At 73.3% G+C, this 57671-nt stretch carries 44 protein-coding genes and 2 pseudogenes (2 of these 46 only partly in view); 16 read left to right on the forward strand and 30 right to left on the reverse strand.

Translation table 11 applies throughout. From position 1 onward, the window contains the following. A protein-coding gene (locus FRAAL_RS03210; RefSeq protein ID WP_041938763.1) for an HNH endonuclease signature motif containing protein crosses the window boundary here: on the forward strand, positions 1 to 901 show its 3' portion. It extends 545 nt beyond the left edge of the window; 901 of the gene's 1446 nt are visible here — the last part of the coding sequence; its start codon lies off the left edge, out of view; the stop codon is at positions 899 to 901. A 234-nt stretch (positions 902 to 1135) separates the two neighbouring features. Here the strand turns inward: FRAAL_RS03210 and FRAAL_RS03215 are convergent, their stop codons facing one another. From FRAAL_RS03215 to FRAAL_RS03235, 6 genes are all read right to left on the reverse strand, one after another. After that, positions 1136 to 2212, reverse strand: a complete 1077-nt coding sequence (locus tag FRAAL_RS03215; protein WP_011601987.1) for a hypothetical protein — start codon at positions 2210 to 2212, stop codon at positions 1136 to 1138. 85 nt (positions 2213 to 2297) lie between these two features. Then, on the reverse strand, positions 2298 to 2783 hold the full coding sequence (locus FRAAL_RS35980; RefSeq protein WP_011601988.1) for a hypothetical protein: 486 nt from the start codon (positions 2781 to 2783) through the stop codon (positions 2298 to 2300). A gap of 268 nt (positions 2784 to 3051) precedes the next feature. Further along, entirely contained in the window at positions 3052 to 3801 is a 750-nt protein-coding gene (locus FRAAL_RS03225; RefSeq protein WP_011601989.1) for a hypothetical protein, read from the reverse strand. A gap of 299 nt (positions 3802 to 4100) precedes the next feature. Beyond that, complete coding sequence (locus FRAAL_RS03230) at positions 4101 to 4661, reverse strand: OmpA family protein (protein ID WP_011601990.1); 561 nt, start codon at positions 4659 to 4661, stop codon at positions 4101 to 4103. 405 nt (positions 4662 to 5066) lie between these two features. Further along, on the reverse strand, positions 5067 to 5192 hold the full coding sequence (locus FRAAL_RS35495; RefSeq protein WP_257720611.1) for a hypothetical protein: 126 nt from the start codon (positions 5190 to 5192) through the stop codon (positions 5067 to 5069). 137 nt (positions 5193 to 5329) lie between these two features. After that, the gene (locus FRAAL_RS03235) at positions 5330 to 6250 is read right to left on the reverse strand and encodes a class I SAM-dependent methyltransferase (protein WP_011601991.1); all 921 of its coding nucleotides are present in this window, start codon (positions 6248 to 6250) and stop codon (positions 5330 to 5332) included. Between the two features lie 303 nt (positions 6251 to 6553). Between FRAAL_RS03235 and FRAAL_RS34520 the strand changes: the two genes are divergently transcribed. Then, positions 6554 to 7600 carry a helix-turn-helix domain-containing protein gene (locus FRAAL_RS34520; RefSeq protein WP_231861485.1) on the forward strand — a complete coding sequence of 349 codons (1047 nt, stop codon included), beginning with the start codon at positions 6554 to 6556 and terminating at the stop codon, positions 7598 to 7600. 38 nt (positions 7601 to 7638) lie between these two features. On the opposite strand, the gene FRAAL_RS03245 is transcribed toward FRAAL_RS34520, so the two are convergent. The 6 genes from FRAAL_RS03245 to FRAAL_RS35500 all read right to left on the reverse strand — a co-directional run bounded on the left by FRAAL_RS03245 (position 7639) and on the right by FRAAL_RS35500 (position 16368). Next, positions 7639 to 9861: a serine/threonine-protein kinase gene (locus tag FRAAL_RS03245; protein ID WP_011601993.1), complete on the reverse strand. Its 2223-nt coding sequence runs from the start codon at positions 9859 to 9861 to the stop codon at positions 7639 to 7641. 193 nt (positions 9862 to 10054) lie between these two features. Further along, positions 10055 to 11908 (reverse strand): serine/threonine-protein kinase, encoded by a 1854-nt coding sequence (locus FRAAL_RS03250; RefSeq protein WP_011601994.1) that lies wholly within the window; start codon positions 11906 to 11908, stop codon positions 10055 to 10057. Positions 11909 to 11985: 77 nt separating this feature from the next. Next, entirely contained in the window at positions 11986 to 13149 is a 1164-nt protein-coding gene (locus FRAAL_RS03255) for a TAXI family TRAP transporter solute-binding subunit (RefSeq protein ID WP_041938764.1), read from the reverse strand. A gap of 288 nt (positions 13150 to 13437) precedes the next feature. Further along, complete coding sequence (locus FRAAL_RS03260) at positions 13438 to 15438, reverse strand: hypothetical protein (protein ID WP_011601996.1); 2001 nt, start codon at positions 15436 to 15438, stop codon at positions 13438 to 13440. A gap of 235 nt (positions 15439 to 15673) precedes the next feature. After that, positions 15674 to 16243, reverse strand: a complete 570-nt coding sequence (locus FRAAL_RS03265; RefSeq protein WP_011601998.1) for a hypothetical protein — start codon at positions 16241 to 16243, stop codon at positions 15674 to 15676. Next, entirely contained in the window at positions 16240 to 16368 is a 129-nt protein-coding gene (locus FRAAL_RS35500; protein ID WP_256804795.1) for a hypothetical protein, read from the reverse strand. Before FRAAL_RS35500 ends, FRAAL_RS03265 begins: the two co-directional genes overlap by 4 nt. Positions 16369 to 16626: 258 nt before the next feature. Between FRAAL_RS35500 and FRAAL_RS03270 the strand changes: the two genes are divergently transcribed. Both FRAAL_RS03270 and FRAAL_RS03275 read left to right on the forward strand, forming a co-directional pair. Next, positions 16627 to 17934, forward strand: coding sequence for a thioesterase domain-containing protein (locus tag FRAAL_RS03270; RefSeq protein WP_050996995.1), 1308 nt, complete (start codon positions 16627 to 16629; stop codon positions 17932 to 17934). A gap of 261 nt (positions 17935 to 18195) precedes the next feature. Further along, on the forward strand, positions 18196 to 19164 hold the full coding sequence (locus tag FRAAL_RS03275) for a TIGR03854 family LLM class F420-dependent oxidoreductase (RefSeq protein WP_011602001.1): 969 nt from the start codon (positions 18196 to 18198) through the stop codon (positions 19162 to 19164). A gap of 358 nt (positions 19165 to 19522) precedes the next feature. Here the strand turns inward: FRAAL_RS03275 and FRAAL_RS03280 are convergent, their stop codons facing one another. Then, on the reverse strand, positions 19523 to 20284 hold the full coding sequence (locus FRAAL_RS03280; RefSeq protein ID WP_041940124.1) for an SDR family NAD(P)-dependent oxidoreductase: 762 nt from the start codon (positions 20282 to 20284) through the stop codon (positions 19523 to 19525). Positions 20285 to 20883: 599 nt separating this feature from the next. On the opposite strand from FRAAL_RS03280, the gene FRAAL_RS03285 reads away from it, so the two are divergent. Continuing rightward, complete coding sequence (locus tag FRAAL_RS03285) at positions 20884 to 21213, forward strand: hypothetical protein (RefSeq protein ID WP_011602003.1); 330 nt, start codon at positions 20884 to 20886, stop codon at positions 21211 to 21213. Between the two features lie 121 nt (positions 21214 to 21334). On the opposite strand, the pseudogene FRAAL_RS31270 reads toward FRAAL_RS03285, so the two are convergent. Then, positions 21335 to 22027 (reverse strand): annotated as a pseudogene (locus FRAAL_RS31270) (SDR family NAD(P)-dependent oxidoreductase); the annotation flags it as partial. Between the two features lie 523 nt (positions 22028 to 22550). Between FRAAL_RS31270 and FRAAL_RS03300 the strand changes: the two are divergent. From FRAAL_RS03300 to FRAAL_RS03310, 3 genes are all read left to right on the forward strand, one after another. Continuing rightward, positions 22551 to 23768 carry a phosphatase PAP2 family protein gene (locus FRAAL_RS03300; RefSeq protein WP_157891973.1) on the forward strand — a complete coding sequence of 406 codons (1218 nt, stop codon included), beginning with the start codon at positions 22551 to 22553 and terminating at the stop codon, positions 23766 to 23768. Between the two features lie 90 nt (positions 23769 to 23858). Further along, a complete protein-coding gene (locus FRAAL_RS03305; RefSeq protein ID WP_157734113.1) occupies positions 23859 to 25361 on the forward strand; it encodes an NAD(P)/FAD-dependent oxidoreductase in 1503 nt (500 codons plus the stop codon). Positions 25362 to 25942: 581 nt separating this feature from the next. Then, complete coding sequence (locus tag FRAAL_RS03310) at positions 25943 to 27985, forward strand: hybrid sensor histidine kinase/response regulator (RefSeq protein ID WP_011602007.1); 2043 nt, start codon at positions 25943 to 25945, stop codon at positions 27983 to 27985. Between the two features lie 206 nt (positions 27986 to 28191). Here FRAAL_RS03310 and FRAAL_RS03315 read toward each other — a convergent pair whose 3' ends face one another. From FRAAL_RS03315 to FRAAL_RS03330, 4 genes are all read right to left on the reverse strand, one after another. After that, positions 28192 to 28923 carry a hypothetical protein gene (locus tag FRAAL_RS03315; protein WP_011602008.1) on the reverse strand — a complete coding sequence of 244 codons (732 nt, stop codon included), beginning with the start codon at positions 28921 to 28923 and terminating at the stop codon, positions 28192 to 28194. Beyond that, positions 28920 to 29372 (reverse strand): response regulator, encoded by a 453-nt coding sequence (locus FRAAL_RS03320; RefSeq protein WP_011602009.1) that lies wholly within the window; start codon positions 29370 to 29372, stop codon positions 28920 to 28922. The genes FRAAL_RS03315 and FRAAL_RS03320 overlap by 4 nt, the downstream gene beginning before the upstream one ends. A 183-nt stretch (positions 29373 to 29555) precedes the next feature. Continuing rightward, positions 29556 to 30629 (reverse strand): ribokinase, encoded by a 1074-nt coding sequence (locus FRAAL_RS03325; RefSeq protein WP_011602010.1) that lies wholly within the window; start codon positions 30627 to 30629, stop codon positions 29556 to 29558. 239 nt (positions 30630 to 30868) lie between these two features. Continuing rightward, entirely contained in the window at positions 30869 to 34819 is a 3951-nt protein-coding gene (locus FRAAL_RS03330) for a GGDEF domain-containing protein (protein WP_011602011.1), read from the reverse strand. A gap of 1024 nt (positions 34820 to 35843) precedes the next feature. On the opposite strand from FRAAL_RS03330, the gene FRAAL_RS30180 reads away from it, so the two are divergent. Continuing rightward, the gene (locus FRAAL_RS30180; RefSeq protein ID WP_011602012.1) at positions 35844 to 37586 is read left to right on the forward strand and encodes an isovaleryl-CoA dehydrogenase; all 1743 of its coding nucleotides are present in this window, start codon (positions 35844 to 35846) and stop codon (positions 37584 to 37586) included. Positions 37587 to 38032: 446 nt separating this feature from the next. Here FRAAL_RS30180 and FRAAL_RS03340 read toward each other — a convergent pair whose 3' ends face one another. Continuing rightward, positions 38033 to 38281: a hypothetical protein gene (locus tag FRAAL_RS03340; protein ID WP_157891974.1), complete on the reverse strand. Its 249-nt coding sequence runs from the start codon at positions 38279 to 38281 to the stop codon at positions 38033 to 38035. A gap of 854 nt (positions 38282 to 39135) precedes the next feature. Between FRAAL_RS03340 and FRAAL_RS32710 the strand changes: the two genes are divergently transcribed. Both FRAAL_RS32710 and FRAAL_RS35505 read left to right on the forward strand, forming a co-directional pair. Beyond that, entirely contained in the window at positions 39136 to 39399 is a 264-nt protein-coding gene (locus tag FRAAL_RS32710; protein WP_050996996.1) for a hypothetical protein, read from the forward strand. Positions 39400 to 39615: 216 nt separating this feature from the next. Further along, complete coding sequence (locus FRAAL_RS35505) at positions 39616 to 40983, forward strand: hypothetical protein (protein ID WP_162137454.1); 1368 nt, start codon at positions 39616 to 39618, stop codon at positions 40981 to 40983. A gap of 84 nt (positions 40984 to 41067) precedes the next feature. Here the strand turns inward: FRAAL_RS35505 and FRAAL_RS03355 are convergent, their stop codons facing one another. The 5 genes and pseudogenes from FRAAL_RS03355 to FRAAL_RS34535 form a co-directional block, all read right to left on the reverse strand. Then, a complete protein-coding gene (locus FRAAL_RS03355) occupies positions 41068 to 41619 on the reverse strand; it encodes an NADPH-dependent FMN reductase (protein WP_063822594.1) in 552 nt (183 codons plus the stop codon). Positions 41620 to 41965: 346 nt separating this feature from the next. Continuing rightward, entirely contained in the window at positions 41966 to 42106 is a 141-nt protein-coding gene (locus FRAAL_RS03360) for a hypothetical protein (protein WP_231861487.1), read from the reverse strand. A gap of 147 nt (positions 42107 to 42253) precedes the next feature. Continuing rightward, a complete protein-coding gene (locus tag FRAAL_RS35510) occupies positions 42254 to 42688 on the reverse strand; it encodes a PfkB family carbohydrate kinase (protein ID WP_050996997.1) in 435 nt (144 codons plus the stop codon). Positions 42689 to 42804: 116 nt separating this feature from the next. Then, positions 42805 to 43605 (reverse strand): annotated as a pseudogene (locus FRAAL_RS35985) (carbohydrate kinase family protein); the annotation flags it as partial. A gap of 253 nt (positions 43606 to 43858) precedes the next feature. Continuing rightward, positions 43859 to 44293, reverse strand: coding sequence for a hypothetical protein (locus FRAAL_RS34535; RefSeq protein WP_231861488.1), 435 nt, complete (start codon positions 44291 to 44293; stop codon positions 43859 to 43861). A gap of 354 nt (positions 44294 to 44647) precedes the next feature. Between FRAAL_RS34535 and FRAAL_RS34540 the strand changes: the two genes are divergently transcribed. Beyond that, on the forward strand, positions 44648 to 44863 hold the full coding sequence (locus tag FRAAL_RS34540) for a hypothetical protein (RefSeq protein WP_231861489.1): 216 nt from the start codon (positions 44648 to 44650) through the stop codon (positions 44861 to 44863). A gap of 213 nt (positions 44864 to 45076) precedes the next feature. Here FRAAL_RS34540 and FRAAL_RS03375 read toward each other — a convergent pair whose 3' ends face one another. Continuing rightward, positions 45077 to 46255 (reverse strand): cystathionine gamma-synthase, encoded by a 1179-nt coding sequence (locus FRAAL_RS03375; RefSeq protein ID WP_011602019.1) that lies wholly within the window; start codon positions 46253 to 46255, stop codon positions 45077 to 45079. A gap of 9 nt (positions 46256 to 46264) precedes the next feature. Continuing rightward, the gene (locus FRAAL_RS03380) at positions 46265 to 47683 is read right to left on the reverse strand and encodes a cystathionine beta-synthase (RefSeq protein WP_041938770.1); all 1419 of its coding nucleotides are present in this window, start codon (positions 47681 to 47683) and stop codon (positions 46265 to 46267) included. A gap of 323 nt (positions 47684 to 48006) precedes the next feature. On the opposite strand from FRAAL_RS03380, the gene FRAAL_RS03385 reads away from it, so the two are divergent. Further along, a complete protein-coding gene (locus FRAAL_RS03385) occupies positions 48007 to 48396 on the forward strand; it encodes a YccF domain-containing protein (protein WP_011602021.1) in 390 nt (129 codons plus the stop codon). Positions 48397 to 48464: 68 nt separating this feature from the next. Here FRAAL_RS03385 and FRAAL_RS03390 read toward each other — a convergent pair whose 3' ends face one another. Together FRAAL_RS03390 and FRAAL_RS03395 are read right to left on the reverse strand one after the other, a co-directional pair. Then, entirely contained in the window at positions 48465 to 48881 is a 417-nt protein-coding gene (locus FRAAL_RS03390; RefSeq protein ID WP_011602022.1) for a ferritin-like domain-containing protein, read from the reverse strand. Positions 48882 to 49057: 176 nt separating this feature from the next. Further along, positions 49058 to 49882: a hypothetical protein gene (locus FRAAL_RS03395; RefSeq protein WP_011602023.1), complete on the reverse strand. Its 825-nt coding sequence runs from the start codon at positions 49880 to 49882 to the stop codon at positions 49058 to 49060. A 1040-nt stretch (positions 49883 to 50922) separates the two neighbouring features. Between FRAAL_RS03395 and FRAAL_RS03400 the strand changes: the two genes are divergently transcribed. Beyond that, positions 50923 to 52656, forward strand: a complete 1734-nt coding sequence (locus FRAAL_RS03400; protein WP_011602024.1) for an ABC transporter ATP-binding protein — start codon at positions 50923 to 50925, stop codon at positions 52654 to 52656. A 44-nt stretch (positions 52657 to 52700) separates the two neighbouring features. Next, complete coding sequence (locus tag FRAAL_RS03405) at positions 52701 to 54620, forward strand: ABC transporter ATP-binding protein (protein WP_011602025.1); 1920 nt, start codon at positions 52701 to 52703, stop codon at positions 54618 to 54620. Here the strand turns inward: FRAAL_RS03405 and FRAAL_RS03410 are convergent. Next, positions 54617 to 55060 carry an SRPBCC domain-containing protein gene (locus FRAAL_RS03410; RefSeq protein WP_050996998.1) on the reverse strand — a complete coding sequence of 148 codons (444 nt, stop codon included), beginning with the start codon at positions 55058 to 55060 and terminating at the stop codon, positions 54617 to 54619. The two genes, FRAAL_RS03405 and FRAAL_RS03410, sit on opposite strands and share 4 nt — an antisense overlap. Positions 55061 to 55318: 258 nt before the next feature. On the opposite strand from FRAAL_RS03410, the gene FRAAL_RS03415 reads away from it, so the two are divergent. Next, the gene (locus FRAAL_RS03415; protein ID WP_197537242.1) at positions 55319 to 56920 is read left to right on the forward strand and encodes a S53 family peptidase; all 1602 of its coding nucleotides are present in this window, start codon (positions 55319 to 55321) and stop codon (positions 56918 to 56920) included. A gap of 203 nt (positions 56921 to 57123) precedes the next feature. Here the strand turns inward: FRAAL_RS03415 and FRAAL_RS03420 are convergent, their stop codons facing one another. After that, on the reverse strand, positions 57124 to 57671 hold the 3' portion of the coding sequence (locus tag FRAAL_RS03420) for an ABC transporter substrate-binding protein (protein ID WP_041938772.1). The gene runs 688 nt beyond the window's last position; the window shows 548 of its 1236 coding nt (coding positions 689-1236); its start codon lies off the right edge, out of view; it ends in the stop codon at positions 57124 to 57126.

Raw genomic sequence — 57671 nt, forward strand, 5'->3', positions numbered from 1 at the left:
CGACGACCCCCACACCGACAGCCACACCGGCGAACACACCAACCCCAGCACCCGCACCGGCAAGACCGGCAAGACCGGCAACGATGGCACCGGCACCGGTGGCAACGGCGGCCTCGGCGGTCACGGGAACGACGGCCGCGACACCCCCACCCCGGACCCGGCCGACATCCGCCGCCTCACCCTCACCGACACCCCCACCGGCGCCACCCTCATCCACGGCGAACTCGACGCCGAAGGCGCCGCCCTCCTACGCACCGCCCTCGACAGCCTCGCCGCCCCCCACCCCGCGGCGGACGGCACCCCCGACCGGCGCAGCCCCACCCGCCGCCGCGCCGACGCCCTGCTCGACCTCACCACCCGCGCCCTCGGCGCCGCCACCCTCCCGCAGAGCGGCGGGGTGCGCCCGCACCTCACCATCACCATCGACTGGAACACCCTGCTCGCCACCGGCACCACCCCCGCCACCACCGACTGGGGACTCCCCCTACCCCACAGCGTCCTGACCCGACTGTCCTGCGACGCCGACATCACCCGCATCATCCTCAACCCCGCCGGCGTCCCCCTCGACATCGGACGATCAACCCGCGTCGTGCCCCCACAGCTACGCCGCGCCCTCGCCGCCCGCGACCGCGGATGCAGCTTCCCCGGCTGCGACCGACCCCCGTCCTGGTGCGAAGCACACCACGTCATCCACTGGACACACGGCGGAACCACTGCCCTCCACAACCTCGTCCTGCTCTGCGGCCACCACCACCGCCAAGTCCACCACGACGGCTGGACCATCATCTTCACCGACGACGGCCACCCCGCCTACACCCCACCCTGGCGCATCGACCCCCACCAACGCCCCCGCCGCAACCCCTACACCCACCTACCCGACCTCCTCACCAGCGCCACCTGACAAGGGGTGGTCGGCCCAGCCTCCGCCGACCGCCTGCTGGCTTCCCCTCGCAGGTCGTGGGGAGACGCGCAGCCGGCCGGCAGCGCCGGGAGCCGTGCCGACCGGCAGACCACCGTGGGCTGGTCGTCCCAGCCGGGCCCTGCCTCCCCGGTGCGGCGGCATCCGTCGGCCCCACGCGGGCGGGCGAGGGCTGTGAAGGCCGCCCCGGTCACCATGATCTGGAGATGCGGCTGGCTAGGATCGACGGGCCATCTTGATGGTCTTCTCGAGCTGGTCGCGGTCCACCTCGGCGACTCGCCCGTTCGTCGGCATGGTCGGGATGTGGCCGCCGCCGAGCACCAGGTCGGTGGTGTGGCGCAGGCCCATGTCCTTCTGCTCGACGTCGAGGATGGCCTCCTCGACCCGGTATAGCTTCTCGATCTGCGACACCTTCGCCTCGACCTGGGCGGCGACGATGCGCAGCCGGCGCTCGGCCTTGGCCAGGCGCCGCTCCAGCCGTCGGTCGACGATGTTCGGCATAGGCTCGTCGCGCTCCGTCGGATCGTGCAGGTACAGCTCGACCGCCACGGCGACCAGCGGGATCAGCGCCTGGAACAGGATCACCGCGCCGCCGGTGCTCTCGCCGGCCGTGCCCTGCGTGCGCACGAGCACCCCGGCGATCGACAGCAGCAGGAAGATCGCCGTGGTCAGGCTCAGCGCCAGCGGGGACGATTTCGACTCGACGAGCTGTTCGCGGATGTCCAGGTCGATCTTGAAGCGGCCGGCGTCGGCATCGGCGAGCATCTGCTTCTGGGCGCGGGCGAGGATGGACGCCTTGATCCCGTGGGCGAGCGCCACCCCGGCGATGAAGACGGCGACGCCGAGCAGGCCGCCGAGCCACCACTCCGGGCCGTAGCCGCCGACGTCGGCGAGCACCGCATAGGACTGCGCGAACACGTAGAAGTCCAGCGCCGCGAGCAACGTCAGGACGACCGTGCGGGCCGGTCCCGCCAGCGCCATCTGCGGGATGCGCTCCTGCACCCCGACGCTGCGCCACAACCGGCCCTGCTCGACCTTGTTCTTGATCAGTTCGGTCCGCCGCTCGCGGCGCTCGGCCCGGGAGTCGATCTCCATGCGGAGCTCGGCGATCAACTCCTCCAGGGTCCGCCCGTCGGCCCGGACGGCCGCCCGGACCTCCTGGACCTCCGCGTCCTCCAGGCTCTTGAGGACCTTGGGGCGGGTCTCCGCACCCGCCAGCGCGATGTCGGCGTCTCCCACCCGGCGGATGAGCTGCTTGGCCAGACGCCCTGGCTGGTTTCCCCTGCGCAGCACCGTTTCAGGCTCCTACTTTTCCGATGTCGGTCCCGATGGGCGGTCAGTGGACGGGGACGGCGGTCAGCCGATGGGGATGAGCGGTTCAGTCGATGGGGCGGGCAAAGGTGCCGCCGACGAAGCAGAGCATGGCGCAGACGATGCCGAGCACCGAGGCGACCATGGCCTCGCGCGCCCCCTGCTGTTCGTCGCCGGAAAAGACCATGGTCAGCACGAGGGTGCCGACGCCGACCACGGCGCCGACGGCGCCGAGCATGAAGCGGCGGGCGATCGTCTCCCGCGGCGGCAGGGTGGACAACGCGTCGATCGGAGCGATGCGGCCGGCCCGAGCACGGTTGCCCACCCGGCGCCGGATGTCGCGCAGCCGGAAGGTGTTGCCGGTGATGAAGAAGCTGAGCGCGGTCACGATCATCGATCCGGTGACCGAGACCTTCGCGAACGGGGACGACAGGGTCAACCAGACCCAGATCTCCAGTACCGCGAGCATCACCAGGCAGCCGGTGATCACGACCGTCGAGCGCATCAGTGCCGGGCTGAAGTGCTGGTCCTCGGGCTCGTGCAGGACGCCCATCGGTCGTCTCCTCGGCTTGAGTTCCACCGGCGCCGTCGTGGCCAGTAGCGGTTCGGATGGATCGGCGTGGTGCGTGCCGCGGCGGTTGCGGACGGGATGCTCCGGGAGCTCGGGGGCTGCCGCGACGGGCGCGGGCGGACGGGCGGCCGGGACGGTCGAAGCGGCCGGATGAATCGGATGAATCTGGTCTGTCGGGTCTGTCGGGGTGGATGAAATGGGTGACGTCGTCGTAGGGGTTGTGTCGGTCGAGATGGTGCGGATGGTCGAGCTAGCTGCAGTCACTGCTGATCCGTCGACACAGTTCGCCCTTGAGGTACCGGGCGAGATCCTGCTGCGGCCGATCCGCCGCGCCCTCGTTGACCCCGAGGAACCGAACCTTGTCGTTGCCCACCGTGGTGATCTGCTGGGTCTCGAAGCACCGCTTGACCAGCGCCTCGGCGATGGACGCGGACGCCTTCTTGCCGTCGACGTTGAGGCAGTCGGAGTCCTGACCGGTGCCGAGCAGGTCGCTCCAGACGAGAACGGTCACGTCGGTGACCTTCACGTCCGGTGTGGACCGGACGGTGTTGAGCTCGTCGTTGATGCCGGCGAGCAGGCCCGTGGCACTGCCCTTCGCGCTGACCCGCTCGGTCTGGACGACGTGGTCGATCTCCGTGCCGAGGGCCTTGGCGGCGGCGACCCGGTCCTTCTCCTCGCGCCGGTTGTTGTTCCGTTTGATCTGGAACATCCGGTCACCGTGGAAGCAGTCCGAGTACGTCATGGCCGTGCCGCCGCTGGCGACGAGCCGGATGTAGGCGCCGTCCTTCAGCGCTGTGTCGAGATAGGGCTGGACCCGGGTCGCGACGCGCTGCGCGGTGGCGGCCGAGTTGTCGGTCACGTCGAGCAGCACCAGCAGCAGCGGCGCGCCGGCCGAGGGCGTGGACTCCTGGTACTTGGAGCAGTCGAGCGGACCGTCCGCCTTGGACGTGCCGAGCAGGCCGCCGGCGTCACAGGCAGCGAGCATCGGCGTCGCCAGCATGGCCGCAGCCACCAGCCCGGCCAGTCGGCTGTGCAGGCGGCGGCCCCGGCCCCGGCGTCGGTCCTGGCTCTGGCCGCCCTGGCCCGGACGTCGGTCCTGGCCAGGGTCCTGGCCAGGACGTCGGTCCTGGCCCTGGCCCGGATGGTCCTGGCCTCGGTCCTGGGTCCGGCCTCGGTCCTGGGTCCGGCGTCGGTCCTGGGTCCGGCGTCGGTCCTGGGTCCGGCGTCGGGCTGCGGGCTCACCCGTTCCGGCCGCGCCCGGAGGCAGGGGCACCGGCGGACCGGCGGAAACGTCGCACGTCATCGAAGCACGATCTCCACTCGGCGTCGGCTCGCGTCGGCGACGCCGTCCTGCGCGCCTTGTTCGCCCCTGCCCTCGACATCCAGCACGGAGCTGGGGATGTTCTGCGTCGCCAGCCACGCCTCGACGGACTTTGCCCGTTCCAGCGACAGCTTCTGGTTGTCCTCGGTTCGCCCCAGCCCATCGCTGTAGCCGATCACCGAGATGGGGCCGGGATGCTCCCGGATCGCGGGCAGGACCTGCTGCAACGCCGTCATCGCCTCCCCCCGCAGTTCGCTGCTGTTCGAGTCGAACAGGTAGTCGGCGCTGACCGTCGTCACCTGGCTGCCGTCCGGCTGGGTGATGAACTTGCTCAGCGGTGGCAGCGGGTCGGCCTCGACGGCGGGCGCGACCCGCGTCGCGTGCGGCGCCGGGGTGAACGAGGCGGTGTCGCTGCTGGCCGAGCAACCGGCCGTGAGGCCGACCAGGGCCAGCGCGAGCGCCGCCCCCGTGCACGCGCGAACCCCCGGAATGCCGCGCCTGAACGTGGCATCTCCGGGTGCGGAGTGAGCGTGATACACGGTCTGCCCCCAACGGCGAATGCGGGGCTCACCATAACGGGGGCGATCGGGGTACCTCGCCGCGCCCTAGGGCGTTGTGTGCACCGTGGGACAGAACGGCGTCGCGTTGAGCAGGATGTTCCTCGCTCGCCGCATCCGGGCCGACCGCCGTTCGTGTTCGCCGGCCGCGGCGGCTCGCCGTGGGAGACCCTCGGACAGCAGACGACCCCGGGGTTCTGGACGGGCGCCCGTCCAGAACCCCGGGGTCGCCCGGGTTCGTCGCCGCCGCCGAGATCGGCGGCGGCTATCGATCAGTAGGGGGTGCGACCCGCAGCGGGTGCCGGTCAGCAAGGGGTGCCGAGCGATTGCGACTGCTCGGCAGTAGTGGGGCCGAGCAGTCGCGGGGCCGAGCAGTAGCGGGGCTGATCAGTAGCGGGTGCCGGTGGTCGTGGTGGTGGAGGCGGTCCGGCTGCGACGGCGGCGCAGGCGGCGCAGCCCGCGGGCGGCGGAACGGTCCGCCTGGTTGACGTCGTGCCGAACCTCGTGTCGCATGCGGCGCAGAATCTTCATGATGGTGCCTCCCCTTCGTCGGTTTCCGGACCGGTGTTCGTGCTAATTCCGGCTTGTCCGGTGACGTCTGAGGGGGGTTTGCCCGGAGTCGTCGTCCTCACACCTCCCCGAGGGCGAAACTAGCGGGCCGGCGGCCGGCTCGTGACAAAGATGGAGGTCGAGGGCACATACCCGCCGCGCACAGGCCCCCACTGCCCCCAGGTCCGCTCCTGGCCGGCCGGCCATTCCGGCTCGATGATGTCGTGCAGGATCAGTCCGGCCGCGACGATCTCCCGGACCCGGTCGCCGATCGTGCGATGCGTCTCCGTGTAAATCGCCTGGCCCTGTTCATCGTGCTCGGTGTAGGCGCGCCGGTCGAAGTAGCTGTGGAACACCCGCAGCCCGTTCTCGTCCGGATCGTCCGGCAGGCACCACACGAACGGATGAGTCGTCGAGAACACCCAGCGCCCGCCGGGCCGCAGCACCCGGGCGACCTCGCGCATCACCGCCCCGCTGTCGGCCACGAACGGGACCGCGCCGAACGCGGAGCAGGCCACGTCGACGCTCTCGTCCGCGAACGGGAGCGCGACCGCGTCGGCCTGGACCAGCGCCACCTCGATGCCGGTGCGGGCCGCGTAGGCGCGGGCCTGGGCAAGCTGGCCGCCGGACAGGTCGAAGCCGACCACCCGGGCACCCTGACGCCGCAGCCACCGCGCGCACTGGGCGCCGCCGCATCCGACCTCCAGGACGGTGCGGCCGGCCACGTCCCCGAGCAGCCGGAGCTCGGACTCGCGCAGTCCCTCGGGGCTCCAGCAGAAGTCGCTGTCTCCGAGGAAGGCACCATGTTCGGCCTGGTAGTCAGCGGCCGCGTCGTCCCAGTAGATGCGGCTGGCCCGCCGGGCGGTCTCGGGATCAATATCGAGGTACCCGTAGGCGGGTGGCTGCTCCTCGCCGTCCCCGCCGTCGATCGTGCCTGTGCTGTCGATCGTGCCTGTGCTGTCGATCGTGTCTGTGCTGTCGATCGTGCCGCTGGTCGCGGCGTCGTTTTCTGGGCTGCCCACGGTGGCTCATGCTGGCATCCGGGCGCGCGCCGCCACCCGCCGGGGCGCCCGCCACCGGCAGGACTCCTCGCCGCGCAGTGGCCCGCGCGCCCGGGCGCCCTCCGGCGGCTGGCTCGGCCGGCGCGGTCGGGGGATGATCCGGGTCATACCGCAACATCACTGACGATGGGGAGGCCCGCTGATGGCGGTCGGGGTCGGAGCGGTCGAGGTCGGAGCGGTCGGGATCGGTGTGCGAGCTGTGGGTGGGGCGCGTACGGGCGGGGTGTCCGTAGCGGCCGGTGGCGCGGTGGTGAGGTCGTCACGGTGGGCGTGAAGCCGTCCGGGTCCGCCGCCCGGGTCGGCCGCCTGCTGCGGTTCCTCGGCGGGCACGGCGAGACCGGTTACTCGCTCTCGGAGCTGGCCCGGGCCGTCGGCATCGACAAGAGCACCTGCCAGGCGATGCTGCTCGCCCTGGTCGAGCAGGGGTTCGTCCACCGCGACGACGGGCACCGCACGTATGCCCTGGGCCCCTCGGCGCTGGCGGTCGCCGCCGCAGACGGGGACCGGGCGCGGCTGGTGCGGCTGGCCCGTGCGGAGCTGGAATCGCTGACCGCGGACCTCGACCTCGAGACGTTCGCGACCACGACCTTCGCCGGCAGTCTGCTCGTCCTGGCACGCGTCCCCCGCTCCGCCCTGTTCGGGTTGTCCATGCGGGTCGGCCAGACGCTGCCGTTACGCCCGCCGGTCGGCGCCGTGCACCTGGCCTGGGCGCCCCCTGCCGCCGTCGACGTCTGGCTCCCCGCCGCCGGCCCCACCCCTGCCTCTGGCTTCCTCGCCGACGTCACCCCCGAGACCTGCGCAGACACCGCCCCGGCGGGCGAGGCGGAGAGGGCGGCCGGGGCGGGCGGGGTGTCGGCGGGCGAGGTCCGGGCGGACGCGTTCGCGGCGGGCGTCGTGCCGGACCCCGCCTGGGCGGTGGAGCCGGCGTGCCGGCATCGGCGGGTCCTCGACGCAGTGCGCGCACGGGGCTACTCGGTGACGGCGGACGACGCGCTGCGTTGGCGGTTGCGAGACGTGGTCGACCAGGTCGCGGACGCCCCGGCCGACCCGGGCCCGCGTCGGGAGCGGGACGAGCTGCTGCGGACCCTCGCCGAGCGGGAATACGAGATTCTGGATCCGGACGAGGCGAAGTCGTGGCCCGTGGGGGAGATCTGCGCGCCGGTGTTCGGTCGCGACGGTCGGGTCGCCGTGGCCGTCGGTCTGGTCGCCGCGCGAACCCTGGACACGGCCGGGCGCGCGGCCATGGTCGACCGGCTGCTGCTCGCGTCGACCCGGCTCACGGCGCTGACCGGCGGCCGCCCGCCGGACTGACGCCGGCCCCGCCGGACTGACGCCGGCTCCGGCGGTGGTCAGAGCTCGCTGTGGCTGACCGCCGCGCCGATCACGGCCCGGTCCTCGGCGATGGTGATCGGCGTGTAGACGACCGTGTCGGTTGCCTGCCGGTCGACGAGGCGTCCGCGGCGGCTCTCCCCGACCAGTCGGGCCCGGCCCTCCAGCGAGCCCACGCCGACCTCGTGGTCGGCTGGGCCGAACGGGCCGGTTCCGGCCAGCCCGGCCTGCTCGGGGGCCTCCGTTGCGTAGATCCGGACGATGGCGCCGGGCACGGTCGTCCACCGCAGCACGGTCCCGCCGAGCGTGGTGCGCGCCTCGAGGTCGAGCACCGGCCGCGGACGGGCGACGACCCTGACCACCACCTCCGCCGCCCCGGAGGGTGCCAGCGCGTCCGAGCTGTCCGACCCGGCCACCCAGACCCGGTAGCGGTAGACCGCGCCGGGCGCGGTGTCCTCGTCGAGGAAGTAGCCGGCGGTGCCGCGGAACCGGCGCTTCGCCCCCGACAACGGCGAGGTCTCGGCGAACGTCCGCTCGATCATCACCTCGTCGCGTTCCGGCATGGGCCGCCAGGACAGCGCGACCGCGTTGTCGGACATGCTGGCCCGCAGCGCGGTGACCGGCGGCAGCAGCGTGCGGGTCGGCGTGCGGACGGGCGTCGAGCGCAGCCGGCCCGCGGCGCCGGTGACCATCGCGACCACCTCGTGCCAGTGCGGGACGCCTCTGGGCGCCCCGGCGTCGAACAGCTCGGTGCCGGTGGTGATGCCCAGGCTGCGTTCGCGGCGGCCGTTCGGCGCGGACGGATCCGCCAGCACCCGCGACACCCGGTAGGACGCCCCCGGGGTGACCGACGGCGCCCAGCGCAGCAGCACTGCGCCGTCCTGCTCCACCGCGGTGAGCTCCGCCGGCGCCGCCGGGCGATCCATCGCCGGTTCTGCGGGCATCGCCGGTCCGGTTCCTATCGCCGGTTTGGTAGGCATCGCCGGTTCGGCTGCCATTGCCGGTTCGGTGGGCATCGCCGGTTCGGCTGCCATTGCCGGTTCGGTGGGCATCGCCGGTTCGGTGGGCCGGGGTAGCGCCTCCGCGTCGCCGGGATCCGGCGCGACGGCCGACGTCGCTCGTGGGCCGGCGACGCCGGGGGTGTCCGGCGGCTCGGGGAACCGCGTCGGGGGCAGACCGGGGGGTGGCTGGTGGCTGGTGCGGCCCGCCACCCGCGTCGCCTCGTCGCAGTCGTCGACACCGCCGGGCGGCCCGCCCGCGCCGGTGGGGCTCGCAGCGCGCAGCGAGCCGGGAGCCGCCGGGGCCTCCGGTAGCGAACCGGTGAACCGGCCCGGCGCCGCACTGCCTCCGCCGGGCGGCGCGGAATACCGCAGGTGCCAGGACAGGGCGTCCACGCGGCCCACCCCGGGCTGCGGCCGGGAGCGGGCGGCCTGCTCGAGCAGTTCCCGGGCCCGGGCCGGCGTCAACCGCTGGGCGGGATCCTTCGCCAGAAGGCCGTCGAGCACCGGGCCGAGGGCGCCGGCCCGCCGAGTCGGGGCGGGCGGGTGGAGCAGGATGGCGGCCAGCATCGCGCCGAAGCTGTCCCGCTCGAACGGCGGGTGCCCCTCCACGGCGTAGTACAGCGTGCCCCCCAGGCTGAACAGGTCCGCCTCGAAGGTCGCCGGCCGGTTGTCGAGCCGTTCCGGAGCCATGTAGAGGGGGGTTCCCAGCACGCCGGTGACCGTGAGCGTTGGATCGCCGTCGCCGGTGGCGATGCCGAAGTCGGTGAGCACGACCCGGCCGTCCGTCCCGATCAGCACGTTGGACGGCTTGACGTCGCGGTGGACGATGCCGTGATCGCGGGCGGCGACGAGCGCGTCGAGCATCGCGATCCCGATCCGGGCGACCTCGGCGCCGGGCAACGGCCCGTCGTCGCGCACGACCTCGAACAGGGAGCGGGACGGCACGAGCTCCATCACGATCCAGGGCAGGCCGTGTTCGAGGACGACGTCGAGGATCGTGACGACGTGGGGATGGCCGCGCAGCTTGGCGGCGTGCCGCGCCTCGCGCAACGCCCGCTCGACCCGGTCCGCCCGTTCGGCGCCCGCGACACCGCCGGCGAACTCGATCTCCTTGAGCGCCGCCTCGGTCTCCAGGACGGAATCGAAGGCGCGCCAGACCGTCCCCATCGCACCCGCACCCAGACGCGCGACAAGTCGATATCGGCCCGCCACCACGCGGTTGCCTACCGGAACGGCAGCCACGACACCCCCTTGGCTTCGTTCATTGTCGCAGGCCAGCTTCCCAGGTGAACCGAAATATCACGACCGGCGCGGGGCCGCCGCTTGGCACCGGTCGGCGCGTCCATGCTGATCTGCTTCTTCGTCGTGGCGCCATGGTGTCGGTCACCCGCGGCACGGGCGCCGGCGGTACCCGTCCCCGGCCGGCCGTCGGCGGTCAGGGCGCCGGGCGCAGCAGGGAGCGTCCGGCGTCGTCGGCGTCCTGCCCCGGCGCCCTCGGATCACGTGCCGGACCCGCGGCGGCCGGACCCGCGGCGGCCGGACCCGCGGCGGCCGGACCCGCGGCCGGGTCGGCGGCCAGCTCCGGGCGGGCGCCGGTGGTGGCCGGGCGGGGCGGCAGCATCGCGAACGCGCCGGTCGCGGCCACGACCAGGGCCACCGCCACGCACAGCAGCACCCGGCCGGGCTCGCCGACGTCCAGGGACCGGGCCAGCAGCACACCACCGCCGGACCCGACGAAGGCGGCCAGGACCGTGACCGCGGCACCGATCGCCCGGTTGCTCAGGAACAGCAGCTGGGCGCAGACCGCCCCGGTGACGGTGGCGGCCGCGGGGCCGAGAACCGCGTGGCCCGCCCGGGCGGTGCCCGCCGCCCAGATCCCGACCGCGCCGACGAGCCCGCCGGCGGTGAGCAGCACAACCAGCATCCCGAGCGGCAAGGACGGCGGCCGGACCACCGTCGGCGCAGCCGGTGGGACGGGAAGATCACCCTCCGCCCGCTCGTCGTCGGCGGCTCCGGCAGGGACCGGTGGTGGCAACGGAGCGGGTGGTGATGGGACCGGTGGCGGTGACGGGGTGGGTGGTGACGGGAGCGGTGGTGGCGACGGGGTGGGTCGCGATGGGGTGGGTCGCGGCGAGGTAGGTGATGGCGGGGTGGGTCGCGACGGGGTAGGTGATGGCGGGGTGGGTCGCGGCGGGGTGGGTCGCGACGGAGTGGGTGGTGGGGTTGGCGGCGGCCCGGGGGGCGCCAACCGGGTCACGTCGTGATCCTCGGGGACGGGTCCGCGACTCTCGGGGTTGCGGTCGCGATTCTCGGCGTCCTGCGCGCCGGGCCCTCGGGGATCAGGTTTCGGCGTCTCGATCGTCAGGGGCGTGATCGGCGGGGGATCGATGATCGGCGGATCGGGCGGTGGGGGATCGGGCGGCGGGGGCGTGATCGTCGGCGGATCGGGCGGCGTTCTTTCGTCGCCGGGGGTCGCGGGCTGGGAGAACCGGCGGGAGAGCAGGCGGACGAGCTCGCCGGCCGCCGGGCGCCGGGCGGGATCCTTCGCCAGGCAGCGGGAGACCGCGTCGAGCAACCGGTCGGGGGTGCCGTCAAGATCCGGTTCGGCCGCCCCGATCCGCAGCGCGACGATCTCCTGGGTCTCACCGCGGAACGGGCGGCGCCCGGTCGCGGCGAACACCACGCAGCAGGCCCAGGCGAAGATGTCCGCGGCGGGGCCCGCGATCTGCCCGTCGAGCTGCTCGGGGGACATCCAGGCGATCGTGCCGACCAGCTCGCCGGCCTGGGTATAGCCGGTGTACTCGGCGGAGCGGGCGACGCCGAAGTCGATGACCTTCGGTCCCGTCCAGGACATCACGATGTTCGCCGGCTTCAGGTCGCGGTGCACCACCCCGGCGTCGTGGATGGCCTCCAGCGCGGCCGCGAGCCCGATCGTGAGGTTGTCGAGATGCCGGTCGACGAGCGGCCCGTGCTCCAACACGGCGGCGTGCAACGTCGGACCCGGCACGTACTCCGTCGCCAGCCAGGGACGCGAGCCCTCCACCTCGGCATTGATCACTCTGGCGACGGTGCTGGCCTGGACGTGCCGCGCGGCTGTGACCTCCGACCGGAACCGCGCGCGGAACTCCGGATCGCTGGCGTACGCCTCGTGCGGCACCTTCACCGCGACCGGCCGATCCTCGTCCGCGAACCCGAGGTAGACGACGCCCATGCCGCCGGCGCCGATGCGGTAGTGCAGGCGGTAGGGCCCCATTATCCGGGGATCGGTGTCGGTCAGTGGTCTCAGCACGGTGTGTCCTCTAGCCCCAGTCTCCGGCGGCCCCGCCTTCGGGCACCATGCGTGTGCGTGTGCGTGTGCCGGTCACGTCAGGTCGTGCCGCAGCTCGGTACCCGCCGGAATTCTCGAAGGTAGTATTCCGCGGCTGCCGGATGCAGCGGTATATAGCAGAAAAGTGGGCCTTCGTAAATGGACAGGGCGTCCGGGATACGCCGGTGGGCGGGGTTGGTGCCCCACAGCGCCGCCTCGTAGTCGCCCTGGTCCCGGTACAGCTCGGCGGTCGCCCGGCGGACCAGCGCCGGATCGGTGTCGGTGCGGGCGATCAGGCCGTTGGGAATCGTGACGGTCTGGATGGGGCGGATCCCCGCGTAGTCCGCGGGGCCCAGGCCGCCGGCGCCGAACACCTCACCGGCGTAGAAGTGCTCCCGGTTGCCGTAGAACGTGTTCCAGTCCTTCGTGATCGGGGCCCGGAACTCGGAAAGATCGAGCAGGCGCAGTCGGGCGCCGGCGCTGATGGCATTCCTGATCTGCCGGGTGCCCGCGCCACCCGCCCAGATGACCGCGTCCACCCGGCCGCCCGACAGCCGCCGCAGTGCGTCGTCGATGGACGAGTCGTCGAGGTCGGGGTGGCAGTTGGGCAGCCCGACGCGCAGCAGGACATCGCCGATCTGGCGGACACCGGAGCCCGGCTGGCCCGCCGCGATGGTCCGGTGACACAGGTCGGCCAGCCTGTCGACCCGCGGGTCGCCGGGCCCGAGCGGGTGGTCCCGGACGATCACGTGCAGCAGGTCGCGGTGCACCGGCCCCAGGGTGCGCAGGCCCGCCACCGGTTGACCGCCGCGGGTCGGGTCGAACTGGTTCACCCCCTCGGTGGCGTCCACGGTGGTGTTGAGCTGGGCGATTGCCAGCCCGCAGTGGGGCGGCTCGGGGGATTCCAGGTCGTAGATGTTCTGCGTCGAACCGGCCGTCTCCACCACGTCCACGTCGAAGTGTTCCGGCGCCGCCTCCAGCCGGGCACGGAGTACCCGGGCAAACTGGTTGTACGGGGAACCGACGCTGCCGGTGAAGATCTGCACGGATTTGCAGGCCGAGCGGCCGGTGGGCGGCCAGCCGTCCGCCGCCGAGGAACGCGCAGATGTCGTGGCGAGGACGACGGCGACGGCGACGGCGAGCACGACGACGCCGCCCGCGGCGGCGCGTTGGCGTCGGGTCAGACGTTGCGGCTGGCGGCCCGCCGGTTGATCCGTCGACACCGGGCGTCCTCCGCTCTGGACTGTTCGCCGCCGACAACCGTGGTCGCGGAATGCGGGAGATCGTAGAGGAAACCTCGTAGCGGGTTCCCGGCCGGGGCGGCGCGATTGTCCGTCCTTCGGTCAGCTTCTCGCCAAACCCTTCCCGGCGGCGATTCTTCTGCGTGCTCGGCTTGTCCGCTGGGCGACATCGGTGCGGTCGACATCGGTGCGGTCGACATCGGTGCGGTCGACATCGGTGCGGTCGGCGTCGGTGCGGTCGGCGTCGGTGCGGGCGGTGCCCGCGGCGGGTCACCCGGCGGGCAACCACAGGTCGACCCCGCCGACGTGCCGGGGCGGGTGGCCGACGAGGCTGGCCAGCAGCGCGCGCAGCTCGGCCGGCCGGCGGGCCGGTCCCAGCACGACGGCGTCCGGCGACAGCCGGTCGTACGCGTCGCGGACCTGGGGTGATCCGGAGACGGCCGCCGCCGTCGTGATGCCGTTGTCGATGTCGATGAGGGCCGAGGTCAGGGCGTCGCCGGGGCCGTGGAACGAGGCTCGGCCGGTCGGCCCCGGCACGGTGCAGTAGCAGCCGGGCATGACGAAGCGGAAGTCCGCCTCGGCCTGCCACAGCATCGCCTGAGCCTGCTGGGGATGCGGGTAGGGGACGACGAGAGCGGTGGCGTCCGCCGGTATCTGCCGCACCCCGTCGCCGGTGAAGAACGGGGGGGTGTGGGCCGGGGTGGTGAGCAACGGAGCCGGCACGAGCATGGCCAACGCCCCCGCGGTCACCAGGGCGGCGCCCGATCGAGCGAGCCGGCCGCGCCATCCATCCGGCCCGCCGGCCCGCCACGATCGCCGCGACCGCCACGACCGGTCGTCGGCCTGATGCCGACCGCGTCCGCCGACGGGGCTGCCCAGGTCCGGGAACGTGCCGTCCGTGGGTGGGACACCCGCCGCGTCGGCCGCGCGCCGGCCTCGGTCCGCCAGCCGGTCCGCCAGCCGGTCCAGACCGACGGCCGTCACGGCGGCCACGCACAGCATCACGTACAGCGCGAACCGTGAGGGCAGGGCGTTGTGGAGCACGGGCACCCGCCCGAGCAGCAGCCAGGGCAGCGGGATCGCCGTGGTGCGACCGTCGACGTGCAGATGGTCGCCCAAGGAGAGGATCGCCATCACCAGGCCGACGGGGGCGAGGATGCCCACGAGCGGGTGGCGCCGCGCGCGGACCGCCGCGGCCAGGGCCAGCAGGATCAGGGGGACACCCAGGTAGCCGCCCACCTCGACGGCGTTGCCGGTGAAGCGCAGGCTGTGCCGCAGGGCGAGATCCGGGGCGATCTCCTGTAGCGGTGTCGGGGTGACGAAGCTCCACAGGTCGGTCACGGCGATGCCGGACGGTTGGATCGAGCCGTGGACCCGCTGCCCGCCGAAGAACTGCACGCCCAGCGGCCAGGCGAGTCCGACGGCGGCGACCAGCCCGGCCGTCGCGAGGCCGCGCAGCACGGGACCCAGCCGCTCGCGGACCACCGCGAGGTTGCGGGCGGCGAGGACCGCGAGCCCGACCGCCGCCGCCAGCGCCGTGGTCGCGAGGATCTCCTCGCCGACGAGGGCCTGAGCGGCGACCGCGAGCCCCAGCAGGATCCCCGTGCGTCGCGGGCTGCGGCCGCGGACGACCAGGTCGTCGAGCAGCAGCAGGACCAGCGGCGGGAACGGAGCGAACGCCAGGTGCAGGTGGCCGTAGGAGCTGCCGATCAGGTAGGGCCCGAAGCCGTAGAGCAGGCCGGCGAGGGTGGCGGGGCCGTCGCGGACCCAGCGGCGCAGTACCCAGAACAGGGCGAGGCCGCTGGCCACGGGGGCGATCGTCAGCAGCACCGTCAGCGTGGTCACGGGACCGCCGAGCAGCGTGATCGGCGCCGCGAGCAGGCCGAGCAGCACCACCGGCGTGCTCCAGAGGATGTTCGCGCCGGTGGGAGAGTTGAGGTGGTGGGTCAGGAACGGGTCGAGTCCGCTGCCGAGCGCGTGCGGCGTCCACCCGAGGAACCAGGAGAACAGGTAGGCGTCATTGCCGCCGTAGGTGACCTTCCCGAGATGGTGCCAACTCGCGCGGAAGATCCAGACGGACAGGGCCAGGTAGCCGAGCGCCACCGCGAGCGGCACCAGCCGCCGCCGGCTGCGGGCGTCCGCCGTGGAGAGGTGCCGCTGCCCGGCGGGCGTGACCGTCGGGTATGCGCCGGCGGCCGCGGACCGCGGGCTGCCGGCCTTCGGAGCTCCCCTGGGTGGGGTTCCGGTACTGCTGATCTCGGAGCTGGTCACGACGGTACCCCCCTCGCGTGCCCCGCGGTCCGACGCGCTGCCCGCACACGTCGGGATGCGTGACGTTGCCGACGATATCCGCCCCGGCTACCTCCATTGGGAGCAAAGCGCACCGGATTCGGTGCGCAGTGTGACCGGCGTTGGTGGGAGTGGTCCCGCAGGAGATACCCGTTAGTGGGAGCGTCCCGACCGGCTGGCGGCACATCGGCCGCGGTGGCGCGTTATCTGACCGGATTCACCCGGCTATCTGATCGATGCCCGTCGCCTCGGACCCGGACGGCGTCCACTCGGCGACGAGGGCGGAAAAAGTGCGATATCTCGCGACGGCGTAGCTGGTGGACACGACGCCGTGGCGGTCGAGCACGGCGACGGGATAGCCGCGTTCCGCGCGGTAACCCCGCTCGCCGATGATGATCCGGCCGCCCAGCCGGACCACGCCGACCACACAGGGCAGCGCGGTCCAGCGAGGCCTGCGCGCTGCGGCGAGGATCTCCGGGGTGCGCCAGGCGTACAGGCCACACAGGCAGTGTTCGTCCGGCACCCGGTGATCGTCCGGCACCCGCTGTTCGTCCGGCAGCCGGCGCTCGTGCGGCCGTCGGTGGTCGTCCGGCACCCGGTGGTGCGCCGGCGGCGGTTCGCCGGCGGCGACCGAATCGGGCCGTTTCGTCCGCAGGCAGCGAGCCTGGGTGATGCCGTCGGCCCGCCACAGGAGCATGCCCGGCGGAAACGGCGACCACGGCGTCCAGGCCGGGCGGAGCTGCCCCTGGCCGTCCACCGCCCACTGGCGCCAGCCGAGCAGGCTCACCCGGGCACCGGCTCCGGTTCCGGCGCGGGGGCAGCCGGGACGGCCGGGATCGTCAACGGCTCGGCATCGGGGAAGCTGATCGGCTCGTCCTCGACGATCCGTTCGGGTTTGCCCACATCACCCACCTGTCCACGGTGACCGCCGGGGCCTGCCGGCGTCAATGGCAACTCGGGACCGGGCGGCCCGCCGCATCGCGGCGTGAGGGTCGGTCTGGCCGCCCCGGACCGGTCGTCCGCTGGTCGGGGGGCCGCGGGGGCGCGGACGCCGGTTGTGCAGGATGGCGCGCCCCAGGGAACGCCGGCCGCGCCGGACGGCACCGACGGGTGTGTCGGGCTAGTCCGACACTGGTGTTCAATGTGGCCTTCGCATAGTCCTGTGGGGTGATGTCGTTGCTGGGCACGTCCGCGGCCGATCGGCTGCCCGATTCCGCGTCACCGAGTCCCGACCGCGCCGATACCGGCACGGCTCTCGCCGACGTCCCGGCCTCGGAGGTCGTTGCGGCTCCCGAGGCCGTCGCGTCGTTGGAGGTCGCTGCGTCGTCGGAGGTCGCTGTGGCTGCCGAGGTCGTCCGGGCTTCTGCGCGTTCCGCCGGGTCGGTCCCGGCGGCCGACCCGTTGGGGGACGGCCCGTACGAGATGGCCGCGACACTGCTGTGGGCCCGCGTGCTCGGGGTCGCCGCCACCGGCCCGCACGACGACGTCGTGGGAGCCCCCGGCGGGGAGGCGGCCGCGGGCGAGCTCGCGGCGATCCTGCGCGACGAGTTCGGGGTGGTCCTGGCGGCGTCGGAGATCGTGGCGGCCCGCACGCCGGCCGGGTTTGCCGCGATCTGGGCCGCCCAGCAGGGTGAGGCGGACCGCCATCCCACCGTGGTGCCACTGACCGCCGCCGCGCCCGGCAGCACCCCGCTGTTCTGCTTCCCCGAGGCCGGCGCACCCGCGATCGCCCTGCTGCCGTTCGCCCGGCACTTCGCCGCGCAACGCCGCGTCTACGGCCTGCAGGCGCACGCCCTCGAACAGCGTGGCATCCCGGACTGGTCGGTGGCGGCCGCGGCCCGCCGGCACGTGGCCGAGCTCCGCCTGCTGCAGCCGACCGGCCCGTACCTGCTGGTGGGGCACTCGTTCGGCGGTCTGATCGCACTCGAGGTCGCCCGGCTGCTGCGGCGGGCGGGCCACGAGGTGGGCCTGCTGGCGTTGATCGACACCTACCTGCCGGGCACCGCCCGGCTGACCCGCACCGGCGCGATCATCCCGACGAGCCAGTTGGAGGGCCGGCACCCGGACCGGCCGGCCGACATCCCGAGTTCGGCCGGCCCCGGGCCGCTCGCCGCCGACGAGGGCCCCGCGCTGAGCCCGCGGGTGGTGGCCGACCGGCTGCGGCAGCTCGTCGAGCTCCCGCTCGCCGGTGTCGTCCGCTTCCGCGGGACGCACCGCTACGACATCTTCCACAACCAGGGCCGCATCCTCACGATGACCTATCGCCCGCACACCTACGAGGGGCGCACGGTCGTCTGGCTCGCCGACGACCACGACGAGATCGAGGCCTGGCGCGGAGTGCTCACCGGTCCCGCGTCGCTGCGGCGCATTCCCGGGGACCACCGGGCGGTCCTGCGCCAGCCTCTGCTCGCCGAGGTGGTCGCCGGTCTGCGGGCGGAGCTCGCCGCCGTACCGGGCATCGACACCGCCGGCCACTGAGCGCCCGCCGAGGTGCTCGCTTCGGCTACGGTGATCCACGCCGGGGACGGGATCGCGCCGGGACGGTGTCCCACGGCGGCCGAGGTGTCCCACGGCGGCGAAGGTGACCCACGGCGGCGAAGGTGACCCACGGCGGCGAAGGTGACCCACGGCGGCGAAGGTGACCCACGGCGGCGAAGGTGACCCACGTCGCTCGCCTGGAGCCCACTATGGAAGCGGGGGCTCGGGTGTCGACGGAATCCGGGCCGGGATGGAGAGCTGATGAAGGTCCGGATCGGCATTGGCTTCGGCAGTGTGGCGCCGGCCGGGTTCGCGGCCCTGGTGGACCGGCTGGAGAAGCTCGAGATCGACTCGCTGTGGCTGTCCGAGCAGCTCTCCACCCCCGCCGTGGACCCGCTCGCCGGGATGGCCTTCGCCCTGGGCCGCACCAGCCGGCTGAAGGTCGGCACCGGGGTGTCGGTGCTGCCGGGCCGCAATCCGGTGCTGCTCGCCAAGCAGTTGGCCTCGCTGGCGCTGCTCGCCCCGCGCCGGGTGCTGCCGGTGCTCGGCCTTGCCCCGGGTCGGCCGGGCGACCGGCCCGCCTACCCGCTCCCGCCGGGGCGGACCGAGGCCCGGGCCGCGCCGACGGCGGGCCACGGCGAGTCGCGGGCCGCGGGGACACCGGGGACCGTGGGCCGCCGTGGCGAGGTGTTCGACGAGGCGCTGGAGGTGCTGCGCCGGCTGCTGCGCGAGCCACGGGTGACCTTCCACGGCCGGTTCTTCGACTTCACCGACGTCGGCATCGGGGAGCTGCCCACCCGACCGCTGGACATCTGGCTCGGCGGCGCGGCCCCGGCCGCCCTGCGCCGGATCGGCCGCTTCGGCGACGGCTGGCTGGCAAGTCTGGTCAGCCCCGAGCAGGCGGCGGCCGGCATCACCGAGATCAACGCGGCCGCCGCGGCCGCGGGCCGGCGGATCGACGACGATCACTTCGGGCTGAGCCTGCGCGTCGCTTTCGCGCCACCATCCGCGGAATCGCTGGCGGCACTGCGGGGGCGCTACCCCGACGTCGATCCAGCGCGGCTCCTGCCGGTCGGGTGGGCCGCGGCGCGGGAGCTGATCGGCGAGTACCTCGCGGTGGGGGTGAGCAAGTTCGTCATCCATCCGATGACGACGCCGGACGGCTGGCCGAGCTTCCTCGATTCCTTCGCGGCCGAACTGATGCCACTGGAGAATCATCCGGAGAATTGAGGCCGCCGGAGAACTGACGCCGTCCCGAGGCCGCGACGTCATCCGGGGGTTGCGACGTCATCCGGGGACCGCGACATCATCCGGGGACCGCGACATCATCCGGGGACCGCGACATCATCCGGAAAATGCGACTCAGTCCGGAGAACGGACTCGGTACCGAGAACGCGAGACCGTCCGGAGGGCGGCGAGCCCGGAGAACCACGTCCGCGGAGAACCACGTCCACGGACGATCCGGGCTTGCCGGACAACCCGGGCGCCTCGTGGTCCGGCCGGCGGTTACCGGCCGGACTCCGATCGGCGGTACACGAACGGTTGACGGAGACGATCCTCCGGGCGCCGCATCACGTGTCGCGCTGCATCACGTGATGCTGAATCCGCCGTCCACCACGAGCGTCTGCCCGGTGACGAAACTGCCGGCGTCCGAGGCCAGGAAGAGCAACGCGGCGGTCAGTTCCGCCGGCTCCCCGAAGCGACCGTCCAGGACCCGCGTCAACTGCGTCTCTATGTAGCCGGGCCGGTACTCGTCCGTCATCTCGCTGCGGAAGAAGCCGGGGGCGAGAGCGTTCACCCGAATGCCCTGGCGACCGGTCCACTGCTGGGCCAGATCCCGGGTGAGCCCGATCAGTCCGGCCTTGCTGGCCGTGTAGGCGGCCTGTGGCAGCCCGGCGGTCGTCAGGCCCAGCACGCTGGAGATGTTGACGATGCTGCTGCCCGGCCGCATCACCCGGGCGGCGGCCTGCGCCATCCAGTAACAGCCGCTGAGGTTGACGTCCAGGACGGTGCGGAACTGCTCGGGCGTCTCCTTCAGGGCCGGCACGGCCGTCCCGATCCCGGCGTTGTTGACCAGCACGTCCACCCGGCCGAACGCCTCCATCGCGGCCGCCGCGACCCGCTCGGCGCCGGCCGGGTCGGCCACGTCGACGGCGACGGCCAGCGCCCGCCGGCCGGCCGCCTCCACCAGCTTCGCGGTGGCCTCGAGCCGTTCGACCCGCCGGGCGCCGAGGACCACGTCCGCGCCGGCCTCGGCGAGACCGCGGGCGAAGTCCACCCCGAGACCGGAGGACGCCCCGGTGACGATCGCGACGCGACCGTCCAGCCGGAACCGGTCCAACACCGACATCTGCAGCTCCTTTGCGCCGAGGTTGCCACCGCCGTGCCGGCGGCGGTCGTCACGCCATCCGTGGCCCGTCGGTGCGGACCCGCCGCGAACCGCCGGCGGACCCGGTCCCGCCATGGTGGAAGCGTCGCAGGTGAGGCCCACCGACGCGCCGGGAGTACCGGAGGTGATCGCCTGCGTCTCCTGGGTCACGACCGGCCGGTTCGGCCCACTGGTGGGAGCACTCCAGGGCCCATGGGTACCGCGAAGGTCTTCCCCTTTCCGGTCTCGCCCGCCACAATCAACCGGGAACGGTGAGCGGCTGACGGGTGGTGCGGATCCGGCATCTGGCGGTATTAGCCCGCCGGAGCGGCCGGCGTCGTGCCCAAACGCGATCCGGAACAGATGATCTGCGGGTAGAGGGGGTACTGACGATGAGTCGGTTACCCCGACATCGCAGGCCGTGAAGCGAGACAATCCCGTTCACACCGACAGTCGATCGACGACGCTGGGAAAGCCTCGCGGGAGGAAACGTGGAACGGGCAGAGCGAACGGAAGTCACTCCCCGGGTTCGGACCGAACGCCATGTGGTGGTCGGCGTTCGCTTCGGGGACCTGTCGGATATGGCTGATGTATTGCTGGCCGCCGACCTCGCCGCGCGGCTGGACGCCGATCTCGTGCTCATCGCGACGATGGATCGCTGGTCCCGCTGGGCGAGGTGGACCGCGGGGGTGTACTGCGCCTTCGGCGTCGAGACGGTCATGTGCGCCGCGCGGATCGCCGAGGAGGAGACCCGTGAGGAGCTCCAACGCCGGCTGCGTTCACTGCTCGACCTCGTCGGCGTCGACTGGAGCGTCCAGTGGGCCACCGGCTCCCCTCGGCGGGCCGCCGTGCGCTACACCCGCCGCCACCCTGACGCGATGGTGATCCTGCGCCCCGAGCGCGCCCGCTGAGCCGGCTCGGCACGCCGGTTCGGCACCTGAGCCCACCGCGGCGTCGGCGGCCCGGTCGCCGCCCACCGCTCACGTCCAGCACGGCGCCGGTCACGTAGGACGCCGCCGCCGTGCAGAGCCAGGCCACCGCGGCCGCCACCTCGTCGGCCCGGCCCGGCCGGCCCAGTGGCACGGTCGCGCCCAGCCGCCGCGCCCGATCCGGATCCCCGCCCGAGGCGTGGATCTCGGTGTCGATGTATCCCGGGCGAACGCCGTTCACCCGGATCCCCTCCGCGGCGACCTCCTGGGCGAGCCCCAGCGTCATCGTGTCGAGGGCCGCCTTGCTCGCCGCGTAGTCGACGTACGTCCCCGGGCTGCCGATGCGCGCGGCCGCGGAGGAGACGTTCACGATCGAGCCGCCCGGCCCGCCGTGGCGCGTCGACATCCGGCGCACCGCGGCCCCCGCGCACAGGAAGGCGGCGGTGATGTTGACGGTGAACATCGTGTGCAGCCGCGCGTGGTCCATCTCGTCGATCCTGGCCGCGGGGGCGACCACGCCCGCGTTGTTGACCAGGGCCGTCACCGGGCCGAGCCGGTCCGCGGCGGCGAACAGGTCGGTGACGGCGCTGGGGTGCGCGAGGTCGGCGGCGGCCGACGCCGCGGTGACGCCGAGGTCCCGGCACGCCCCCACCACCCGCTCGGCGGCGGCGGAGTCGCTGCGGTAACCCACGCAGACGTCCCAGCCGAGTCGGGCGAGCGCGACCGAGCAGGCCGCCCCGATGCCGCGGCCACCCCCCGTGACGACCGCCACGCCGCGCGTCCGCAGTTCCGACATGTCGATCACTCCTCGTGCTTGTCGATGGACTACCAGGCCCCGGCCGTCTGCTCGCCGCCCGACGAGGCCGTGGGAGGTCGGAAGTCTCGTGGTCCGGTAGTCCCCCCGCCGGACAGGGGAGCTACCACTACTGCGCCCGAGCGTGGAACATCCGACACTGACGGTGTCAAATCACGGTGGAGCCGTCACACGGCCCCTCTCCGGCGCGTCCCTCAGGTGGGTCGGTGTCGTGACGTGACCGGCTCCGTCGTGGCGCGATCGTTCCTGCGACAGATGTCTGACAGCGCATATCGCGTGGCGTGAACGCGGTTCGAAGGAGCACAGTCGTCATCGACACGGTGACCGGTGGGGTCGCGCCGGCCGATGGTCTGCCCGTAGCTGCGGGGCATACCGGGCGCTTCGCGATGGTTGTCGGTCTCGTGCGGGTGGCGGGTCCGGTGTGGCCGGGGGTTGGGCCGACCATCCACCGCGGATCGATCGGCGTGGCGCGTGTGGTGGCCGCGGGACGTTGGGAGGAACACCGATGAGCTGGGCCCCATCCACGGACTCGGCCGACGGCCGCCGTCCGGCGGTCAGCTCGCCCCTGGTCCGGCACGGTCTGGGGACGCTGGGCAGCCCGCCGCCGCGAACCTCCAGCGCGCCGTCCGACCAGCTCGGCGGGATCGACCCGGGCGCCCGCGCGCCGACGGGGCCGCTCGTCCGGGCGCGCCGGGTGGCCGGGGCGGTGGCCTACGCCGTCAGCCAGCTCCTGCTCATCGCCGTGCTCTACGGGACGTACAGCTTCAGCCGCCACCTGGCCAGTGGCCGGGAACCGGCGGCGCTGGCCGCGGCGAAGGACGTCTGGCGGCTCGAACGATTCCTGCACCTGCCCAGCGAGGTCGCCGTCCAGCGGCTGGCACTGCACTCGCACCTGCTGATCCGGGCCGCGGACTGGTTCTACATCCTGGTTCACTTTCCCTCGGTCATCATGCTGCTGCTGTGGGTGTTCATTCGGCATCGCCGGCACTGGACGCGTGTCCGCAACGTACTGATCATGACCACGGGTCTGGCGCTGATCATCCATCTGCTGTACCCGTTGGCGCCGCCGCGTTTCCTGCCGTCGGTGCTGCACGTGCCGCTCGTCGACACCGGCGCGGTCTACGGCCCCTCGCCCTACGGGGAGGGCAGCGGCGGCATCGCCAACGAGTACGCGGCGATGCCGAGCCTGCACGTCGGGTGGTCGCTGCTCGAGGCCTGGGCGGTGATCACGATCCTGCACCACCGCGCCCGCTGGCTGATGGTGCTGCATCCGGTCCTCACCATCATGGTGGTGGTCGTCACCGCCAACCACTACTGGCTCGACGGCATCGTGGGCTCCTCGCTCGTGGTGCTCTCGATCGTCGTGCTCGACCAGGCCAACCGCGCCTGGGCCCGGCGCGGGCTGAACCGGCACGAGACACCCCTGCGGATCCCCGCACCGGCACCGTCATCGGACGGGCCGGCGCTGGCCGTGAAGGCACCAGCCGTACCAGCACCAGCGGTACCGGCTCCAGCCCTACCGGCTCCAGCCCTACCGGCTCCAGCCCTACCGGCTCCAGCCATACCGGCACCAGCCCTACCAGCATCGGCCGTGAAGTCGTCAGCCGTGTCGGCGTCAGCCGTGTCGGCGTCGGCCGTGTCGCCGGACCGGCCGGCAGCACCGCCGGAGGCGCGGTCGGTGCCGCACGCGCGTCCGGAGCCCGGCGGTGGGACAGGGCCGTAGCCAGGAGGGGCGGGACAGGGCCGTGGCCAGGGGTAGATAGAGCGGTGGGAGCACCGCGACCGGCGGGCGCACGGACACGGGGTGGTGGCCATGCAGACGGCCGATGTGGCGATCGTGGGAGCGGGGCTCGCCGGGCTTTCGGCCGCCACGCTGCTCGCCGAGCAGGGTCTCGGCGTGGTGGTCTGGGAGGCGGCCGACGACGTCGGCGGGCGCGTCCGCACCGATGAGGTCGACGGGTTCCGCCTGGATCGCGGCTTTCAGGTGCTACTGCCGTCCTACCCCGAGGTCCGGCGCCAGATCGACCTGCCGGCGCTGCGCCCGCGGCCGTTCCTGCGCGGGCTGGTGCTGCGCGACGGTGTCCGGTCGGTGGTGCTCGGTGATCCGATGGGGGGCGCGGAGGCGCTCGCGGGCCTGATCCCGGGCCGGGCACTGCGGGCCGCGGACCTGGCCCGGCTGGCGGCCCTCACGGCACGTGACCGCCTGCGGCCGCCGTCGACGCTGGTCGCCGGGCCCGAGCGCAGCACCCGCGAGGAGCTGCGGGCCCGTGGTCTGTCCGACCACGCGATCGACGGGGTGCTCGCACCGTTGCTGCGTGGCATCTTCCTGGAGGAGGATCTCGCGACCTCGGCCCGGTTCTTCCACCTCGTCTGGCGCAGCTTCGCCAGCCGGGCGCCGGTGCTACCGGCCGAGGGCATGGCGGCGCTGCCCCGCCAGCTCGCGGCCCGGCTGCGGCCGGGCACGGTGCGGCTGAACTGTCCCGCCGACATCGTCACCCGCGGCGGCGTACGTTCCCGCGACGGAGAGTCACTACGGGCCAGGGCGGTGATCGTTGCCACCGACGGCACCACCGCCGCCCGGCTGGTGCCGGGGATCACCGAACCGGCCTGGCACGGCGTGACCACCTACTACTTCCGGGCGGACGAACCGCCGCTGCGCCGCGGCGCGCTCGTCGTCGAGGGGGCCGTCGACGCCCGGCAGCCGGCGCGCTCGTCCCGGACCGGACCGGTGGTCAACACGGTGGTTCTCAGTGAGGTGGCGCCCTCGTACGCGCCGCCGGGGTCCGCGCTGATCGCCGCCTCGGTGCTGGGCGTGCCCGAGGACGCCCCGGCCGCCGCGGCGGCGCTCGGGCCGCTCGACCTCACCGACCCGCTGCGCGCGACCGGCCCGCTCAGCCTGACCGGCGAGCACAGCCTGACCGACCCGCACAGCCTGACCGACCCGCACGCGACGGCCGCGGCGCAGTCCGGCAGCGAACGGGCCGTGCGTGCCCATCTCGGCGCCCTCTACGGCGCCGACACCGCCGGGTGGACCCTGCTGGCCACCTATCCGGTGGCGCGGGCGCTGCCCGACATGACCAGCCCGCGCGTGCTGCGCCGGCCGGTGCGCACCCCGTCCGGCGTCTACGTGTGCGGTGACCATCGGGACACCAGCTCGATCCAGGGCGCCCTGTTCTCCGGCCGGCGCGCCGCCGAGGCCGTCCTGGCCGACCTCGCCGCCGCCCGCCCCGCCCCCGCCGCGGACGGTACGAGCAGGTGGACCGAGGTCAGCGACGCCGACGCGAGCGTCTACGCCGACGTCGCCCGGCGACGGTGACGGCTGGCTCTGGACAGCACCCCGTTCCGCCAAGGCGGCCTGGAGCGGAGTTCGACGTCGGCGCGATGTCCCGCCCTGTCGGGCTCTAGCCCTCGGGTTGGCGGCCGATCGGCGGCCGTGCGCCTCGTCGAGTAGAGAGGAGGCGATTCGGGCCGCCTCCTCCGGCTCGGGCCGGCCGCCCCGGAGGTAGGCGAGAGCGAGGGTGAGCGCCGCGTGGTGTGACTCCTCGGCCGAGAAGTCGCTACCTCGCCGCCGGTAGCCCTCCACTGCGAGGGCGGCCCATCGGCGGGCCTCGTCCGCCTTGATCTCGTGTGCGGTGTGCTCCATCACCGCCTCGCGCCACATCGCCAGCAGGCGTCCCTCGGTATGCAGCTGGTCATGGGCGTCGGGGTCGTCGGTGACGTGGGCTCGCCGCGGGCGGCGCCGGCGCGGTTCCGCGGAACCGTCAGGACCCGTGTCAGGCCCTTGCGGTGGCGGTCGCACCGCAACGCGGCCGACGGTGGGCACCGCCCTTGATCACACGTAAGTACACGCTCTGACTGGACCTTTGGTGCACACTCGGTCGAGGTCTACCCGCGTGGGTGATGATGAAGTCCGGCGTCGGCGCTACGATCTGTCCGTCTGTAGCACGATGTTCACCCCGTGGGGTGGTTCACCTGGATGAGAGCACGAGTTCCCTGGCCCGCGGCCTGCTGGACGCCGCGCCGGACGCGATCGTGGGCGTCCGGGCGAACGGTCGGATCGCCCTGGTCAACGCGCAGGCCGAGCGTCTGTTCGGCTACACCCGAGAGGAACTGCACGGCGAGCCCGTCGAGATCCTGATCCCCGAGTCCGGCCGCCACCTCCACCCGCACCACCGCAGTTCCTACCTGAGCGACCCGCAGCCGCGGCCGATGGGCGCGGGGATGGAGCTCGCCGGCCGTCGGCGCGACGGCAGCGAGTTCCCGGCGGAGATCTCCCTGTCGGCGATCGAGAGCGGCGACGGGCTCCTCATCACGGCCGCGGTCCGCGACGTCACCGAACGCAAACGAACCGAGGCCAAGTTCCGCGGCCTGCTGGACTCGGCGCCGGACGCCATCGTCGCCGTCCTGTCCGACGGCCGGATCGCGCTGGTCAACACTCAGGCCGAGCGCCTGTTCGGCTACAGCCGCGACGAGCTGCACGGCCAGTCGGTGGAGATCCTCGTGCCGGAGGCCGGCCGGAGTCACCATCCGCAGCATCGTGAACGCTACTTCCATGATCCGCGGCCACGACCGATGGGCGCCCAGATGCAGCTCGCCGCCCGCCGCCGCGACGGCAGCGAGTTCCCGGCGGAGATCTCGCTGTCCGCCCTGGAGACCGAGGACGGCCTGCTCGTCTCGGCGGCGATCCGGGACGTGACCGACCGGCTGGAAGCGCAGGCGGAGCGGGAACGTCTGCGCGCGCAGGCCGAGCGCAAGCGGATCGAGGCCCAGCTCCACCAGTCGCAGCGGCTGGAGAGCCTCGGCCAGCTCGCCGGCGGCGTCGCGCACGACTTCAACAACCTGCTCGGTGTGATCATCAACTACACCGCGTTCGTCGGCGAGGTGGTCGCGACGGCGGCCGAACGCGACGGCGGCCAGTGGGAGGCGGCCCACCGCGACATCGAACAGGTCCAGCGGGCCGCCGAACGGGCCACCCAGCTCACCCACCAGCTGCTCGCCTTCGGCCGCCGGGAGGTCGTCCAACCGCGGGTGCTCAACCTCAACGACGTCGTGCACGACATCGAGGAGATGCTGCGCCGCACCCTCGGGGAGCACGTCGAGCTGATCACCCTGCCGGCCGCCGATCCCTGGCCGGTCTTCGCCGACGCCGGTCAGCTCGAACAGGTGCTGGTCAACCTGGCCGTGAACGCGCGCGACGCGATGCCGGGCGGCGGCAAGCTCACGATCGACACCTCGAACATCCTCGTCCACGAGGACATCGCCGGCGACCGGCCCGGCCTGAAGGCCGGCCGGCACGTCAACCTGCGCATCAGCGACAGCGGCAGCGGCATGGCCCCGGAGACGGTCAGCCGCGCCTTCGAGCCGTTCTTCACCACCAAGCGCAAGGGAGAGGGCTCCGGCCTCGGCCTGGCCACCGTGTACGGCATCATCACCCAGGCCGGCGGCCACGCGGAGATCTTCTCCGACGTGGGTCTGGGGACCACGGTGAGCATCCTGCTGCCGGCGGTGGACAGCGTCGCCGCGACCCCCGAACCGATCTCCGACGGGGCCATTCTCACCGGCGGCGAGACGATCCTCGTCGTCGAGGACGAGCGGGCGATGCGCGAGGTCACCCGGCGTCTGCTGGCTCGCAACGGCTACCAGGTCATCACCGCCGCGGACGGGCACCGCGCCGTCGAGCTCGCCGTGAGCCACCCCGCCGAGATCCATCTGCTGCTGACCGACGTGGTCATGCCGCAGGTCCTCGGCCGGACCGTGGCCACACTCGTCCGCCGGCACCGACCGGGCATCCGCGTGCTGTTCATGTCCGGTTACGCCTACCCGGTGCTGGCACACAACGGGACCCTCGATCCGGGCCTGACGCTGCTGGGCAAGCCCTTCTCCGAGCAGATGCTGCTCGCGAAGGTGCGCGACGTCCTCGACAACCCGATCGAGCACTGAGTGCACCACGAAACGGCCGCCGGGCCGCTCCACCGGCCCGGCGGAGCCGCCCACCAGGTCAGGAAGCGGCGGGCGGGGCGGGTTGCGGTCGTTCTGCACGGTCTGAGCCAGGGGATCGTGCACACCGCACCGCAACGGCCTCCCGCGCGTCGTGGTCGGCCGTGACCGGGAGGCTTGGCTTGGCTTGGCTACTTGGTTTGGCTCGGCTAGGCGCCGGGGCGGTCGAGTCGGAGCGCGGCGCTCCAGCCGCCGGTGGCGGGGTCGTGGCGCAGCTCGACGCCGAGCAGGTCGGCGACCGGGCGCAGCCGAGCCGCCCGCGCCGCGTCCGCGGGCGGCTCGTACCCGCCCGGCCGAACCCGCAGCCGCAGGTCGACCGCGGCCGGCGCGGAGCGCACCGCGAGCCAGGCATGCTCGCCGGTGCCCACCGGATCGCTCGCCATCAGCAGCAGCTGCGCGGCGGCCAGCACCACCGAGATCTCCGCGCGGGTGGGCGGGTGGTCGTCGACCTGGAGATCGGTGTCCAGGCGGGTGACCAGCAGGCCGGCGATCCGCAGGGCGAAGCCCGCCGCAAGGGACCGGCGCGCGTCGTAGCCGAGTCGGAAGGCGCCCGGCAGGAGCTGTAAACCACTCGTTGTCGACCGCAGATGGTGCTCGATCCCGGCGACGCGGTCCGCGAGGTCGCCGGACAGCCGCCGCCGGACGCTGGCCAGTTCGAGCAGGACGGCGGTGAAGTCCTGCATCGGGCCGTCGTGCAGCCGCTCGGCCAGCGCCCGGTGCCCGCGCTCCTGCAGGGCGACCATCAGGTGGAGCAGGTCGAGCGCCGGGGCGGACGGGGAGCCGTCCGGTCCCGGTGAGCGGGGGACGGGGCAGGCCGGGGTCCGCGCCGGAGCGGTCTGCGTCGCGGTCGCCGGTTCGTCGCCGTCGGTCTGTGCCGTCACCCCCCGTCGGCTCCGTATCCCCCGTCGGCTTCGTATCCCCCGTCGGCTTCGTGTCTCCGGTCGGCTTCGTGTCTCCGGTCGGCTCCGTGTCCCCGGTCCACGCGGAGGACCTCGCGAACCGCGGCGACCAGCTCGTCGGCGGTGAACGGCTTGGTCACCACCGGGAGCCCGGCCGGCACCGGATCCAGCCCGGCGGCCCCGGTCAGGACCAGGCAGCGCGCGGTGACGGCCGGGTCGATCCGGCGCAGCTCGTCGATGAGATCGGCGCCCGAGCGGCCGCCGAGCCGCAGATCGATGAGCAGCACGTCATGGGCGGCGGCGTCGAGCAGCAACGCCTCCTCGACGGAGCCCGCGGCGCTCACCCGGAACCCCTCCGCGCACAGGATCCGACCCAGCAGCGCGCGCAGCATCTCGTTGTCGTCGACGACGAGCGCCGTCGGAGCGTCCATTTCCCCACCAGCCTCAGCCGCCGCATCCGCCCAGCACACGTCCCCTCCGCCGCAACGGTACCGGTAACCGGCCGGGCACCAGGGGCTCCCGCCGACACTCGCCGGCAGGGGGGCCGGCCGGCCGCGCCGTGGCCGCGCCCACGGGCGGCGTGTGAGCCGCATCACCCCTGCAGCGGTCGGTCCTTATGGGCCGCCGCCGGTCAACAGGTCGTCGAGCTCCGCGCGCGTCGGCATCGCGGGTCCGGCGCCCGGACGCTGCACGGCGATGGTGGCGGCGAGGTTCGCGTGGAACAGGGCCGTGGCCGCGGGCAGACCGCCGGCGAGGCCGGCGCCGAACGCTCCGCAGAAGCAGTCGTCGGCTCCGGCCGTGTCGACGACCGGGACGCGCCGCGCGGCGAGGGTGACGACCGTCCCGGCGATCCGCGCGCACACCCCGGCGCCGCCGAGGGTGACGACGATGTTGTCGTTCGGCCCGGCGCCGTCGGCGAGCAGGCCGCGCACCTCGACGAGGGCCTGCGGGCCGGGCAGCGAGCCGACACCGACGGCAGCCGGGACCAGGCCCGCGAACTCGTGCTCGTCGAGCAGGATCACGTCGGCGGCAGCGAGCAGGTCGGCTTCGGTGAACCGGCCGGCATCGGTGAACGGGTCGGCCTGGGTGAACCGGCCGGCTTGGGTGAACGGGTCGGCTTCGGTGAAGGGGCCGGCCGCGGTGAACGGGTCGGCCGCGGCGGGCTGGCGCGGGACCGCGTTCAGCGCGACGGGCCCGCGCGGGGCCGCGTTGAGCACCGTGCGGGCGCCCGCGGCGCGGGCGCGGGTGAGCGCGGTCGCGTTCACCGCCGCCGGGATCTCGTTCTGCAGCAGCACCACGTCACCCGGGCCCAGCCGCAGCGCATCCAGGCCGCCCGCCGACACGGCGGCGTTGGCGCCCGGCACGATGACGATCACGCTCTCGCCGGCCTCGTCGACCGTCGTCACGGCCGTCCCGCTGGGTCCGTCGACGACCGCCAGCGGGGTGACGTCGACCGCCTCGCCGCGCAGGAACTCCCGCAGTGCCGAGCCGAAACCGTCGGAGCCGACGGCGCCCACCATGACCGTCTCGGCGCCCAGCCGCCGTGCCGCCACCGCCTGGTTCGCGCCCCTGCCGCCGGGGGACAGCGTCACGGCGCTCCCCGTCACCGTCTCGCCCGGTCGGGGGATGCGGGCCACGCGGGTCGTCACGTCCATGCTGGTCCAGCCGACCACCACGACCCGTCCCACCGCGCGCCTCCCGCGACCTGGTCACCGGCGTGCCGCCTGGGTGTCGCCGGCGGCCGGGCCTGCCCATCGTGGCAGAGCCGGGCGGCGGCCGGAGGCTGGACGGCCGGGTACCGTCCGGCCGGGCGCGTGGCCGAGCGGCGCGTGGCCGAGCGGCGCGTGGCCGAGCGGCGCGTGGCCGAGCGGTGCGTGGCCGAGCGGTGCGTGGCCGAGCGGTGCGTGGCCGAGCGGCTGGTGGCCGATCAGCGGGTGGCGGGGAACATCTCCCGCCGGGCCCGGGCGGCGCGCTTCGCCGCGTACATGTCCGCGTCGGCGTGGCGGACGACGAGAGCGGGATCGCGTGGTTCGGTCCCGCCGCCGACGCTGCGTGAGGACGCCAGCCCCACGGTCGCCCCGACGACGATGGCGTGGCCGGCCGAGAGGATCGGGGCCGCGACGGTCTCGCGCACGCGCTGGGCGATGTGCCGCAGGTCGTCCGCGTCGACGTCGGGCAGCACCAGGACGAACTCGTCGCCGCCGAGACGGAACGCCGTGCCGTCCGACGGCTGCGCCCGCAGCACCTCGGTCAGCCGGGCCGCGATGATGCGCAGCACGTCGTCGCCCGTCTGGTGGCCGAAGGTGTCGTTCACGGGCTTGAAGTGGTCGAGGTCGACGAGCAGGATCGCGAAGGGCGAGCGCTGCTCGGTCAGGTGGTCGAGCAGCTCGGTGAGTGCCACCCGGTTCGCCAGTCCCGTCAGCGGGTCGCGGGTCGCCCGTTGCCGCAGTTGTTCCTGGAGCTGGCGCCGCTCGCCGACCTCGTGGCAGGTCAGCAGCAGGCCGCCGTCCAGGTAACCGGGCCCGGAGGCGGCCCGCCAGGCACCGGCCTCGATGTCGAACCACCGGTACCCACCGTCGGCCGTGCACAGTCGGACGTCCAGCAACGACGCGGGGTTCCCTCGAAGCCGCTCGTCGAGGAAGCCCCGTAGCCAGTCCCGGTCCTCGGGATGGACGAGCTCGAGCAGCGGCAGCCCGATCCTGGACTGGACCGGGTAACCCAGCAGGCTCTCGATCGCGGAGCTGATGAACGTCGGGGAGCCGGCCCGGTTCAGGTTGATGATGATGTCGTGCGACTCGTGCAGCAGGGTCTGCAGCCGCGCGCCGTCGCGCCGGATCGCCTGGTCCTCCCGCAGGATCGCCCGCATCAGCCCCGCCACGGTGACGACGACGATCGAGACGAGCAGCAGGTCGCTGAGGGCGTGGTTCGGCCGCGGCCCCTCCGCCGCCCCGCGGCCGTCGCGCCGCACGACGAGGTACGCCGGCATGGGGCTGGCGGGGATCCTGGTGGCCGTCGCGACGCGACCGCCGCCGTGGCTGTCCAGCACCGTCACGCGTCGGCTGTGTCCGGGCGTGATCGGGCGCAGCTCGTCGGGGTCGACGACGGTCCGCCCGACCGTGGCGGCGTCGTTCGACATGACCGCCCGGCCATGCGCGTCGACGACGCTGATGGTCATGCCAAGGTCCAGCGCGGCCGCGCTGGCGGCCGCCGCGGTTGTTCCCCGGCCGAGGGTGCGGGCCATCTCCGCGGCCGGCGACCCGTGCAGCGTCCGGCCCAGTACCAGGAACGCGGCGCTGCGTCCGGCACGCCGGACGGGCACGACGCTGTAGATCCGGGCCCCACCGGACTCGTCGAGGGCCGGCAGGCTCAGGCCGCCGCCGCGGGCGGACGCCCAGATCCGGCTGTGCGCCGGGAACGGCACCGCCGCCCCGGGCGGCTGGACCGCCCGGGGGTGGCCGTCGAGGTCGACGAGGGCGAGCAGGGTGCCCGGCGTCGACAGGCTCGGCCCGGCGACGGCGGCCAGCGTCCGGGCGTCGGCCGCGGGGTCCGTCAGCGACCACGGCAGTCGGGAGACCGGGTCGATGAGGTACCGGGGCTGGCTCAGGTCGGCCGCGAACCCGGCGAGACGGAAGGAGAGGGCATCGCTGTCGGTCACCCGCTGGGCCTCGGCCCGCCGCCGGTTGGCGTTCTCGATCCCCAGGGTGACCACGGTGGTGGTCAGGATCACCGAGCCCAGGACCAGTAGCGGAAGCGCCCGGGTGAGGTGGGCGCGGACGCTGGTCCGCCGCTGCCGGGACCGCCGCCGCGGGTGCGTCCGGCTCCGCGGCCCGAGCTGGGACGGCGCCGCCGCACCGTCGGCCGTCTCGCCGGGCTCGGCGCCGGCACGGGGACCGGTCGGCTCGGCCGGGTCCGCTGCGGGCGCCGGCCGAGCCGTAGCGGACTCGATCTCGTCCACGGTGACGTCGAGGAGCTCGACCAGGAGAGGCTCGGAGATCGCGAACTCCACGGCGTCCACCCCGACCACACCGGATTCCGCGACGACACCGGACTCCGCGACCGAGCCGGGTGGGCCCGGCGTCGCCACCGCATAACGCCCCGGTCCGACCTGCTTCGCCCGGTACATCGCCTGGTCGGCCGCCCACAGCAGCTGCTCGGGTCCGCACGGGCAGGCACCCGCCAGGGCGATCCCCACGCTCGCACCGATCCGCACCTCGTCGCCGTCGACGAGGATCGGCTGGCCCAGCGCCTGGATGATCCGGGCGGCGACCGCCCGCGCGCCGGGCCCGTCGGTGCCTCGCAGCAGGATGCCGAACTCGTCGCCGCCGAACCGTCCGCCGGCGTCGCCCGCGCCGAGTTCGGACCGCAGCCGTGCGCCCACCGTCTGCAGTACCTGGTCGCCGGCGGCGTGCCCCAGGGTGTCGTTGACCTGTTTGAACCGGTCGAGGTCGACGAACAGGACCGCGACCGAGTCGGCCGGCCGCGCAGAGGTGGCAGAGGCAGAGGCGGCAGAGGTGGTGGCGGCAGGAGCAGTGGCGGCAGGAGTGGTGGTCGCAGGAGTGGCGGCGGCGGTGGCGAGCTCCTCCTCGAAGGCCGACCGGTTGAGCAGCCCGGTCAGCACGTCGTGGCCGGCCTGGTAACCGAGCTGATCGAGCAGCCGCTTGCGTCTGCCGACGGCGTGGCAGGTGATGAGGATCTCGGGTGCGCCGGCCTGCCGCGGCAGCCGGCGCGCGGCGACGTCGAACCAGCGGTGGGTGCCGGCGGCCCGCGTGAGCCGGATGTCGAGCAGCGATCCCGCGGTCGGATTCTCGATCAGGCACAGCAGCCGCGCGGCGTCGTCTGGATGGGCCAGCTCGGTCAGCGACCGCCCCAGCCAGGGTTCGTCCGGGTGGCCGAGCAGGGGGACGATGGCCGGGCTGACGAAGGTGAGCCGGCCGGCCGGGTCGGTGACGAGGACGATGTCGTGCGCCGCCGCGAACAGCGCCCGCAGCCCCGCCCGGCTCCGCTGGGCGGCGGCCTCGCGCAGCAGCCCGAGGAAGACGATGCACAGCACGCCGGTCAGCGCGACCGCCAGCAGCGTCAGGTTGCGCCGGTCGCCTCTGGCCCGCAGGTCGGCGTAGAGCGATTCGGTGGGCTGCTGGAAGTAGGTGAGATATCCGGTCGCCGGCTGCAGCGCGGTGATGTGGGTGATCGTCCCGTCGGGGCCGGAGGTGCGCCAGATCCGCGGGCTGCGGCCGGGGGCACGGGAGCGGCGCAGCTCCGCGGCCGCCAGCATCTGCCGGCCAGGCAGCGCAGGGTCGGTCGAGGCGATCGGGACGCCGTGCTGGTCGATCGTCGACACACTGCCGCTGCCGGCCCCGAGCATGGTCGCGATGCCGCTCGAGAGCCGAAGATTGATCTCCTGGGTGGAGACGGCCACCAGGACGGCCCAGGGCCGCGGCGACCCGACCGGAACCACGGTGGCGCGCACCGGCGCGTCGGCGAGCGTGAAGACGGGGGAGACGGCGCCCCTGCCGGCCCATGCCGACGACAGGGCCGGGCCGAGGGCGCGCGGGGTCACGACGCCGCCCACCGGGTACGCGGCGGTGACGGTGCCGGCCCGGTCGAGCAGGGCCAGCAGCCGGGTGACATCGCCCGACGGCGACAGCTGCAGGCCGGGGAGGAGATCCGCGTTGGTGGCGCGGTCGTCCGGGCGGAAGGGGACGCGCGCGACCGCGGCCGACAGCCCCGCGGGGGAGTCGGCGTCGGACTCCCACTGCGCGAGGCGCTCGACGAGCCTCGCCCGGGCCGCCAGCCGCGATCCCTCCTCCCGGTGCAGCAGGTTGGCACCCACGTGGAGGGCCAGGGTTCCGAGCACCAGAATGGCCAGCAGGATGGCCAACGACGAGAGGAATCGCCGCCGGTGAGCCCGCCTGCGGTGGGCCGGCCTGGAGTGGACCGCGACCGCGGCCGTGCCGGGGCCGAGTGATCGTCGCCCCCCGATCCGGCCACCTCTGATCATCTTTCGCGCCCCGCCCGACAACGCTGCCCGGACTCGACGGATCTCACCGTGAGTAAACGTATTCTGATTTCCGGGCGGCGAATCCTCCCGGTTGTGGGTGAGCATACGAGTATCCGCGCCGCGAGTTTCATCGGCCGCCGCGCATCCGGTATCGGCCGGGCCCGCGCGTGTGCGGCGCGCAGCAATGGGATGGATGTCGACGCATGCCGGTCCGCCGGAGCGGATTCCCTGTCGGCAGAATGACGGATACCGAGAGTCGTCTCGTCGATACCTGCCGTCGCTCCCGAGGGGAGCCGGTCCTGATAGCGTCAACCATGTGTGTTCGACCGTGACGCAAGGTGTCGTGTCGACGGCGAATTGTTGTCGTGATGCTGCCACCGCTCGCGATCGTGCCGGCGGGGCCGCTGTTACTTTCGGTGTTCCTCGGGACTCTCCGTAGCACCCGGGAGGTCTAGCCCGTTCGAGCATCGCACAGCATGATCACGGGATCACGGCGTGCTCCGAGCCTTCGTCGGAGATCCGGTCGGGCCCGGCGGCCTCGCCCCGCGACGGACCCGCGCCGGCGGGCGGGCGCCCTGGTCCGCGCGCCCCGGGCGGGACGACGCCGGAGTGGGCTGCCCGGCCGCCCGCGTTCGTTCCCGGCGGTTCGGATCCATCGCGCTCCGGTCGTCCGGTAAATGCGCGATCCGGCCCCCGAAGATGGGCTGCGAATTGTCCGGAAGGCGGTTATATACCGCCGGGAGGGCGGTTTCCCTGGTGGCTGTCGGGCACCGGCAGCCAATATGTTGTTCTCGTTTGCGGGATCGGTGGACCGTCGAGGGAGGGCACGCCGACCGCCGACCACCGACCACCGGTCTCCCGTGCCGAGGGAGCGCCGTGGCGGGGCGCGAGAGGAGGAGCGGAGATGAGCTCGTCGATCGAGGCGCGGCTGCCCACCGGGGCCTCACGGTCGTCCCCCGGTCGAACGCACGAGGTGACGAACCAGCCCCCGCCGCTGGTCGGCCACGACGCGTCCGCGGACCCGGCGCTGCTGACGGCCCTGGTCCGGGAGGGCGCCGGCTGGCACACGGATGCCCTGCGCCGCCTGGGCCGGCTGGCGGGCACCGAGCAGGCTCGGCGCTGGGCGGAGGAGGCCGACCGTTTCCCGCCCGAGCTGCGCACCCACGACCGTTACGGCAACCGCGTCGACGAGGTCGACTTCCACCCGTCCTGGCACGCGCTGCTCGAGGTGGCCGTGCGGGAGGGGCTGACCGGGGCGCCGTGGCGGGACCCGCGCCCGGGCGCGCACGTCGCGCGGGCGGCGAACATCCTCGTCTGGGGCACCGTCGAACAGGGCCACCTCTGCCCCGTGTCGATGACCTACGCCGTGGTCCCGGCGCTGCGGGCCGCGCCCGACCTCGCGGCCAGATACGAACCATTGCTCGCCAGCCGGATCTACGACCCGGGGCTGCGCCCGCCGGAGGGCAAGGCGGGGCTGCTCGCCGGCATGGGCATGACCGAGAAGCAGGGCGGTTCGGACGTCCGGGCGAACACGACGACGGCGACGCCGGCCGCCGACGGCACCTATCGGCTACGAGGCCACAAGTGGTTCACAAGTGCGCCGATGAACGACGTCTTTCTGGTCCTGGCGCAGGCACCCGGCGGACTGTCCTGCTTCTGGGTGCCGCGGGTGCTCCCCGACGGCAGCCGTAACACCTTTCGCATTCAACGGCTGAAGGACAAGCTCGGCAACCGCAGCAATGCCAGCAGCGAACCGGAGTTCGACGACACCGTGGCCTGGCTGGTCGGGGCGGAGGGGCGTGGCGTTCGCGTCATCATCGAAATGGTGGCGATGACCCGGCTCGACGCCAGCCTCGGGTCCGCGGCCGGGATGCGGGCCGCGGTCACGGCGGCCGCGCACCATGTGCGCCATCGCCGGGCCTTTGGGACCCGTTTGATCGACGCCCCGCTGATGCGCAATGTGCTGGCCGATCTCGCCCTGGAATCCGAGGCGGCGACCACCTTGGTGTTGCGGGTCGCGGGAGCCGTCGACCGGGCGGCGCGCGGCGACCGCGACGAGCAGGCGTTCAAACGCCTCGCGACGGCCGTGGCGAAGTACTGGGTGTGCAAGCGGGCGCCGGGCGTGGCCGCGGAGGCCCTCGAATGCCTCGGGGGAAACGGCTATGTGGAGGAGTCGGGCATGCCACGGCTCTACCGGGAGGCGCCCCTCAACGGCATCTGGGAGGGCTCCGGCAACGTCAATGCGCTCGACGTGCTCCGGGCGCTCGATCGGGAACCGGACGGCCTCGACGCGCTGTCCCGGCAGATCGAGGCGGCCCGCGGCGCGGACGCCCGGCTCGATCGGGCCTGGGACCGGTTGCGCGCGCAATTGCCGAAGGCGGCGGCCGACCCCTTCGCCGCGCGCCGTGTGGTCGAGCGGTTGGCACTCGTTATGCAGGGTTCTTTGCTTGTCCGGCATGCGCCGCCCGCCGTTGCGGATGCGTTCTGCGCGAGCCGGTTGGCCGGTGACGGGGGTCTCGCTTTCGGCACGTTGCCGTCGGGGGTTGATGTCGCAGGTATCCTCGACCGGATTGCTTCGGTGGATACGCCTACCGATTCAGTCGGTGATATCCGTCACGGGCAGGATGATGGCAGAATCTCTTTGTAATTCCCTTGCGACGAATAGCGATGGATCGCCCCTAGCCTGGTAGGCGACTGCGCCCGGGGGGTTTCCATGATGTACTTCTGCCTGGCGGTTGCCGGGCTGATACTGATTGCAGGAGTTCTCGGTCTGCTCCGCGGACGAGCCGAGTGGGCATGGATCCACGATCGCCGTCGGGCCGGGATTGTCACCGGCGCCGGCTCGGTGGCTCTCGTTGCGTTCGGGTTGCTCGCGACGCACGGTGTCGGGACCGGCGACGGCGGCGATCACGATCCGGCCTCGAACAGCGTCTTCCTGGTTCCGCCCGGGTCCGGCTCGTCCTCGTCCTCGTCCTCGCCTGGCCGCGGCGGCCAGGCGGACGTCCAGGTGCAGCAGGATCCGACGAAGGGCGACAAGGCCTATGCCCAGCCCACCGACGACGTGACCAACGGCCGCGCGCCGGGCGGCTCGAATCACCCGCCGGCCACCCCGGCCAGCCGGGCGCGGGCCGGAGCTGCGGGCCTGGTGGCGGGCGTGCCCCGGGCGCCCGCCGGACCCCAGCGCGCCGGCGGCGCGAGCACGCCGCAGCGTGGGACGACCGGCCAGCCCCCGAAGACGGACCGGCCACCGGCCGCCTCCCCCGCACGCCCCGGTGGCACGGCCGTCCGGACCACCTCGCCGCCGCGCGGCGGCGGGGCGGGCTCCGCACCCTCCACTCCCACCGGGCCCAAGGGCGGCCAGACCCCGACCGGCAACGGCAACACGGGTGGCTCCGGTGGCTCCGGGGGCTCCGGAAGTGGTGGCTCGGGTGGGTCCGGTGGCTCGGGCGGTTCCGGGTCCGGTGGCTCGGGTGGGTCCGACGGTTCGAGTGGTTCCGGTGGTTCCGGTGGTTCGACTGGTTCGGGTGGTTCGGGTGGTTCGGGTGGTTCGGGTGGTTCGGGTGGCGCGGGCGGCGCGGGCGGCGCGGGCGAGTCCGAGGGCCCTGCCAGGCCCGTGCCGAGCAGACCAACCCCGAGAAGGCCCGCAACGAGCAAACCTGCACCGAGCAAACCTGCCCCAAGCAAGCCCGTGAGCCGGCCCGCACCGACCAAGCCCGCGCCGACCAGGCCTGCAACGAGCAGACCTGCACCGACCAAGCCCGTGAGCCGGCCCGCACCGACCAGGCCCGTGTCGAGCAAGCCCGCGACGGGGAGACCTGCAGCGGGACGGTCCGAGACGGGCAGTCCCGAGACGAGCAAGCCCGTCACAGGGTCTTCCGGCGGTGGGGCGCCTCGCCCCACCGCCGGCTCGTCCATTCCTCGCGCCTCGGCGCGTCCCCAGCCGATCCCGCCGAGCGACGACGGCTCCCCGCCCGGCCGGTCTGAGGACGAGACCGACGGTCCGTCCTCCACGAGGTCCTCGGCCGGAACCTCCCGTCACGACGGCAACCGCCCCACCTACACCGGGCGTCCGACACCCCCGCCTGCGCCGACCGGCGGCGGGGGCGTCGGATCTGGCGGTTCGGTCGGATCTGGCGGTGCGGGTGGGTCTGGCGGTTCGGGCGGGTCCGGCTGGCCCGGCGGCGGAGGTGGGGCGGGTGGCGGAGCTGGATCGGATGGCGGAGCTGGGGCGGGTGGCGGAGCTGGATCGGGTGGCGGAGGTGAGCCGGATGGCGGAGCTGGATCGGGTGGCGGAGCTGGGGCGGGTGGCGCGGGCAGATCTGGTGGCGCTGGTCGTTCTGGTGGCCTGGGTGATTCTGGGGGCGTTGGCGCTGGTTCCGATGCCGGGACGGGAGGCTCCTTCGGCGGAGGAACCGGCACGGCCGCCGGTGCATCCGCCGGCGCCGGACGTGCCGGTCTGATCGCGCGGCGTTAGGCGGCCGATCTGTCCCACCGCGCTCGCAGCCGGCGCCGTCGAACCGCCGGTGCGGGCAACGGTCCGCCTGGGGCTCGGCGGGTACGGATCGTGCCGCGCCGCGTCGGCGGGAGACCGGTTGGGCGCCGGCACCCCGACACGGCATCCACGGTATCGGTGGTACTACTCTGGGTGAGTTACGGTTCGGGCTCCCGTGGAGACGATGCGACCTGGGGGCCTGATGTCGGTGTTTGCCATGGCCATGGCGCTGCTCGCCGTCGCGGTGATGCTCGTCGGCATCGCCGGCACCCTACGCGGGCGGGTGGGTTGGGCCCGCATCTCCGGCCGGCGCCGCGGGTTGACCGTCGCGGCCGGCGGGTTCACGGTCGCCGTGACCGCCTTCGGCTTCTCCGCCCCCGCCGGTTCGGGCGGGGACGACGTCCGGCTCGGGACGACCAGCGCCGCCGACACCCGGCTCGGGCTCGGCGACCAGCCACAGCGCGACGATCCGCGCTGGCAGCCGGGCGATCCGCAGATCTCCCCCCTGCCGACGCTGCCACCGTTCCCCGGTTCGCTCTACGGCTCCTCCCCGGAGGCCACGGACGGAGCCACCGCCGCGGACGGTTCCGAGCAGGCGGCGCCGACGTATCCGGGCTCGTCCCGGGACGGTGCGCTCGACGAGAACGGCCTGGCCGCCGGCGATCCCACCCGCGTCGACCGGGGCGGGGACACCGACCAGGACGAGGAGCGATTCGCCGCGGACCCGGACGGCGGCGACCGCGACGGGTGGGACGACCGGCCCGGTCGCGGACGCACCGGTTCCGGCCTGGACGGAGGGTCGGCCGGTGACGACCCGGACGGCTACGCCTACCGGGACGAGACCCGACGCGGCGCCGCCGCTCCCGGGGCCGACGGCTATCCCGGAACCGGCGAATATCCCGGAACCGGCGAATATCCCGGAACCGGCGGCCACCGCGGAACCGGCGGAGATCCCGGAATCGGCGGATACTCCGGAACGGGCGGATATTCGGATACCGGTGGGTACCTCGGCGCGGGCGGCCATCCGGGGGCCGGTGGGAACACGGGGGCAGGCGGGTATTCGGGGGCCGGTGGGTATTCGGGGACGGGGGGGTACGTGGGAGCCGGCGGGTATCGGGGCGCCGCAGCCCGTCCGGCCGGTGTGGACGCCCCCGCCGGCACCGCGGCGCAGGGCGCCGCGCCGCGCGCCGGGACGCGACCCGGGTCTCGAGGGCCGACCGGCGCCGGGGGAGCGTCGGAGGCGGGCGCGGGCACCGCGACGAGCGGTCCGGGCGACACCACCCCGCGCACGCGGGGGCAGAACCGGCCCCCTGCGGGCTCCGGCTCGACGTCCGCTGCGAGGTCCGTGTCCGGCGCAGGCCCCCGCAGCCCGGAGGCTCCCGATGGGCGGGCCGCCGCAGGCTCCGCCGGGGCCGGGGCCGGGAGCGGGGCACAGCCCGCGGGTCCGGCGGCGCCGGGCGGCGGTCGGGCGTCGGCGCAGTCCGGCGTGGTCGTCGGGCAGCTGCCGCAGGTGCGGGTCGACCCCGGGATCGCGGGAGTCGGTCACGGCTGAGCCGCGAACGGAGCCGTACCGCCGGTCGTGGTCGGTGCCGCGGAGTGCTTGATCGACCGCCAGGCCGGGACGACGGTCAGGCGGTCAGGCGGACGGCGCCGACACCGCGCGCCGGGCCGCGACGAGGGCGCTCACCGCCGGGAGGTTCACCGAGCCCCAGGCGTCGAGCTGCGTGGGGAGCTCGGCGAGCGCCGAGTCGAGGACGAACAGCCCGGTGGTCGGGCAGGCTGCGCCGATCTCGACGAGCACGGGGCGCAGGTGCACCTCCACCGCCAGGGCATGCTGCGGCGCGGCGGCCACCTGGACCGGGATGGCCGGCAGGCCGGCGAGCTCACCGCCGCCGATCTGGTCGAGGAGCAACTTCAGCAGCCCGGTGTAGGTCGCCTTGTAGGTGGGCGTGGCGATGATGAGGACGTCGGCCGCCCGGATGGTGGCCAGGGCCGCCCCGACGGTCGGGTCGCCCCAGCCGAGGAGGCCGGAACCCAGCTCGCCGACCTCGATGACCTCCGCGGACGTCTCGAAGCCGCTCGCGGCCAGCGAGGTCGCGACGCGGCCGGCCACCGCCTCGGCGACCTGCCTGGTCCGGGACGCCGCCTTCGGGTTCCCCACGACGCTGACGATGCGGCACGGCTCCATCGGGCTGCCTCCCTGTCCGGTCGCGGGCCCGCCCGCGAGTCGCTGGAACCGACGGCGTCTGTTCCCGGTGTCGGCCGGCCGCAGTCTATCTGCGATCCGTCGGTACACGGCAACAGTCAGGCCTGCATCAACCCGGACGGTTACACGATGATGGCCGCTTTGTTGCGCCACCCGCGGCACCTCCGGGACACCCGGTGGCCCGGCCAGATCGGGCCGCGCGGCGCACATGCCGATCCGGCCCAGGCATCGGTGCCGGAGCCGGATGGGCGTGGTGCGGAAATGCCGGGTTTGGCGTTCGTCGAAGGCGGGAAGGTCGCGTCCGCCATCCTCGATGCCGCGCCGGCGGTCAGCGGGTGTGGAGGGCGAAAGTGTAGAAGATGGCGAGCGGCCACAGCAGGGTCGCGACGAGGGCGGTGAAGAAACTGCTCAGCGCGTGGCCGTCCCAGTCCGTGAAGTTCCAGTAGTCCTGGCTCGCGGTGATGACCACGCCAACGATGAGATAGAGAAGCGTACCGAGGCTGATGCTGCTGGTTCGGGTCCCAACCCGGGTGGCCATGACTGCTCCTTCGGCGGGGGCGATATGTGACTGTCGCAGGATTACCCGCTATCAGCCCACCTACACGCACCTGTCCGGTTAGGCCTTATGCCGGAATACCCCTTCGGGCGCCAGGAGGGCCGGGCCGGCCGGGGGCCGCTCGGGCGAACCGGCGAGGCGGGGCAGCGCATCGAGTGCACCCCGGTGGCGGACCGTCCAGGCCGCCGCGGCGAGGCCCGCTTCGACGGCGGCCAGAACGATGCCGGATGGCCGGGTGGCCGAGGCGGGCACGTGGAGCCGGCCGGCGTCGGTGGCCGGAGTGTTGGTGTCCGTCGTGTCGGTGTCGGTGTCGGTGGCGGTGGCGTGGGTGTCGGTGGCCGGGGCGTCGCCGGCGAACAGGACGTGGGTGAGCGCGGCGGTGAACGCGTCCGAGGCGGCGGTGGTGTCGACGACGGTCGTCGGATGGGCCGGACGGGCCCAGGACCGGGTGCCGTCCCAGACGGCGACACCGTGCTCCGCCCGGGTGACGCACACAGTGGCGTCCCGAACCGATGACCGAACGCGGCCGCCAGCTGAGCCCCGGGACCGTCGGCCGCCGGATCGCCGGCCGCCGCCAGCAGCAGCCTGGCCTCCTGTTCGTTCGGCGTGGCGACACTCACGCGGTCCCAGGGCAGGTCGACGAGGGCCGCCGCGGCTGCCCGCTCGGGCGGCGCGGGATGGACGACCAGCGCCGCGCCGGCCGCCAGGGCGTGGTCGACGGCCGCCCGCACGGTCGCGGGCGGCGGGTCGAAGGTCACGATGACCGCGCGGGCGGAACGGATGGCCTCCCGAGCGGGGGCCAGGTCGGCGGGGGTGAGCTCGACCGCCTCCGCCCAGCGGCAGAGGAACGCGGTGCGGCCGTCCGGGTGGGCGAGCACCACGCAGACGGGGGTCGCCGCGCCGGGACGGACGGCCATCGTGGCTGCGTCGACCCCCTCGGCTCGCAGCGCCGCGAGCAGCTCGCGGCCGGTCGTGTCCCCACCGACGACGCCGACGGCGCGGACCGGCACGCCGCGGCGGGCGAGCGCCACCGCCTGGTTCAGGCCCTTGCCGCCCGGCCGGGTCCGCACGGCGTCGACCCGAAGATCGTCCCCCCAGGCCGGCAGTGTGTCCGTGGTGACGATGCAGTCGAGGCAGAACCCGCCGATGACCACCACGCCCGACCCGCTCACCGGGTTCACGGTAGCCGGCCGACCCCGGGGACGGCGTGCAGATACCGTGCAGTCGGCGCGGAAGCCCGGGGGACAGAGGATACTCAGACCACGGATGAGCCGGAGTCCCGGGGTTGGAGTGTAACCCGGGTGTGGGCTGATACGGCCTTCTTTGTGGCCTTCTCCTGTCCCGGTCGGACCTTTTTGTGGGTATGTGCAGTGCCGCTCGGAACCTTTGCCGCGCCCCGACCTGCACACCATTGTCGTCCACCCGATAACGTACCGCCGTGCCTATTTCCTATCCCGTCGCCGCGCGGGCGACCCCGCCACCGCTGCCGATCGTCCCGAATATTGCACCATCAAAATCCGTGTACCTCGGTCCGTCGAACGTCATGCCACATTCCGACATATTCCCGTTCCTGGCCGTTCTGGTCGTCGTCCTGGCCGGCCTGCTCGTCGCCCGGGCACTGCGAACCGCCCTGGTCCGACGGCGGGCCGGCTGGTCCGTCGGCGGTCAGACCGGTGACCATTCCTCCGCCTGTGCGACCAGCCCGGACCAGTCCGCTCCCTGGCCTCTGGCCCGCTTCGCGAGCGAGAGAATGCCGTTCGACAACCAACTGCTCGGCCGGACCGCCGAGGCGGCCAGCGCCCTCGTCGCCAGAATCTCCGCCTCGTCCAGATCACGCGACCGCATCGCCGCCGACGCCTGGTAGAGCCGCACGGCGGCGAGCGCGCCGGACGCCCGGGAGCGGCCGAACAGATCGGCGGCCTCATCGAGGCGCTGTTGGCCCTCGTCCACAGCGCCCGCGGCGACGAGCGCCGCACCCCCGAACGTCGGCAGATAGCCCGGATGAATGCCGTCGAGGCTGTAGCCCAACGAACCCTGGGGCAGCTTCGCGGCGATGGCGTCCGCCGAGCGCAGCACGGCCACGATGCCGTCCGTCGGCATGTGCCGGCGGCCATGATGTGCGCCTCGGTGGTGATCGCAAGGATCGCGGTGTGCGCGTGCGGCGCAGCGGCCCGAGCGGTCCGGGCGAGCTGCAGGCCGTCGAAGGTGCTGTCGAAGGAGTAGGCCGCCAGTTCGGCCAGCACGACTCCGGCGTGGGCGGCGGTGGTGGCGTCCCCGACGTGTTTCGCGAGGACCAGCGCCGCCCGCGCCGCGATCGTCGCCCGGTTCGGCTGCCCGCTGTCGCCCTGGGCGACCGAGGTCATCAGGAGGATCCGGCCGTGCGCCCGCAGCCAGTCCTGACGCAGGGCCGAACCCAGCCGCCAGCGCCCGATGGTGCGGGCGTGGTGCTCGAGGGTGGCGAGCCGTTCGACGAGCTCCGCCGGCGGGGTGGTCTCCCAGCGGCGGGCGAGGGTCTCCAGCGTGGACTCGACCTGCTCCAGGGCTACCCGGCTGTCCGCCGCCGAGGAACTCATGTCGGCGGCACCGCCACCGAGGAGTGCACCGACGACGAGCGCGCTCGAGGTGACGAGCGTCCGGCGGTCCGTCGAGGCGTCCATGCGGCACTCCTGACGGTCGCGACCTGGCGGACCCGGCACGTGTACGGCATACCTGCACGTGCAGCCATGATGTTCTCCGCCCGAGGATCTCAACTCAGTTAGCCAACGATAACCGCTCAAAGCTTGTTATGTCGGCTCGGCGCTCACTTCGGGACTTTCGTCGGCCGTTTTCCACCACCGTGGTGGTGTTGTGCACCGGCTTTGCCCGCGCCTGTCCGCGGTGGAGCTAAGCGGAACGGGTCGAAAGTCCGTCCAGGGCGCGGCGCAGATCGGCCGCGAGGTCGTCGGCCGATTCGATGCCGACCGAGAGCCGGACGAGCTCCGCCGGCACGGCGAGCGGCGAGTTTACGACCGACGCATGCGTCATGCTGGCCGGATGCTCGATCAGGGATTCCACTCCGCCGAGTGACTCGGCGAGGGTGAACAGCCGGGTCCGCCCGCACAGTTCGACCGCGGCCCGCGGGCCGTCCCGCAGGGTGAGCGAGACCATCCCGCCGAAGTCGCGCATCTGTTTGGCGGCGATGCCGTGCCCGGCATGACCGGGCAGGCCCGGGTAGTACACCGTCGAGACGGCCGGATGCGCCGCCAGCAGGGTGGCGACACCGCGGGCGTTGGCGCAGTGCCGGTCCATCCGCACGGCGAGCGTCTTGATGCCGCGCAGGACGAGCCAGCAGTCGAACGGTCCGGGGACGGCACCGGCCGCGTTCTGCAGGAATCGCAGCTGCGTGCCGAGTTCGGGATCGCTGACCACGATCGCGCCGCCCACGACGTCGCTGTGGCCGCCGAGGTACTTCGTGGTGGAGTGGACCACGGCGTCGGCGCCGAGGGCCAGCGGCTGCTGAAGGTAGGGCGAGGCGAACGTGTTGTCCACGGCGAGCAGTGCGCCGGCGTCGTGGGCGAGCGACGCGAGCGCGGCGATGTCGGCGATCGTCAGCAGCGGGTTCGTCGGCGTCTCGCACCACACCAGCCGGGTCACGCCCGGGCGGACCGCGGCCCGGGTCGCCTCCAGGTCGGTGAGGTCGACGCTGCTGTGCTCGACCCCCCACTCGCCGAGGACCCGGGCGATCAGCCGGTAGGTCCCGCCGTAGGCGTCGGCCGGGATGATCACATGATCGCCGGGGCGGCACACCGCCCGCAGCAGTGTGTCGGTCGCCGCCATGCCCGCGGAGAAGGCGAGGCCCACGCGGCCGCCCTCCAGCGCGGCGAGGCAGGTCTCCAGGGCCGCGCGGGTCGGGTTGCCGGACCGGGAGTACTCGAATCCGCCGCGCAGGCCGCCCACGCCGTCCTGGGCGAAGGTCGAGGACAGATGGAGGGGGGGCGCCACCGCGCCGGTGCCCGGATCGGGATCCTGCCCGGCGTGGATCGCGATCGTCTCGAACCCGTCGGCGAACTCGTCGGTGCTCATGACGCCACGCTACGGCGCCACGGCCAGGAAACTCAGCAGGTCGGCGCGCGTGAGGATGCCGACCGGGCTGCCCTCGTCGTGGACCAGGACCGCCGGATCGTCGCCGAGGACCGCGACGATCCGGGACAGCGGCTCGCCGACCCCCACCATCGGCAGCGGCGGGGACAGGTGCTCGCTCACGGGGGAGTCGACGGCGGACCGGTCGGCGAAGACCGCGGCGAGCAGGTGACGTTCGATCACCGAGCCCGCCACCTCGGCCGCGCGCAGAGGTGGTTCGTGGCGGACCACCGGCATCTGCGAGACGTTGTACTCCCGCAGGTAGGAGATGGCCGCGCCGACCGTCTCGTCCGGATGGACGTGCACGAGGTCGGGCGGCCCACCGCCCCGGCCGCCCTCGTGGCCCTGGTCGGTCGGCCGGCTCTGCTCGCTCTTGTACCGCAGCGCGTCGGCGACGGTCGGGCCGCTCGACGGCGGCTCCAGGAAGCCGTACTCGTACATCCACTCGTCGTTGAAGATCTTCGACAGGTAGCCGCGGCCCGAGTCGGGGAGCAGGACCACGACGACGTCGTCGGGCCCGAGACCGCCGGCGACGCGCAGCGCCGCCACCACGGCCAGCCCGCAGGACCCACCGACCAGCAGCCCGCACCGCCGGGCGAGATCCCGGGTCATCAGGAACGAGTCGCGGTCGCTGACCGCCTCCACCCGGTCGACGACCGTCTTGTCGTAGGTCGTCGGCCAGATGTCCTCACCGACTCCTTCGACGAGGTAGGGCCGGCCGCTGCCGCCGGAGTAGACCGATCCCTCCGGATCGGCGCCGATGATCTGCACGGCGCCGCCGGACACCTCCTTGAGGTAGCGGCCCACACCGCTGATCGTGCCGCCCGTGCCGATCCCGGCGACGAAGTGCGTGACGCGGCCGTCGGTCGCCCGCCAGATCTCCGGCCCGGTGGTCGCCCGGTGCGCGGCCGGGTTGTGGGGGTTGGAGTACTGGTCCGGGCTCCACCCGCCCGGGGTCTCCCGGACCAGCCGGCGGGCCACCTCGTAGTAGGAGCGGGGATCGTCGGGGGGCACCGCCGTGGGGCAGACGACGACCTCCGCGCCGTACGCGCGCAGGACCGCCCGCTTCTCCTCGCTGATCTTGTCCGGCATCGTGAACACGCAGTGGTAGCCCCGCCGCGCCGCCACCAGCGCCAGGCCCACCCCCGTGTTGCCGCTGGTCGGTTCGATGATGGTGCCGCCCGGCCGCAGCGCCCCGGCCTCCTCGGCGGCGGCGACCATCGCCAGCGCCACCCGGTCCTTCACCGAGCCGCCCGGATTCAGGTATTCGAGCTTGCCCAGCACCGGCGCCGGGGTCTCGGCGATTCCCGGCGTCAACCGGACCAGGGGCGTGTCACCGACGAGGTCGACGACGTGGTCGTACACCTGCATACCGGGCATCCACCTATCGCTGCGGTCGGAACGCGGGCGGGTCGTGCGTGGTCCGGACCGGTCGGGCGTTGCCCGGGCTGGTCGGGCGAAACCCGGACCCTGCCGTGCCCGGGCCACCACCGTCGACGGTAGCGAGTCGGGGCCGCCGCCGCCCGCCACCCGCCGGATCCGCCGGGTGCTGACGGTGAACTCGCCCCAAGTGGGGTAAAGGTCGCCGCCCCGTGGGTAAAGTTCCGCAGGCGCTATCCGCCCGCGTTGCACCCGACGCCGCGGGCCTCGGCGACGACCGGTCCCCGATTCCGGGAGAGAGTGCGGGTGGGTCAATGCGCGTCCTGCTCAACGTCATCTGGCTGGTGCTCTGCGGCATCTGGCTGGCCATCGGTTATGCCCTGGCGGCGCTGATCTGTTTCATCCTCATCATCACCATTCCGTTCGGCATCGCGTCGCTGCGGATGGCCAACTACGCGTTGTGGCCGTTCGGCCGGCGGGTGGTCGATCGTCCGGATGCCGGCGGGGCGTCCCTGGTGGGCAACATTGTGTGGATCGTTTTCGCCGGCTGGTGGCTGGCCCTCGGGCATCTCACCACCGGGATCGCGCTGTGCCTGACCGTCATCGGTATTCCGCTCGGCCTGGCGAACTTCAAGCTGATCCCGGTGTCGCTGATGCCGCTGGGCAAGGAGATCGTGGACGTGGACAGCCCCGTCCCCGTCTGAGGGGGCCCGGTGCGGCCGGCTCCCGGCCGGCCGGGACCGCCCCCGCTCAGGCGGCCCGGCCCAGCGGCTCAGCGGCCCAGCGCCGCCTGTAGGTCGCGCACGTGCTCCTGGGTCTGTTCGAGCAGCGGACGCAGCGCCTCGGCGACGTCGGCCAGGCCCAGCTCGTTGGCCTGGCCGAACCGCTCGCGGTAGCGGTCGAGCTGCTCGGACTCCAGCCGCAGATCGTCCCGCAGCGCCTCCTGGGCCCCGCTCGACGGGTGGACCTGGGACACGTCGACGGTCGGTGTCCCGCCGAGGAAGGAGATCTGCTCGGCGAGGATCTGGGCGTGGCTGAGCTCCTGCGGCAGGTGCCGCTTGATCTCGTCGGCGACGTTGAGGTACTCGGCGCCCGTGATGACCGCGCCGTGCTGGATGTACTGGACGATCGACTGGTACTCGGAGCTGAGGTCGTCGTTGAGCAGCTTGACGAAGGTCTCCCGATCCATGCCCTGTGGCCTCCCTGTCTGCAGTACTCCGCCCGGACGGTGCGTCCGGGCGGTCTGAGCGGGATGCCCGTTCTCGGGCCAGTCATGCCTGCACGGCACCTCGGTGGCCGGCCAGGGACCCGGACGGCCGGGCCGCCGGCTCCGGCTCTGGCGGCGGAGCGGGAGCCGGAGCACCGTCATCGTCCGCGGCCGCGCCGCTTGCGTTCCGGCCCGGCGAGGATGTCGGGCTCGGCGCCGGACGCCGTGGCGGCCCGGCGCCCGCGGGCGTTGTCGGCGGGCGCGGCGGCGCGGGTGGCCGCGGCCGCGCGCGTGGCCTCCTGGGCCCGTCGCTGGAGCGCCTCGATCACGGGGGTGGGGCCGGTCGGCGCCGAGTGCAGGGCGTTTTCCGCTGGGTAGGGCAGCGGGCCCCGCACGTTCCAGCCGGCGGGACTCGGCTGCTCGGCGACGAGGTCGCTGAACGCGACGATCGGCCGGTCCCGGCGGTGGTGATGGCCCCCGCGGTGGCCCTGCCGCCGCTGGATGGGCGCCGTGACCGGATCCCCGGACTCGGTCGGCGGGCCCGGCGTCGGCTCGGACTCCTCGGCCGGTCCGCGGGTCTGGAACCAGCCGAAGTGCGCGTTCTTCCCGCGGAGCACCGCGTTCTCGGAGCGGACGATCACCAGCAGCGCGGTGGCGAAGGCGGCGCGCATACGGGCCTCGACGAGCTGCCGTTCGAGATCGGCGACATAGGTCGGATCGATGGTCCCGTCCGACCCCCGGTCGGTCTCCGGGTCGCCCGGCGGGCCGAACGCCTCCAGATGCAGCGGCCGGCACCGTTCGAGCTGCGCCGCCCGCTGCGACTGATCCTCCGGATAGAGCAGCTCCACGTAGTTCTCGATGACGTTCCAGTCGATCTGTTTCTCGCCCCGGAACTGACGGCTGAGATCGCGTGCCCGCGCGCGCCGGATCTTGATGTCCTCGCTGTCGGACCAGACTTTCCGTACCACCATCTCGTAACTCACCCGATAAGGGCGGTTGAGTTCATGAAGATGGTGCAGCAGCGTGAGCTGGCTGCTGTTCTCGAGTTCGGGTCTTGGTCCTCGAGGGCGAGCACCGGAAAGAGTCATCGACGGTCCATCCGATTGTAGTGACGGTGCGCCTGCGAGCGAACTGGCGTCGGCCTCCATTACCCCTGCGACGTCACTACGGGTCACCGGCGTCCGGTCCCCCCGGGGGGCGGCGCCCCGGGCATCGGTCGACGCGCAGCTCGCCCTGACACTATCGGTTCCTTTCCGCCATGGACCGGTGGTTGCGCACCTACGACTACGCTCGCCCATGCTCCGGTGTCAACTGTCCTGGCCCGGTGCTCCCGGGCCGGAATAACATGGCTCGTTGTGCCACTTCACCGAAATCTGTTGCATCGACAACTCTGCTGGCGGGTCGAGGGGCACGGGGCGAAGTCGCGTATCGGCGGCCCGCGCCGGACCCGGTACGCCGGCGTCGGGCCGGCCGCCGTGGGCCTGCGGAGCATCCGGCCCCGGCGTCGATCGCCTTCGCTCTTCCGGAGTGGTCGGACGGACCCAGGCTATCGTCGGCCGCCACCATCGACCCGGGAATCACCGCCCGCGCAGGAATGCGGGTCCGGAATGACATCCGCCGCCGGCCGGCGGCAATTCGGTGTGCGTTGGTCGCGGCAGGTCGTCGCCGGTCGCGGCGGGTCGCGGCGGGGTCGCGGCGGCGTCGCGGCGGGGCGTGGCGCGCGGGGTCAGTGTTCGGTCGGTCGATCGACGGCGGCCGCGGCTCGCGAGGCGGTCACGCTCGATCGGAAACGCCTTGACCTGACGTTGGGTTGAGGCCGTAAGGTCGCCACGCGTCCATGGCGCGTCACCCGTCGTCAGGCGGGCTGTGCGACCGCCGTCCCGTCCTCCGCCACCCGGTTGTGGATCACGGGGGTCGCCGCCCGTCGTGGCCGTCATGACGGTGGGGGGACCTGCTCGGTGTCCCCGCGACGGCAGCGGGACGCCCTGGTCGACCGGGTATCGCCGCTGCAGAGAGGGACCGCATGCTCATCCGACTTCTGCGGGCGCATCTGGCCCGCTACCGGCGGCCCATCGCGATCCTGGTGACCCTGCAACTGGTCTCGACGATCGGCATGCTGTATCTGCCGACCCTGAACGCCGACATCATCGACCACGGGGTCGTGGTCGGCGACACGGGTTACATCCTGCGTATCGGCGGGCTCATGCTCGGCGTCAGCATCGTGCAGCTCGTGTGCGCAGCCGCGGCGGTGTTCTTCGGCGCGCGCACGGCGATGGCCATCGGCCGTGACCTGCGGGGGGCGGTGTTCGACCGGGTGCAGGCGTTCTCGGCCCGCGAGGTCGGTCGCTTCGGAGCTCCCTCGCTCATCACCCGGGCGACCAACGACGTCCAGCAGGTGCAGATGCTGGTGCTGCTCAGCTTCACGCTGATGGTCTCCGCGCCGATCATGTGCATCGGCGGGATCATCCTCGCGGTGAACCAGGACGCCGGGCTGTCCCTGCTCCTGGTCGTGATCGTCCCGGTCCTCGCGGTCATCATCACGCTGATCGTGCGCCGGATGCGCCCGCTCGGGCGGGCCATGCAGGAACGGCTGGACACGGTCAACCGGATCCTGCGCGAGCAGATCACGGGGCTGCGGGTCATCCGGGCCTTCGTCCGCGACGACCACGAACGGCAGCGGTTCGGGGTGGCCAACACCGAGCTGACCGACGTCTCGCTGCGGTTCGGCCGCCTGATGGCACTGATGTTCCCGCTCGTGCTCACGATCGTGAACTTCTCCAGCGTCGCCGTGCTCTGGTTCGGGGCGCACCGCATCGACGCGGGCCACATGCAGATCGGCGCGCTGACCGCGTTTCTCAGCTACCTCATGCAGATCCTCATGTCGGTCATGATGGCGACGTTCATGTTCATGATGATTCCGCGCGCCGAGGTCTGCGCCGAACGCATCCAGGAGGTGCTGGCGACGGACTCCTCGCTGCGGCCGCCGGACAACCCGGTGCGCGAGCTGCGCGCCCACGGCCTGCTGGAGCTGCGGGGGGTGGGCTTCCACTACCCGGGGGCGGAGGACCCGGTCCTGCGCGGCGTCAGCCTCACCGCCCGCCCCGGCCAGACCACCGCCGTCATCGGCAGCACGGGCAGCGGGAAGACGACCCTGCTCGGCCTCGTCCCGCGGCTCGCGGAGGCGACCGAGGGCGCGGTGCTGGTCGACGGCGTCGACGTGCGCGACATCGATCAGGCCCTGCTGGCCCGCACCGTCGGCGTCGTGCCGCAGCGGCCCTACCTGTTCTCCGGGACCATCGCGTCGAACCTGCGCTACGGCAAGCCCGACGCCACCGACGACGAACTCTGGCAGGCCCTGGAGACGGCGCAGGCGAAGGAGTTCGTCGAGGCGATGCCGGACGGGCTCGACGCGCCGATCGCGCAGGGCGGCACGAACGTCTCCGGCGGGCAGCGCCAGCGGCTCTGCATCGCCCGGCTGCTGGTCCACCGCCCCGAGATCTACCTGTTCGACGACTCGTTCTCGGCCCTCGACTACGCCACCGACGCCCGCCTGCGCGCGGCGCTCGCCCGGGAGACCGCCGACGCCACCGTCGTGATCGTCGCCCAGCGGGTGGCCACCATCCGCGACGCCGACCAGATCATCGTGCTGGAGGGTGGAGAGGTGGTCGGGGTGGGCACCCATCACGAGCTCATGGCCGACAACCCGACCTACCGCGAGATCGTGCTCTCGCAGCTCACCGAGCAGGAGGCGGCGTGAGCGGGACCGCTCCCACCCCGGCACCGCGGCGCGGGCCGGCCCCGATGGCCGGGCCGGCGCGATTCCTCGGCGGTCAGGGTGCCGCCGAGAAGTCCGCGGACTTCGCCGGTTCGAGCCGGCGGCTGCTGCGCCTGCTGCGGCCGCAGCGGCTGCTGCTGACAGCCGCCGTCGGGTTGGGGGCGGTAAGCGTCGGGCTCACCGTGACCGGGCCGCGGCTGCTCGGCCACGCCACCGACCTGGTGTTCGCGGGAATCTTCAGCCGGCGGCTGCCCGCCGGGACGACGAAGGAACAGGACGTCGCCGCGCTGCGGGCCGCGGGGCACGGCACCCAGGCCGACCTGCTCGCCTCGCTGCACCTCACCCCCGGCCGCGGGATGGACTTCGGCGCGATCGGCACGGTGCTGCTGTGGGTCGCCGTGATCTACGCCCTCGCCGGGATCTGCGGGGTGCTGCAGGCCCGCCTGACCAACCTGGCGATCCAGCGGGTGATCGGCGAGCTGCGCGGGGACGTGCAGCGCAAGATCTCGCGGCTGCCCACCCGCTACTTCGACGGCCAGCCACGCGGGGAGGTGCTCAGCCGGGTCACCAACGACATCGACAACCTCGGCCAGAGCCTCCAGCAGAGCGCGTCGCAGATCGTCGCCTCGGGGCTGACCATCCTCGGCGTGCTGGCGATGATGTTCTGGATCTCCTGGCTGCTCGCCCTGATCGCGCTGGTGACGGTGCCGCTGTCGGTCGTGGTGGCGACGCGGGTCGGCAGGCTCGCCCAGCCCCAGTTCGTCGCCCAGTGGAAGGTCACCGGACGGCTCAACGCCCACGTCGAGGAGATGTACACCGGGCACACCCTCGTCCGCGCGTTCGGCCGTCAGGAGGAGTCGGCGCAGGCGTTCCGGGAGTACAACGAGCAGCTGTACGCGGCGAGCTGGCGGGCGCAGTCCATCTCCGGGTTCATGCAGCCGGCGATGATGTTCATCGGCAACCTCAACTACGTCCTGGTGGCCGTGATCGGCGGGCTTCGGGTGGCCTCGGGGGCGCTGACGATCGGCGACGTCCAGGCGTTCATCCAGTACTCGCGCCAGTTCAGCCAGCCGCTGTCGCAGGCGGCCAGCATGGCGAACCTCCTCCAGTCCGGGGTGGCCTCCGCGGAGCGGGTGTTCGACCTGCTGGACACCGCCGAGCAGGAGCCCGACCCGCCTGCGCCGGCGCGGCCCGAGCGGCTGCGCGGCCGGGTCGCGTTCGAGCACGTCGCGTTCCGCTACAAGCCGGACAAGCCGCTGATCGAGGACCTCTCCCTGGTCGCCGAGCCGGGCCACACGATCGCGATCGTGGGCCCCACGGGGGCCGGCAAGACGACCCTGATCAACCTGCTGCTGCGCTTCTACGACGTGACCTCGGGGCGGATCACCCTCGACGGCGTGGACATCGCGGCCATGACCCGCGACGGGCTGCGCGCCCAGATCGGCATGGTGCTGCAGGACACCTGGCTGTTCGGCGGCACCATCGCCGAGAACATCGCCTACGGCGCCGAGGGCGCCACCCGGGAGCAGGTCGTGGCCGCGGCCCGGGCCGCCCACGTCGACCGGTTCGTCCGCACCCTGCCGGCCGGTTACGACACGGTGCTCGACGACGAGGGGACCGGCGTCAGCGGCGGCGAGAAGCAGCTCATCACCATCGCCCGCGCGTTCCTCGTCGAACCGCTGATCCTGGTCCTCGACGAGGCCACGAGCTCGGTGGACACCCGCACGGAGGTCCTCATCCAGCAGGCGATGTCGACGCTGCGCGCGGGCCGGACCGCCTTCGTCATCGCCCACCGGCTGTCGACGATCCGCGACGCCGACACCATCCTCGTGATGGAGCACGGGGCGATCGTCGAACAGGGCGATCACGCCGGCCTGCTCGCCGCGGACGGCCCGTACGCCCGGCTCTACCGGTCTCAGTTCGCCGAGGCCGCCGTGGAGATCTAGCGCGCGGACGCCGGCAGGCTGGCCCACGACCGGCCGGTCTCCAGGTGCTCCTTCAGGCTGGACAGCGTCGAGGGCCACCCGCCGTAGAGGTCGTGGTCGGCGCCGTCGCGGATCTGGTCGTGCACGACGGTGAGGCGGCAGGCGTCGCCCACGGTCTCGATCACCCAGGTCACGCGGGTGATGCCCGCATCGCGCACGTCGTCGCTCCACAGCGCGACCGTGCGCTGGACCAGCCGCCGCGGCGGCACGACCTCCAGGTTGACACCGGAACCGAGCCGCGCCCCGGTTCCCGGGTGGCGCAGCTCGAAGCCGGAACCGGGGGTCCAGTCCGAGGTCATCCGCGCGCCCAGATCACGGGTGACGCTCGTGTCGGGCGTCGTGATCGCGGCCCAGAGGCGGCACGGCGTGGTGCGGATGTAGATCTCGAACACCTTCTCCATCGGTCTCTCCCGACTGCGTGCGCGCTCGCTGTGCGTGACGAATCGGAGCGGCGTCCGCTCCCATCCTCCGGAGATGGCCGGGCGGCGGCAAGGGACCGGCGGGGGGCACCTTCGGGCCATTCGGGCCCCGATCGCCGGCACGACGGTGTACGAGCCGGAGTGGGGGAATGACGCCTGCGCGCCGAATGTCGGTCTCCGGTCGATTACCGCAGGTCAGGAGGATTCATGGGCCGCCTTCAGGGTTCGTACCGACCATCGTTGGGGACGCCCGTCGGGCCGGTTCCCGACGATCAGCCGATCGACGTCACGGTCGTGCTGCGCCCCACCGCCGCGGATGACTTCCGCGCCGACCCGGACGACGTCGCCGCGGTGCGCGCGTTCGCCGGGCGGGCCGGACTGGACGTCGCCGAGGTCGACGAGCCCGCCCGCACCGTCCGCCTGCGGGGCCCGGCCGCCGCCGCGCGCACCGCCTTCGACACCCCGCTGGCCCTCTACGACTCCGGCGGTCGGGCCATCCGTGGCCGCGAGGGCGACCTCGGCCTGCCCGACGAGCTCGACGACCGCGTCGTGGCCGTGCTCGGCCTCGACGAGCGTCCCGCCGCCCGGCCACGCTTCCAGCCCGCCGCCTCCGCGCGGCAGGGCCTGACCGCCCTGCAGGTCGCGCGGGCCTACGACTTCCCCGCCGCGACCGGCGAGGGCCAGACCATCGCGATCATTGAGCTCGGCGGCGGGTTCGGCCAGGCCGACCTCGACACCTACTTCGGCGGCCTGGACCTGCCGACCCCGGCGGTGTCCGCCGTCGGCGTGCAGGGCGCCGCCAACGTCCCCGGCGGTGATCCGGACGGCGCCGACGGCGAGGTGCTGCTCGACATCGAGGTCGCCGGGGCGGTCGCCCCCGGCGCCGCCCAGGTGGTCTACTTCGCGCCGAACACCGACGCCGGCTTCCTCGCGGCGATCAACGCGGCCGCCGCCGCCACCCCTCGCCCGGCGGCGATCAGTATCAGCTGGGGCGGCCCCGAGTCGTCCTGGACCGCGCAGGCGATGCGCGCCTACGACCAGGCATTCGCCGCCGCCCGCGCCGCCGGCATCACCGTCCTCGCGGCCGCCGGGGACGCCGGCGCCGACGACGCCACCGACCGGCTCGTCGCAGACTTCCCGGCCGGCTCGCCGAACGTGATCGCCTGCGGCGGAACGAAGCTGACCCTCGACGCCGCCGGCGCCCGCGCCAGCGAGGTGGTGTGGAACGAGGCCGCCGACTCGGCGACCGGCGGCGGCTACTCGGCGACGTTCACCCGGCCGGCCTGGCAGCCGGCCGCCGTCGGCCGCTACCGCGGCCTGCCCGACATCAGCGGCAACGCCGATCCGCAGACGGGCTACCGCGTCGTCGTGGACGGCCAGCCGACGGTCGTCGGCGGTACCTCCGCCGTCGCGCCGCTGCTGGCCGGACTCGTCGCCCGCCTCGCGCAGCTCACCGGCGCCCCCGTCGCGGATCTCGCCGCCGTCGCCTACGCCAATCCCGCAGCCTTCACCGACATCACCGCCGGCGACAACCAGGGCTACCCGGCCCGCTCCGGGTGGGACCCGGCGTCGGGCCTCGGCAGCCCCGTCGGCACGAAGCTCCTCACCGCGGTCGGCGGCCCGACCCCGCCGCCGACCACTCCGCCCCCCACGACTCCGCCCCCCACGACTCCGCCGCCGACCATCCCGCCGCCGACCACCCCGCCGACGCAGACGGTGGACGCCGCGGACAGGGCGCTGTGGTCCGCCGTCGCGACCTGGGCGGGCGGCACCCACACGGGGGCAAACGCCAGGGCCGCAAAGGCGGTCCGTGCCTGGGCCCAGGCCAAGAGCCTCGCCTGACCGCACCCGTTCCACGAGGCGCCAGGTCCGGCATCAGGGAACTGTCCCGAGATGTCGGACCTGGCGCGTAAGGGCAGGAGACTGTCAGCCGTCCGGCCGCCGGAATCCGCCCACAACCTCCTCCCTCTCGGTCACCTCCCCCTCGGTCACCTCCATCTCGGTCTTCTGTACTTCGGCGACCTCCGACTCCGGGCGGCGGGCGGTCAGTTGATCAGAGTGATGAGCTGGCGGCCGTCCTGCCAGGTGCCGGTCACGTCGGAGAACGCGTTGTTCTTCCAGTGCAGCAGCCGCACGGCCGTGTTGCAGATGGCCGGGAAAATGTCGATCTGCTTGTTGTCGCAGGTGTAGGGATGGGCCATGACGCTGGGCTGGTCGTGCGTGGCGCGCAGCGCGGTGAGCAGGCCTTCCGCGCTCGGCTGCGGGGTCTTCACCAGCAGGGCCCGCAGGTCGAGCACGGTGGAGAAGGCACCCTGCGACGCCGAGGTGCGATCCGCCTCCGGCACGGCCTTGCGGTAGGCCACCGCGTCGGCGTCCCCGCCGCTGGATCCGACGGGAACGTAGCTGGAGGCGAAGTAGAGGTTGTCGGTGCGGCCCCCGGCGGCCCGTGGCACCGCGGGCGTGGCGCAGGCGCCGACGAAGTAGATGTCGCTGTGGATGTTCAGTGCGGCCGCGGCCTGTACGATCCGCGCGCACGCAGCCGCCTGGAACACGACGATGATGGCGTCCGGGTTGCCGGCGGCGGCCTGGGTGA

The sequence above is a fragment of the Frankia alni ACN14a genome (assembly GCF_000058485.1).
In the GTDB taxonomy this organism is placed as follows: Bacteria; Actinomycetota; Actinomycetes; order Frankiales; family Frankiaceae; genus Frankia; species Frankia alni.

Excerpts from the sequence above, each read along its gene's own strand:
- FRAAL_RS35980 (WP_011601988.1), bottom strand. The coding sequence starts at position 2,783 with ATGGGCGTCCTGCACGAGCCCGAGGACCAGCACTTCAGCCCGGCACTG.
- FRAAL_RS03225 (WP_011601989.1), bottom strand. The coding sequence starts at position 3,801 with ATGCTGGCGACGCCGATGCTCGCTGCCTGTGACGCCGGCGGCCTGCTC.
- FRAAL_RS35495 (WP_257720611.1), bottom strand. The coding sequence starts at position 5,192 with ATGCGACACGAGGTTCGGCACGACGTCAACCAGGCGGACCGTTCCGCC.
- FRAAL_RS03270 (WP_050996995.1), top strand. The coding sequence starts at position 16,627 with ATGTCGTTGCTGGGCACGTCCGCGGCCGATCGGCTGCCCGATTCCGCG.
- FRAAL_RS03275 (WP_011602001.1), top strand. The coding sequence starts at position 18,196 with ATGAAGGTCCGGATCGGCATTGGCTTCGGCAGTGTGGCGCCGGCCGGG.
- FRAAL_RS03280 (WP_041940124.1), bottom strand. The coding sequence starts at position 20,284 with ATGTCGGTGTTGGACCGGTTCCGGCTGGACGGTCGCGTCGCGATCGTC.
- FRAAL_RS03285 (WP_011602003.1), top strand. The coding sequence starts at position 20,884 with ATGGCTGATGTATTGCTGGCCGCCGACCTCGCCGCGCGGCTGGACGCC.
- FRAAL_RS03300 (WP_157891973.1), top strand. The coding sequence starts at position 22,551 with ATGAGCTGGGCCCCATCCACGGACTCGGCCGACGGCCGCCGTCCGGCG.
- FRAAL_RS03305 (WP_157734113.1), top strand. The coding sequence starts at position 23,859 with ATGCAGACGGCCGATGTGGCGATCGTGGGAGCGGGGCTCGCCGGGCTT.
- FRAAL_RS03320 (WP_011602009.1), bottom strand. The coding sequence starts at position 29,372 with ATGGACGCTCCGACGGCGCTCGTCGTCGACGACAACGAGATGCTGCGC.
- FRAAL_RS30180 (WP_011602012.1), top strand. The coding sequence starts at position 35,844 with ATGAGCTCGTCGATCGAGGCGCGGCTGCCCACCGGGGCCTCACGGTCG.
- FRAAL_RS35505 (WP_162137454.1), top strand. The coding sequence starts at position 39,616 with ATGCGACCTGGGGGCCTGATGTCGGTGTTTGCCATGGCCATGGCGCTG.
- FRAAL_RS03355 (WP_063822594.1), bottom strand. The coding sequence starts at position 41,619 with ATGGAGCCGTGCCGCATCGTCAGCGTCGTGGGGAACCCGAAGGCGGCG.
- FRAAL_RS34535 (WP_231861488.1), bottom strand. The coding sequence starts at position 44,293 with ATGCCGACGGACGGCATCGTGGCCGTGCTGCGCTCGGCGGACGCCATC.
- FRAAL_RS03375 (WP_011602019.1), bottom strand. The coding sequence starts at position 46,255 with ATGAGCACCGACGAGTTCGCCGACGGGTTCGAGACGATCGCGATCCAC.
- FRAAL_RS03380 (WP_041938770.1), bottom strand. The coding sequence starts at position 47,683 with ATGCAGGTGTACGACCACGTCGTCGACCTCGTCGGTGACACGCCCCTG.
- FRAAL_RS03385 (WP_011602021.1), top strand. The coding sequence starts at position 48,007 with ATGCGCGTCCTGCTCAACGTCATCTGGCTGGTGCTCTGCGGCATCTGG.
- FRAAL_RS03390 (WP_011602022.1), bottom strand. The coding sequence starts at position 48,881 with ATGGATCGGGAGACCTTCGTCAAGCTGCTCAACGACGACCTCAGCTCC.
- FRAAL_RS03400 (WP_011602024.1), top strand. The coding sequence starts at position 50,923 with ATGCTCATCCGACTTCTGCGGGCGCATCTGGCCCGCTACCGGCGGCCC.
- FRAAL_RS03405 (WP_011602025.1), top strand. The coding sequence starts at position 52,701 with ATGGCCGGGCCGGCGCGATTCCTCGGCGGTCAGGGTGCCGCCGAGAAG.
- FRAAL_RS03410 (WP_050996998.1), bottom strand. The coding sequence starts at position 55,060 with ATGGAGAAGGTGTTCGAGATCTACATCCGCACCACGCCGTGCCGCCTC.